This is a genomic window from Adlercreutzia sp. ZJ138, from assembly GCF_011038935.1.
Taxonomy (GTDB): Bacteria; Actinomycetota; Coriobacteriia; order Coriobacteriales; family Eggerthellaceae; genus ZJ141.
Map to the genome: position 1 here is coordinate 1 of NZ_JAAKEA010000021.1, position 43,287 is coordinate 43,287.

Consider the following 43,287-nt stretch of genomic DNA (forward strand, 5'->3'; position numbering starts at 1 on the left):
TTGTAGCATGAGTTGAGCTGGTATGTCAATGCCCCACAAACGAGAAAAGCCCACATAAGCAGGCTTTTCCATGGTTGTTTTGTGTCAGAACCGGCGGTGAGACCGATTGATTACCGCCTAATAATCCAAGAAGTTGTGACTAATCGCACTCGCTTAATAGGAGCAGCTTTAGAGAGGCTGAACTTAAGATCTTCTCGGTGGAGTCATCATCGATGGCAATTAAACGAACAAGTAGATTAAATGAATAGAAGATAGATAACCTTACTGGCGCATTGGCGTAATATATCTGACTGGTATTGGCTATTTATCTCCGATTTGGGTGTGGCTAATATAGCCTGGCGTTAACAGCGGTTGTGAGCATCGACTCCTACAACTACTTCGGGCGCGACTGCGCGTACCTCGGCGAGAAGCTTTTGCCGCATGTTAAGCACGGCGGGCTTTTGTACTTCGCTATCCCTGGTATGGTGCGCGACTGCCACGATAATCTGCCACCTGAGCTACTACTCAGCTGGACGCCCGAACAACTGGAGTACATGCACGACATAAACTGGTGGCGCGCCATGATCGAGCCTACGCGCGGCGTGCGCATCGAGCGTATAGCTCCTTTAAGCTGTCATGACGAGGCGTGGGCCGACTGGCTGGTCTGCGATAACGAGTACGCCACCAATGACCTCGCCTCGATGGAAGCCGGCGCAGGCAAGCTTCTGAACAGCATCGGCATCGTATTGAGAAAACGGTAGAAAGAAAGCTTGGTAGCCGGCGTCCCCTGTCGCCGGCTGCGTTCTCCCCCTGTTTGCAGCCAGGAACGACGGGACTTTGCAGCTTTTTGGCCACAGTCCCTCAAAGACCCATTCTCCCGTCGTAACGCTCGTCATCACGATGTGGGGTCGCAATGTGTGAATGCTCGAGCACTTGCAACCAGCTGCATGACGCCCAACACCAGGTAGAACACCGAAAGCCCGTTGGGAATGAAGGCCATTTCGAAGGCGGTCCACGCGATCAGCAGCGCGCCCGCAATACAGCTCCAGACATAGGATGCCCTGCGGTTGCCACGAAATCGCAACATCAGCGCAACAACGTTCGGCACGCCGTTTACCAGCACAAGAGCAAGCCCTGGCCACAGAAAGTCACTCTTCATGAAGTCCGGCAGCGGAAGCGGATCAAGCAGCGACACCGGCATCCAGTCGTTCCACGAAAGCGGAAGAGCCCACAGCGCGCTCGCCATCATCCAAAGCCCGCACACGAGCGCACACACCCCGTCGAACCAGTTCATAAAGAGCGCAAACCCGCGTGCCATCTTATCGAGCATTGATCCCGTTTGGGAACAATAGACAATCGCCCTGGTCATTTACCTTCCCTTCCCTCTTCCCTCTTCCCCTTCTTTTCTTTCCGCTCGTGCGCCGCATTGAATGCAGACAGGTGCCTTTCACAAAACTCTTTTGCATCACACGCGGGCATTTCAGAATCGATAGCCATGAGCATAGGACCATGGAACTGTTCGGCGGCAAGCCGCGCGTCACAGGGCTCGAAGATCCCGACGTCTATCAGGTGCGAGAAGATCGTCTCCTGCAGCTTGATCGGGCGCACCACAAACACCGCCTGGTACAGCTCGGCGCACCTCGTGTCGCTGTAGCGGCTGACCGCAAGCATGCGCCGGAAAAGCCGTATCCTATCGTCTCCAAAAAACGGCGCATAGCTGTTCCAGACCAGCTTTGCGAGATCGGCCCTCTTGGCCTGAGAATAGGCGCGCGGGTCGTCATCCGGACGGGCAATGGCCCCGGCGCTACGCACGCGATCTTCGACATACGCCGTCTCACGCGCTATCAGCGCATCGAAGATTTCCTGCTTTCCACCGAAATGGTTATACAGCGATGCAGCTTTGACTCCCACGCCGCCGGCTATGTCGCGAACGGTTGTCGCTGTGTATCCCTTTTGACTGAATAGCACGAAAGCCGCATCAAGTATGCGCTCCCGCGCGTTCCCGTCCACTTTCGGCACGATGACTCCTTGCTTCCGCTTGTGCACTATTGCTAACTAACATTTGTTAGTATATCAGAGAACAAGGTCATGTGCGGTCCTTTTTCTTTTCGATACGGGTTCTTTTTCCCGCATGATGCACATGACATAGTCAGCCTGAGGACAACGAACGGGACACCGGGAATCGTAGCTTGTTGTCCCGTTGACCTCCGTAAGAGATAATCAAAAAAACCTTCTTGACTCTCCCGCTACAGGAGGGATGAGACTGGTGGCATCGCGAGAGAAAGGTTGGAGATGTTTCGTATCGGCGAGTTCTCGAAGATGGCCATGACCACGGTAAAGACGCTGCGTTACTACGACGAGGTGGGACTTTTGAAGCCGCGTGCGGTAGACCGGTTCACGGGATACCGCCTCTACGATGCGGCGCAGCTTGTGGATCTGCACCGCATCCAGTCGCTTCGTCAGGCGGGACTTTCCATCAGCCAGATCGTCCGCATCATATCCGGAAGCGATACGGACGAAATACTGCGACAGCATTCCATGGAGCTTGAGCAGGAAATCGCCAAACGACAAGCCATGCTCTCTCGCGTCCAGTTCATTCTGAAAGAGAGTAAGGAGAGCACTATGACCTACACAACAACGGTGAAACACATCCCCGAACAAATCATCTACCGCAAGGAATACACGATGCACACATTTGCGGACTACTTCAAGGAAATGCCGGCGCTTGGCGAAAAGCTACGCGCGAAATACCCCGATCTCACGTGCGCCACGCCCAAGTATTGCTACACGGTAAACCTCGACCGCGAGTGGCGCGAGACTGACAACCATATCCTGTACTGCGAGGCCGTAACCGAGCTGAAAGATGACTTCGACGGAATTCATTTCAAGGTGGCACCCGCACTCGACGTGGCATCGGTGATGCATCAGGGCCCTTACGAGGACATGGGGCCTGCGTTCGCCCACGCACTTGAGTGGGTCGAACAGAACGGCTACGAGGTTGCCGGCGACCCCCGTACGAGCTACATCGACGGCATATGGAACAAGAACGACCCGTCTGAATGGCTAACCGAGGTGCAGATTCCCATTCGTAAAGTGTAATCATACAGGTAGTTCGTTTGGCGGGACTGTGCCGGCTTTATTCTCAGCAGCCCCGCCAGCGCATCGTTAACAGAAGCTGAAGCGATCTTAGGCAAGACAGCTGCGGGCGCTGATGCGACCAAAGGCCATGGCTTCGCCAACGTTGCCGTTACCCTGGTAGAGGTAGCCCCACACGCTGCCGAACTCGCCAGCAGCATACAGGCCGGGAATCTTCTCGCCGTTGCAGTCAAGAATTGCACCGTCGGCTGCTCGCTTCGGACCGCCGTCGGTGTTCAACATGGCTGGATTGCAGCGCTGAGCGTAGAAGGGCGGGGTGACAATGGGAGTCAGCGTGTCAGCCGGACGATAGAAGGCCATGTCAACACCACGCTCACAAAACTCGTTCCACTGTGCAACCGTGGCCACAAGCTCTTCGGCAGGTACATCCATTTGAGCGGCCAGATCCTCCAGGGTGTCGGCCTGATACAGCCAACCATCGGCTACCGGATCAGTAGTTTCAGCAGTCTCGAAGTCAAAAGCGTGCTCATAGTTTGCATTGTCGAACACGAACCAGCCGATGGAAGGCATGGGCAGATGGTTCCATTCGCCACCGAACTGCATAACACCATGACGACTGCCCACATGGCGACTCAGATCGTCGCGAGGAATACCGGCGGTATCATTGGATACGTCGAGTGATTTATGTCCATCCCAGTCCATATAGAACCGGCGGCCATTCTTACCCACGGTAATGCCATAGTTCTTAAATTTGTGACTCGTCAATGCACCGTTCGAGAACGTGGTATTCTCCAGGTTGCGCCCAGCCATCCAGAATCCGGCAGCGTTGTGCATGTGCCAGAAATCGGCACCGTGACGTGCGCAGATTTTGTGCCCGTCACCGGTATTGCCAGTCATGGCGAAAGAGATGGCACTGCCTACGCCGCAGAATCCCTCAAGGAACTCTTCGTTATGTTCGTAGCCACCGCAACACATAACCACACCTTTGTTTGCCTTGATAGCCTTGCCGTCAGCGATGACCCCGATCACGCGACCATCAGAATCACGAACTAAGTCCTCAAGCGGCGAATTGAAGCGCATCTCGACGCCTTCGGCGTAGTCGTTCTGGCACACATGAGTAAGGAAGTTGTGTAGGTGGTTGTAGGGAGGCTGAGCTTTATCGTCGAAGCTATATTCCGGTGCCACCGCGCTTGCGAACTCGCGATACTCGGCCTTGTCCAAATCTTCCATGAGCGTGCGCTTGGTATCGAGCATATCCATGGTGGCTCCAAGGGAGAGCACCCACTCAAGGTTTTCGTTGATGCCTGTCGCAAAAGCCTCCAGTACATCATCGGGAATCGTCTGACCTGTGGCGGTGGTGGCCATATCTTTCAGGTACTGAACGGGATACTCGTGCTCGTCGTCGAGCCCAAGGAAGTCGCCCGCACACACCGGTGAGCAGCCCGCAGCGGTTCCTTCTTTCTCGATGAGAAGACAGCTGGCACCGTTACCCTCACGCGCCACCGTAATAGCAGCGCTCACGCCGGCAATGCCCGCACCTACGACAACTACGTCGTATTCCTCGGCGAATTCCACATCGCTTACACCCGCGGCTCCCGTGCCAGAAGGATTGTTGCTCTTGGGCTTCGGCGCGCAACCTGTAAGAGCCATAGCACCTCCCATAGCAGCCAAACCACCCATGGTCAGAAAGCTGCGGCGCGAAATCTGATTGGTTTCTCTCTTGTTATTATTCATGATGTCCTCCCGTTTCCGGCATCTCCTTCACCTCGCTTATTCGAGGCGTTTCGAAGATTACGGGACGCAAAGACGTACCACATCCCCCCGACTAGGCATGATTGAGCCTCCCTCTCGTCCCCCTGAATGGGGTACCCTGTCTGAACTGGTGTTTTATTCCTTAAAACGATCGATAAAGGTAATCAGTTCCTGTTTACCGGACACCCCCACCTTGTTGTAGATGCGACGCAAGTGCGTTTTCACGGTTTCGCGCGAAACATAGAGCTTGCGCCCAATGTTCTCCATCGAGTAGCCGTGCATGGCCTCAATGAGCACCTCGCGCTCGCGGGGAGTGATGTCATACGAAATACAGAAAGCATCCAGTCGATATGCAAAAGGACTCGCATCACTTACCGTCTCGGCAGCGCCTTGTTCCTTATGCACCTTTTCGGCATCATTCGAATGATTCGCCTCATCTACAAATTCATTATCAGGCAAAGCAGCTTCTAGAGATTCTGTAGCACCGCTATCGGTACCAGACGCTGCAACCAACCCCTTCCTTCCCCACATCTTCGAGATAGCAAAGAACAGCAACCCGTACAACGCAATAAGCCACAAAGAGAACAGCGCCACGACTGTCATAGTCGCGAAATCCACCATATCAGCTCGCCATAACTGAGATGCCGCAAGCCGGGCAGCAGCTGTGGCTAACTCGAACAAGCCGTAGAAAATACCGAAGTAGAGGTATGTGTGACGGATATCCTCATAGCATTTCCGTGCGAGAAGCATCCAAAACATCACCTGATACACCGTATAGCCACACTTCACCAAAAGACCGGCCAGTGGCACCTGGTCATCCCAGAAATAAGGGAGTAACAGACATCCCGTAGCGAACAGCGGCACAGTAAAGTAGAGAACCTCATCGAAAGTAAGCCGCCGACCACGTAAGAGCCCATAGGCCACAAGCAACACAAGCACCCCAACAGCCATCAACTCATTCACCACGTCGTAAAGCCCCGAATTCGTACCCGCATTCGAACATACTTGGGCGATGAATCCGAAAAGGAAAGGGAAAAGTGTCGTACCAGCCAGAATAAGCATCCATTCCTGACTGCTCGATAGAAAACCCAGAAGAGGCTCGCGGGGCACATGCAGCGAGAAACCGTACTGGAGCGGATGTTCCTGCTCGCCCGCGGCAACGGTACGCTTTCGTCTTACGCACCATAAAAGCAGCAAGATGGCCAGCACTTTCCCCACAGGGCGCATGATCAGGATAAGCGGAGTTGGTAGGTACAGCGTAGAGTAGTACAGCACTTCGTTGATTAGATATACCATAGGAATGGCTACAGCGCTTACCTGGGGAACGAACGTTGAGAGCAAGTGCGCGAACAGTAAGATAATGCAGGCCTCTCCGATGCCGGAGAACACGCCAGAAAGTATCGATGCCATGAGGTATTCAGGGCTTTCCGGCCCCAGCATCACTGTGGCTGTATAGGCTACCAGGTGCACGCCGATGAATACTGCTCCAGCTCCAAGCATGCGCTCCACTGAAGGAATATGACTACGCATGGCGAACGCGATGACGAAACAAGCTATTACCTTGGCGAAACGAGCAGCGTAGAGAGCGTAATCAGACACAAGGGCATTCTCGTTGCGTGCCGTCCATACCGCTGCAAGAAACAGCGCAAGCCCTACTGTCGCCAAAAGCGCCGTTACGCGCATCTGCCTTGAAACCCTGTCCATGGCCTCATTCCCGTCTGCTCTCACAAAACGCACTATTTCGAGGATTCTTTTTTGACATTTTACTCCCCGATCTCGCACCTGTTCGGTGTAAAGCTGACCGCAAAAAGATGAGGGAGACCGTAAGAAATAATCGAAATAAACAGCACGATCAAGCCGCCGTCAACGCATGCATTCTGGCTATCCTTTGCGCAAAGTGGTCAAAATGCATGAGTTGTCGGCACCGAAATGCTCCAATGTGGTCACAAAATGTGGTTTGACGGCGGATTTCATCAATTAAACCGCCGTCAAGTGCCCCTTTCTGGCCACTTTTCCCAAAAGGTGCCCAGAAAGGGGCACTTGACGGTTTTCCTATTACATACAAGCAGGGTCAGTATACAAAACAATATCCGACGAAATGTGCACAGACACAAACTCGAGCATGTCATGCGTACATGACAATAGGGTCAGGGCATTTTGTCACTCAAAAGACACCGAGAACCCTAAGATGATGAACAAACAACAGCGTTCCTGTTGTCCCATTGCCTGAGGTCGAAGCGTTCTTAGTTCCATGAAAGCCTCGTATTATGCCTATCAAGCATGATGCTTATTACCTTATAAGTATTGGCGCTTCTCGTGGATCAACCTCATACTGATAATAAGTTTTCGTATCAAGAGGAAGCGATCATGGAAGCACTGATTAGCTCCGCTCGCCCTGCTCAGAGCAAGCTAACGCCAGCCAGTGTTTTCTGAGAGAAATCCAATCATTAACAAGGAGTATATATGCACATTGAAATTGACTTCGACACAACGACAGTGTCGGGAACTCTGAACGATACTGAAACGGCAAAGGCATTCTTCGATGCGTTGCCCCTATCGATTCATGTAGGAACATCGGGAATGGACTTTTGCGGACAGATGGGACAAAGCTTCCCCTATGAGCCGTCGCACGTCGGATTCGGATGGAAGAACGGCGATATCAATTACAACCCCAGCGGAGGTTGGTTCGCCGTATTCTTCAACGGCGAGAATATCTCAGGCTCTTACGGAGATCAAGTGAACATGGGTCATCTGGATGATGACGCAATCGAAGCCTTGAGTAAGTTGAAAGGATCGTATGAGATCACTATCAGAAAGGCATAAGAAATGAAGATACTTGTACTACAGGGTAGTGCCCGAAAGAAGGGACATACCGCCACACTGACCCAAGCTTTTGTCGAAGGGGCGAAAGAAGCAGGTCATGAGGTGACGGTAATGAACGTCGCTAATATGGACATCCATGGTTGTACGGGATGCGAATATTGCCACACTGAAGGTGGTGTCCAGTGTATCCAGGATGACGACATGCAGCAGATCTACCCTCTTTACGATTCAGCGGATATGATTGTAATCGCAAGCCCGATCTATTATGGATCGTTCTCCGGGCAGATGCATTGTGCCATCCACCGCACGTACGCCATCGGTAAGCCTGCTTCCTGCAAAAAGATGGCAATGATTTTGGACTCAGGATCATCCGGAGTGTATGCGGCTTCTGAACGTATCTATCACGGATTCTTGCAAGGATGGTACGGTGTCGAAGACTGCGGAATCTTCGAATATGCGGGCTCATCAGCTTCTTCCTCGCAGAATTTGGATGAACTGCGACAGTTCGGCAAAAGCCTGTAAGTAAAGCGGTGACAGACATGAGAAAAGTTATCGCAAGTATAACCCTCGCGATCCTGATGTGCTTAGCGTTGTTCGCGGGATGTGTGAGTGCTCGCAATGATAGCGAAAGTGCCACAAGCAACCCAAATGCGAATACATCGGCAGTATCCCAAAGTGATGAGCATTCGAGCTCAAGCGATGCTACTTCTCATGCAAGCATAACCAAGGAGGATGGCATGAGCCGATCAGGTTCAACAGCGTTTTTGACAATCAACGGGTCTCAACTTGCAATCGAGCTCGCAGACAACGATACCGCCGCCGCTTTTGCGGCGATGCTGCCCATGCAGGTAGAGATGTCAGAACTCAATAGCAACGAGAAGTATGCTTACTTGGGCGAAACGCTCCCATCGAACGCGAGCAATCCCGGCACCATAGAAGCCGGGGATTTGATGCTCTATGGAGACAACTGCCTGGTTGTGTTCTACGAGTCGCACCCAACAACCTATTCATATACGCGGATCGGGAAGATCACCGACGCGTCAGGTCTGAAAGCCATAGTCGGTAGCGGCTCTGTAAATGCGAGCTTTGCTTTAGATTGATGATTGGACGGGACAACGGGGACACTGATAATAGGTGATGATTCTCACAACTGTATCCAGTTGTGAGAATCATCACCTATTATCAGTGTCCCCGTTGTCCCTCATCATGCTGTCAAGAGTCGCTTATTATTCAACCCGCAATTCAGTCGCACCCTCATTTTGCTTCGTCTCCCATTTGACTTGTGCCACCGCATTCGACAGCTGTCTATCATGCGTAACCAACAGAAACGCGCCAGGAAAGCTGGTCAGCATTTCTTGCAGCGCTTCGATAGAACCAACATCAAGATGATTTGTCGGTTCATCGAGTATGAGGAGGTTAGGATTCGCTACGAGCTGCTCGGCAAGCATAAGCTTGCGGAGTTCGCCTGGACTCAGATCGTCACCATCGAGCAGCTTGTCGGGGTCGGAATTCAATCGCGCCACAATGGAAAGAATGCGGCCTCTTATCTCCTGGGTCTGATCTCGAAGATGCGCCAAGGCCCGTTTGCGCTCACCCGGTTCGACATCCTGGGGGACATACGCCACTTTGACGATGTCAGGGACTGATTCGACGATGCTTTGCACCACGAGGCTCTTGCCTGTTCCGTTCGCACCGGTCAGCACCACGTGATCCGTTGGCAAAATCCAAAGCTCCGGTACGTCTATTGAAAACTCTCCTGCAGACAGTCGCGTGGCCTCCAGGTGCACCACAAAGCTTGAGCGCGCAACAACGCCGAACTCGCCAATACGATGATCGTATCGCTTTGAGACGGTTCTTTTTGAAAGCTCTGCCTCGGCTTTTGCGAGCCGTGCGCTCATGTTGGACGAGAGTTTTCCCGCCACTCCGTCCTTTCCAGAGAATATGGCGAGCCCTATCTTCTCACGTGCATCACTGTCGTTTCTGGCCAGATTGCGTTTGCTGCGCTTGCTTTTCTGGCGCGACGCCTCTTCACTCCTGCGCTGGGCTTCCGCTTTCAAGCGCTTCGCTTCGTGAGCGGCTTTCTCACGACCCCTGATCGCGGATGCTTGCTCGCTCGCCGCCTGATCGCTCGCCTTTGAGTACCCGCCGGGTCGCATGGTCCAGCATGCGTCCTCACACATCAGGCTCTGACTCGCAAGACCATCCAGCAGATCCCTGTCGTGCGAGATGAGGATTCCGATGCCGTCAAACGAAGCGAGTGTCTTCTTCACGATATCGCGTGTGGCAGCGTCGAGATCATTCGTCGGCTCGTCCATAACGAGGACATCAGGGCGCACAGAGAGAGCGCATGCGATCTGGAGCCGCTTCTGCTGACCGCCCGAGAGCGTATCGTAGCGCCAGAACCAATCGTCTTCGATGTGAAGCAGCGCTCTTGCCCGCCGCGCATCCTGACCCCAATCCGATGCGAGGTCGAAGAGATTCTTCGGCTTTTGAGTCGAGTCCTGCTGGCAGTATGCCGAGTAGAGCTTCGGATTCACTGTCCCTGAATCGGGCACAATGATGCGTGCAGCGATACGGGCGAGTGTGCTTTTCCCGCATCCGTTGTCGCCGATAATGCCCGTCCATCCCAAAGGGAACGTTGCGCTAATGTCGTTGATGGCAGGTGATGCCGTACCGGGATAGGTATAGCTGATGTGTGTGAGATTCAGTTGCATGGCGAACTCCTTTGAAGGGAGGTCGCGCGGGGCTCAGGCACGCGAAGTATGGATTCGAAAAGAGAAGACACCGAAGCGATGCGGCACCCTAAAGCGCGACCGGATGTGTAAATGGTCGTATGGGGCACCCAAAATGGGCATCGCTAGTTCTTCATCCAACCTGACCTAACTCGAAGCGGCGCGCGTCCATTGGCTCCGCTGATTAACTGATGTTAAGAAGTATAACACGACGCTGGGCACACAACTCTCATCTAAAACACAGAAATCTAAACCGATAGATACGAGTGCATTCGAGTGGAATGCAGTTAACCGAATCAAGCTCCTACGAATCAAACACGAGGTCAGATAACGTGCTCGGCGCACTGAGAAGGGCCGCCGAATCAAATTCGACGGCCCAAGATTACCTGCTCAAAATCCATCTTTTGCAGGTGGCTTGCAATTTTCGTTCAACTAGAATCAACTCGATTGCTCAAAATTCAACCGGGATTAAAAACCATATAACCCCAGGTCAGAGTGTTAAATTCACTCCCATTCCACCGTGCCAACGGGTTTGGGAGTAAGGTCGTAGCACACGCGACAGATGCCGGGAACCTCGTGGGTAATGCGATCGGTCATGCGGCGCAGCAAAGCCCAGTCGAGTTCGGGTACCTCAGCGGTCATCACGTCCACGGTGTTGATAGCGCGAATGATGGCCGGCCACTCGTAGGCACGCACACCGTCACGCACGCCGGTGGCACGCATGTCGGGTACCACAGCGAAATACTGCCAAGCACCAACGTTTGCTGCCTCCATTTCCTCACGAACGATAGCATCGGCCTCGCGCAGCGCCTCCAAGCGATCGCGGGTGATAGCGCCTAGGCAACGCACGCCCAAGCCAGGACCCGGGAACGGCTGACGTTCCACCATGCCCTCGGGCAACCCCAGCGCGCGACCAACTTCGCGCACTTCGTCCTTGAACAGCAGTTTTACCGGCTCTACCAGCTCGAACTGCAAATCATCAGGCAAGCCGCCCACGTTGTGGTGAGCCTTCACGCCGTCTTGCGATTCCAGGATGTCAGGATAGATGGTGCCCTGCGCCAGGAAATCAACCTGATCGCCCACCTTGCGCGCCTCTTCCTCGAACACACGAATGAACTCACCGCCGATAATCTTGCGCTTCGTTTCGGGCTCATCGACACCCGCCAGCAAATCGAGGAAACGGTCGGTAGCGTCCACATACACCAGGTTCGCGTCCATCTGATTCTGAAACACGTCTATAACCTGCTCGCTTTCACCCTTGCGCATAAGGCCGTGATTCACGTGCACGCAGATAAGCTGCTTGCCGATGGCTCGGATGAGCAGCGCGGCGACAACCGAGCTGTCAACGCCGCCGGAAAGCGCAAGCAGCACCTTCCCCTCGCCCACCTGGGCGCGAATGGCAGCAACCTGCTCTTCGATAAATGCGTTCGCCAGCTCAGGGGTTGAAATGCGCTCCATGTCGTCGGGACGCTTGTTCGGATCCATGCGGTTCTCCTTCTTGTTGATAATAAAGCCAATGGGGAAATTATACTCGCGTTGCCCAATTTAGCCACTTGATGGATTCTTTAGCACCTTGTTTTGGCTTTCTGCGATCTTGGGTTATAATCCCGTCTGCATCGCGGGCGTAGTTCAATGGTAGAACCTGAGCCTTCCAAGCTCATGACGCGGGTTCGATTCCCGTCGCCCGCTCCAAAAAACCCGTAAGAAAGCCGTCGCCAGGACGGCTTTCTTGTGTGTTACGGTTGCATGTACGCTGCACGCAACCAACCATCTTGCCCTAAGGAAACACTGATTAGTTCCACCAGTCATACGTTTGCGAAACGGCTTTAATCAGTGTTTTCCAACAGATCGCGGAGCTTTCGTAGCGCGTTGCCACGGTGTGAAATTGCACTCTTTTCGCTTTGAGGCACCTCAGCAAACGTCTTTTCGCCATGATATGCATCGGGAAGGAACAGCGGGTCGTAGCCGAATCCACCTGCGCCTGCCTCCGCAAGGCCGATGCAACCTTCCACCGTGCCGCGTGCGACCGTTTCTGTACCGTCCTCGTCAATGAACACGAGCGTGCAGACGAACCGAGCTGTGCGCTTATCTGCCGGCACATCAGCTAAATCACGCAAGAGTTTGGCGTTGTTCGCGGCATCCCCTGCGCCCTCCCCCGCATAGCGCGCCGAATACACACCGGGCGCACCGCCGAGCGCATCCACCTCAAGACCCGAATCGTCAGCAAGCGCCGGCTTACCGCCCGACGCCTCATGCGCCGAGCGCGCCTTGATGCGAGCGTTACCCTCGAAGGTATCGGCATCTTCTGCCGGATCAGACACAATGCCTGCCTGCCGCAGCGTTTTGAACTGCCAACCAGGAAAGCTAAGCGCATTCGATATCTCGTCAACCTTATGTGCGTTATTCGTTGCTAAAACAACCGTCTTGCCCACAATCGCTCCCTTCCGCGAGAAAAACCTAGCTTAAGCAAACACTCATTTATGGCAGCTCCACATGCTGCACCTGACCAATATCGAATCGCAGCACGCGGCTCCCAAAACGACGGAACTCATCTACGTCGTCACCCGTGGTGAAAAACTCGTAGGTTCTCTGACAGCCAGGGCGCGCGGCGGCACCTTGCCGACACAGAATTTCGGCAACATCACGCGCGGTTTCCTTCGCCGAGCTAATAAGCGTCACCTCGCGACCAACCACGCCTCCAATAAGAGCCTTTAACAAGGGAAAATGGGTGCACCCCAAAACCAGCGTGTCAATGTCGCATCGGCGCAACGGTTCAAGGTATTCCCGTGCGATCTCTTGAAATTCTGGGCGAATGTAAACCTTCGACGCAAGCGACATGTAGTTTTCGATAGGCCCCTCGGCCATGCGAATGCCTTGCTCGGCTATTTCCACGAAGCGCGGCGTAGGCGTAGAAAACACGGTAATGCCCGCATCAATATTCCTGATGGCGTGCGAATACGCTCCCGATTCAACCGTTCCCTTCGTCGCAATAACACCCACACGGCGGTTGCGCGTTGCTTGTGCCGCCGCACGCGCACCGGGGCCAACCACGCCGATAACCGGCAGGTCGAAGGTTTGCTGCGCATGTGCAAGCCCCGCTGCTGTTGCAGTATTGCACGCGATAACGATGATCTTTACGCCCTTATTAACCAGCCACGACCCAATTTGTTGCACGAAACTGTCAACCTCATGTTGGTCGCGAGGACCATATGGGCAGCGTTTCGAATCGCCGAAGTACACAATGCTCTCGTTGGGTAGAACCTTTATGATCTCGCGGGCCACAGTAAGCCCACCAAAGCCCGAGTCGAACACGCCAATAGGCGCGTCATCGAACCGCTCATACACGTGCGCCGAAACGCGCCGCTGCGACAGACTCTCTTCTGAATACAAGGCAACTCCCTGTCAACATCATTTTGGAATGCAGACGCCAACACCGCTAGCAACGCGCGCTGCATTGCCTTCATTGTACCAATTCGTCCCGCCGTGCGCAGAACCTGCAGAAACCGCACCTTGCACGTATGCGGTATGATGGTGCAGTTCGCACGAAAAAGGAGTCTTGCCGCATGCATTCGATAAACCTACCCAACGAAGCCCTTGCTGCACTGAGCATACTTGAAGACGCGGGCTTTGAAGCGTGGGTTGTCGGCGGGTGCGTTCGCGACATGCTGCTCGGCCGGGCCTGCTCCGACATTGATATTGCCACCTCGGCAACATGCTCCGACGTGCAAGCGACGTTTGAGCGTTGCGGCTTGCGCGTGCATGACACAGGTTCGAAACACGGCACCGTAACCGTTATCGTTGGCGATGCAGCGTTTGAAACAACCACATACCGCACCGATGGAACATATTCCGACGGACGCCACCCCGACCAGGTGCGTTTCGTAACAAGCATCCAGGAAGACCTCGCGCGGCGCGATTTCACCATCAATGCGATGGCCTACCATCCCGAGCGCGGCCTTATTGACCCCTACGGCGGCAGGTGCGATCTTCAACGTGGTGTGATCAGAACCGTGGGCGACCCCGTGCAGCGCTTCTCCGAAGACGCCTTGCGCATCCTGCGCGGGTGCCGCTTCTGCGCTCAATTCGGATTTCCCATCGAACAGATGACCTTACAAGCGATGATTCGTTCGAAAAAGCTGATGGCAGGCGTGTCGCACGAGCGCGTGACCGCAGAGCTTACCAAGTTACTCACATCTCCTTATGCGGGAAGCGCCATCATGAATACCGTTGACGCGCTTTCGGCCGTGCTTCCCGAGCTTGTTGCTATGAAAGGCTTCGATCAGAAAACGCCCTACCATATCTACGACGTACTCGAACACACCGCACACGTAGTTGATGCAGTACGCCCGACCCCCACCTTGCGATGGGCAGCACTTTTGCACGATGTAGGCAAACCCGCAGCATTTTTCACCGACGATACCGGAACCGGGCATTTTTACGGACATGCAAACATCAGCCGTGTTGTCGCCGAAGGCGTGATGAACCGGATGAGCTTTAGCGCCGTCTTCAGACAGCAGGTTGTTACCTTAGTGGAGCATCACGACGACGTTATCGACACCACACCAAAAGCCGTGAAGCGCGCTGTGCGGCGTCTTGGCGGCAACGAACAGCTATTCCGCATGCTATGCGAACTTAAACGGGGCGATTCAAAGGGCCAAGCTCCCCAATACCACACACGCATCGCCCACGCCACCGAGCTCGAACGGATTCTTGACGACATCATCCGCGAAGATGAGGCATTTAAAATTGGTGACTTGGCAATTAACGGCAACGACGTTATCGCAGCTGGCGTCGAGCGCGGGCCGCTCGTAGGGCACGTGCTAAACGCGGCACTTGACGCCGTTATTGAAGGCACCGTGCAAAACGAGCCTTACGCACTGCGTGCCTTCGTGCGCGATTGGGCCGCAAAGAAACACTAGTCAAAACTGCCTGTCAGGGAAGCGCGTTCCCTGACAGGCAGCTCGCCTTTACTATTCGCAACATTCACTATTCGTGGCACTCACGAACCGCACGCGCCACGCATTCAACAGCACGCGGATCAAACGGTTCAGGCATAATGAAGTCTTCACACAGCTCATCGTCGGACACAAGCGACGCCAACGCTTCGGCTGCAGCAAGCTTCATCGCCTTCGTGATACGCGGTGCGCGGGCTTCTAAGGCTCCTTTGAAAATACCTGGGAACGCCACCACGTTGTTAATCTGATTGGGAAAGTCCGAGCGCCCCGTTCCCACTACGCGCGCACCTGCCGCCCGTGCCACGTCGGGCATAATTTCTGGGTCGGGGTTGGCCATGGCAAACAGAATGGCGTCGTTGTTCATAGAAGCCACCATCTGAGGGGTTACCACGTTCGGCGCCGAAACACCCACGAAGATGTCAGCGCCCACCAGTGCATCGGCAAGTGTACCCTGCTTATCGTCAAGATTAGTAGTAGCAAGCATTGCCCGCTGCGCATCATTGAGCCCAGGGGTACGTGAGGAAATGATGCCGTTGATGTCACACAGGATAAGATGACGCAGCCCGTAGCTCAGCAACAGCTTCGAAATGGCGATACCCGCCGATCCTGCGCCGTTTACCACCACGCGGCAGTCCTCTTTGCGCTTGCCTACCAAACGCAGCGCGTTAATAATGCCCGAAAGCACCACGATGGCGGTTCCGTGCTGGTCGTCATGAAACACGGGAATATCAAGCGCTTCAATAAGTCGGCGCTCGATCTCAAAGCAGCGCGGCGCCGAAATATCTTCTAGATTGATGCCACCAAAGGCTGGCGCGATACGAACGACCGTTTCAACTATCTCGTCGACATCCTGCGTGTCAAGGCAAATAGGAACTGCATTCACGCCGCCGAACGCCTTGAACAGTGCCGCTTTGCCCTCCATGACCGGCATAGCCGCCAAAGGCCCGATGTTGCCCAAGCCCAGAACGGCGCTGCCGTCGGTTACCACAGCAACCGTGTTCGCCTTCATGGTGTAGCGATACGCTTCATCTGCGTTTTCGGCTATCTTGCGACACGGCTCCGCCACGCCTGGCGTGTACGCCAACGCTAAATCCTCGCGTGTGGCAATGCTCATTTTCGGCACGGTATCTAACTTTCCACACCACTGACCGTGCAGGCGCAACGACTCTTCACTTATGTTCATGCTCTGCCCTTCTCGAATGCTATCAAACGCCTGCAATTATATATCTCGAGAAGCGGAGTGACACACATCGAGATCAATCTACCTCACACATTTCCAACGACCTAAAAGTCGCTACGTCCTCGGCGCTGCCTGGATAGGCTTCAGTACTTTTTACAGGCCTGACGTGAAGCCCGCCAGTCCCTGAGGAGCATAGATCATCGGGGCTACTTTTTGAGCCATAGCCCCCATAACCCGTATTCAACGTGTATTCAAAAATCCACAGTCTGTTCGATTGACGCGAGCGTGTTTCTGGCGCATCATTATCACTCACAAAACAGAACAAATGTTCCTATGAAATCGCACGTCAGACGAAAGCGAGGGGGGGTGAAACCGTGCGACAGCGCGCCATACTTCATATCGACATGAATGCGTTTTACGCAAGCGTCGAGCAACATAAAAACCCGACCATCCGCAATAAACCCGTCGTTGTCGCGGGCGACCCCGAAAGACGCAATGGCATCATCTTAGCTAAGTCGCGCGAAGCGAAAGCTGCAGGGGTAAAAACTGCCCAGGCCCTTTGGGAAGCAAAGCAGGCATGCCCAAACGTAATCGTTGTGCCGCCCGACTACGCCGCCTACAAAAAGTATTCGCGCCTCGCTCGTTTAATCTACTACGACTACACCAACCAAATAGAGCCGTTCGGCCTTGATGAAGCATGGATAGACATCACCGGTTCACTTCATCTCTTTGGATCACAAGAAGCCATAGCGCAAGAAATTTCGGAACGTGTGAAGTCAGAACTCGGTCTTACGGTAAGTATCGGCAGCAGCTGGAACAAAGTGTTTGCCAAGCTCGGCAGCGACATTGACCCAGGAGACGGCATCGTGTCCATCACGCCCAAGAACTACAAGCGCATCGCCTGGACGTTGCCCGCGAAGAATCTTATCTACGTGGGCGCAGCAACCGCCCACAAGCTCCATTTGTCGGGAATCGAAACCATAGGTGATGTCGCCCACATCTCAGATACGTTCTGTAAAAACCGCTTCGGCGGAACAGGTAAGGTGGGTCGCATGCTTCGTGTATTCGCCCGCGGTGAAGACCCCTCGCCTGTAAAGGTGTTTGACCCCGCCAAGGCAGATGTGGACTACACCATCAAAGGTATCGGCAACGGGCTTACCGCCCCGCATGATTTGGAGTGTGAAGAGGACGTGCGTGCTTTGGTGTGGCTTTTGTCCGAATCGGTTGCTCAACGCATGCGTGAAAGCTGCTTTCGTTGTCGCACGGTTGCCGTTGGAGCACGCTTCGCACGCAACTTATCAGGGTATTCGCGCCAGCTTACGCTGCGCACGCCAACGTGCATCACAAAAGACATAGCCAACTGCGCCATGGAGCTTTTAAGAAACGCGCAGCCTTTGAACAGGGAAAACGCCCTGCGCGCAATTCATGTTCGCGCCACTCATCTTGTTCCCATGACAGAGCCCATACAAGATGACCTTTTTGGCGATACTCAGCGCGTGTTAGAGATGGAGCGCCTTGAATACGCAATTGATAACCTACGCCGTCGCTTCGGAAACAAATGCGTATATCGGATGGTTGAACTGACCGACGACACGATGGCGCACTTAGACATAAAAGAGTCCAACACCGTACATCCCGTGGGTTTTCTGCGCGAATAAATGCCACCAGACAAGAGCGAGCTGAAACCAAATAGAGAGCAGGTTAAAGGTGAAGGGAATAGAAGAGCGGGTAAAACGGTACGTGCTCGTTACTACAAGAACCGACGAAGAGGGCCATGTGCGCCCGTTAGAGGTGCAACTTCGCGGTAAAACCTATGTGATCGACGAAGTACTGCGCGTGCAACGCCGCAATGCCCGACGCGTTGGAGGCGATGGCATTTGCTACACCGTGCGCATGGGTAACACCATCACAGAAATGTATTACGACCACCCTCGCTGGTTTGTGGAAGAGAAGGTGTACACAGAGAGCTGCTAAAGCCACATACCGCGCCGCAGTGTAGCCCTAAATGCGAGCGTGACCCAATGTCGCACGCTTGCGCTTAATTACCTGCACGAATTGACGAGGCTGCTCGACATGAATCCCATGACCGCAGTCGAAACGAGCCAACTCGCAATCTGAAATGAGCCCTAAACACCTTGTTAAATCCTCTTCGCTGAGGGCGGCAAACAAAATTCCATCGTCGGACCACTCGGTTTTGGCCTTCATGAACAAGGTTGGGCAATCTATCTTCGTCAAAATTTCCTCATGCGGTATTCCGCAATGGAAACTATCGTCGTAAAACGTTTCTCCAAAATGCGGGTCGTAGTTGCCCATTCCAACGAACGCAGCCAGAGCACTCTTGGGCCAAAAGGGAACTTTCAGATCTCTTTCCGGATGCCGTTTTAGAAACTTCTTGGCAGATTCAATGCTCTTCGGACGCACTTTTTGGCGCGCATTATCGGGGAAAAAGTTCCACGCATATTGATTCTCGAAGTAGTACAAGACGAAGTTCTCTTCCACTGCGTCTTGCAAGTACTTGTGACACACCGAGGACAAGTCAATGTAATTGAACGTATTGTTCCTGCGCTCTGCCTGGCTGGAGAAAAAGGGTGGATCTTCTAAGATAAGCAGCTCGCAGAGATCCGTCTTTCCTGCGGCATAGGCGGCGATAAGCCCGCCGGAAGAATGTCCCAAGAGCGTGCAGGGCTCACCGACAACGCTCTCAATTAGCCTTACGAGGGCATCCCCTATCGCCACGATGTTATAAAGGGACGGCTCGTGCGGGCTTTTTCCGTGCCCAAAGCAGTCCACCGCGTATATTGAGAAGTCACGGGAAAGGGGCTTAATAACCTTATCGAAGCTACGCGAGTTGGTGCCCTGCGCATGAACGAGCACCAGCGGAGGCTTATTGCTTCCGTAAACAGTGTAGGATAGCTTTGTCTCATTACCGCAAACGCCGCAACATCCCATAGCTGCGATCCTCTCATTCAGAATCGGCCGACATTCTTTCGTTAACCGCACGCGCGTACCGTTCAAGCAGAGCAACGGCATCCTCAACACGTTGAAGCGCAATACCCTGAGACTCATCACCGAGTATAAGAAGCTCGCTTCCCGCATGAAGGCCGAAGATATCGCGTGCTTTCTTAGGAATGACGATCTGCCCTCTCTCGCCCATGCGAACGACTCCGAACAGATGCCTTCCACGGGGCGGAATAGGGTAGCCAACACGGTGTTCGTCATGATGCACCAGCGCATCGAGGCTCACATCGAAGACCTCTGAGAGCTTGCACACGTTGTTCAGATCCGGCATAGCATCTCCCGATTCCCATTTCGCAATGGTCTGTCTCGCAACGCTTACCTTTTGCGCGAGCTCTTCTTGCGTCATGCCTTGTGTTGTCCTAAGCGAGAGAATGTTCTGACCGATCATCCTATTCATACCTCCAAAGCTATTCTATTCCCGCGTTCCGGCGTTCACCAGCATCATAAGGTGGAATAGCAGCCTCTTCAATGTTACGTTGAGGCAACATTGCAACAGTCCTGATCACCAACACCCTCCGACCCTCCCCAAAGCACTCGGTGGTGAACATGGCATAACTTTAATGTCGCCAGTATTCACCGACGTCGACTGATGTCAATCCACCGACGTAACACAAAGCGCTATTGACGATGTAGGTCAGTTACCAAGGTCAGGTAGACGTGCTATCACACGTTTCACTTAAGCGTTCGAGCGGTGAGTATTTCACTCACGTCGGGCGCTTTCGTTGTATTAAAGCACCTGCACGGTAAGCCATCACCTACCGCGGACGCTTTCGTTTTTTGACATCTTTCACTTTCGTAAGCATGCGACAATGCGTCCAACTCAATTGTGGACGCATTGCGTCGAGAATTGGAAAGGAAAGGTAGGAGTTGCGCATATGCCATAAGTTCGTCGAATCGAAGCCTTTGCCATAATCGCGAGTACGGCGAACGGAAAGCTCTTTTACGAGCCCTCGTCCGTATTCAGATCGTTCTTCTCCGCCTTGGGCTTCGACAAGTATAAGGAGGGCCGCCAAAGCAGCAGCCCTCCTGTAAACGAACCCTTGTGGACGTTTCTAGTCGAGGCGCTTTTCAAGCGCGTCGTTAATTACCGTGAGCGCCTTCACACGAGCGTACAGTTTGTCGTCGCTCTCCAACACTGTCCACGGCGCGTGCTTCGTATGCGTAAGACGGAACATGTCATCGACCGCTGCCTTATACTGCGGATACTTATCGCGGTTGCGCCAATCTTCGTCGGTTATCTTCCATTGTTTCGCCGGATCGTTCTGGCGGTCAGTAAAGCGGTTCAGCTGCTCCTCGGGACTTACGTTCACCCAGAACTTCAGCAGCAGCGCACCCCATCGCACCAGCTCCTGCTCGAACTCGTTGATCTCGTCGTAGGCGCGCGCCCATTCGGCGGGGCTTGCAAACCCCTCAACGCGCTCGACCAACACGCGGCCGTACCAGCTGCGGTCATAGATTCCCACATGACCGGCCTTGGGCAGGCGTGTCCAGTAGCGCCACAGATGCGGGTGTAGCAGCTCGGGCTTGGTGGGAGCAGGGCTGGGGAAGATGGTGTAGGCGCGCGCGTCGATAGCCTGCGCCACGCGCTTGATGCTGCCACCCTTACCCGCAGCGTCCCATCCCTCGTACATGAGGATGAGCGGAATGCGCTTGCGGTACATCTCGAGTTCCAGCTTAGCAAAGCGCTTCTGCTGTTCTTTCAGTTCCTCACGATATGTTTCGCGATCGAGCTGAAGCGTGCAGTCAATGTCATCGACGGTGGGTGCGTTTGGCGCCTGCTGGAAGCGCGAAGCATGCGGCGCGCGACAGTGAGCTTCCCGAGCCTCGGCTTCGGCCTGCTCGCGAATAGCCTGCTCCTGCTCGGGCGTGCGGTCAAACAACGACACGTTCTCGAGTGCGCCGGACGAGTTGGCCTGCGCCTTCGCGGCGGCCTTCGCGGCAGCCTCGTCGGGTGCAGCAGCAAGGGCGCTACGCAGCGCGCTTACCAAGGTTTCAGCAATCCGCAAGTTGCAGTCACGCTTATCCTCGCCGTTAAGCAGGTGCCACGGCGCAAACGAGAAGTCGCTACCTTCAAGCAGATTGTCATACAGGCGGTATGCTTGCTCATAATCACCCAACCGCGAAAGCTTGGCTTCGCTGACGCGCCAGCGGGTTGCCGGATCATCATGCAGCTTGGTAATGCGGCGCTTCTGCCCTTCCTTCGTCATATGCACGAAGAACTTCACTATCAGATACCCGTCATCAACCAGCTGCTTCTCGAAATCACCCACTGAAGCAAGGTGATGACGCAGTGCGCGGATAGCCGAACCCTCGTCGTGCTTCTTCCCCTTCTTTGCAGACTGGTCACCGTATTCCTCGTACAACATGTGTTGCATGGCCATCGTGTACCAGCCGCGATCATAAAACGTGATGGTGCCACGCATGCCAAGCGACATCCAAAATTCCTGCATCGAAGGGAAGAACCCGGTCACACCATACTTCGACCCCGCGAACTCGCGGGCTGCTTTCGCGTCGAAATTCTCGGTCACGTGAACGCTTGTTGCGCGCGCATCGAGATTGTACATAAGATCGGAGATGCGGCTACCCTTGCCGGCACCATCCCAACCCTCGAACAGCACCACCAACCCAACACCACGCTCACGTGCCTGCTGCTGCAACACCACAAGCTCTTTCATTAGCTCGTCTTTGCGCGGCTTGTAGGTCTCCTTCGACAGAGGCTCTCGCGAGAAATCAACGGTTTCTAGCATGGCCTTCCCCTTCTCTGAAATGGGTTTTTCACGACTGTTTCATCATAGCATGGAGTAAAGCGCGAAAACTGCGTCAAGATTGAGTAAAGCGTTTGTACTTAATGGGAGAAACACAGCGCCCATGTCCTACAATCATCGAGCCCGTTCGCGTACGCACGGCGCATGCTCGAAAAGCGTGAGGATAAGACAGGAGGTCTCATGCCAACGTACGGAGTTGTCGATATGGGATCGAACACCGTCCGCCTGGTCGTCTACGACGTTGAGGGTGGCGGAAACGATCAAAGACCGCGCTTTCACAGTGTCATCAACGACAAGGTGATGGCTGGGCTTGCTTCCTATGTCGAGAACAAAACCTTCACGCAAGCCGGTGTTGAGCGCGCCTCGAAAGTGCTCTCCGACCATCTCACGCGCGCGGCGTACTTCGGTTGCAAGCGAACAGACGTGTTCGCCACCGCTGTGTTGCGCAACGCTGAAAACGGAGAAGAGGCCGTGCGCGCCATCGAGCGCCGATGCAATACGAACATCACCTTGCTGTCGGGAGCCGACGAGGCAAAACTCGGATTCGTGGGCGCCACCTGCGACTACCGCATTGATGATGGCTTGATTGTCGATATCGGCGGAGGATCAACCGAGATCACCCGCATCGAAGCGGGCAACATCACCCACACGGTAAGCATCGGGCAGGGATCGCTTTCGTCCTACGAGCGCTTCGTATCAGGTGTGTTTCCCACACAACAAGAAGCACGCGCTATCGCAAGCGAGTTCGAGCGAAACCTCGACAACATTGCTGACATCGACCGCTTCGCCTGCGACGTTGCGTACGGCGTTGGTGGCAGCGTGCGTGCAACAGCAAAGTTGCTCAGCTTAGGACGACGCCCGAAGGTGTTTGGCATCCTTGATGCAGCGAGCGTTATAGAGCGGTGTCTAACCGACACGAATGCTTTTGCCCACCATGCGGTTCGCGCAGTGCCCGAGCGCATGCACACGGCCGTTCCTGGGTGTATCATCTTAACGACGCTCATGCGGCGCCTTAACATCGGGCGTGTCTGCGTATGTAAGCATGGGCTGCGCGATGGTTACCTACTGACACGGATGATACCGCAAACACGTTGATAGCCAGAGCGAGCGGACATATCAGGACCTAACGGATTTGACGGATCTAACAAAATAGACAAACCCTACGAGCCTATTGAACTTGACGTATTTGACAGACTTGACGGACACGTGCCAACTTGACGAAATTGCCCGGTTGATATCTTAGCATCACGCGCTACACCGAAATACGAAGGTATAATAGAGACGTTCCCAACCGCACTCGAGTCAACCGCCTTTGCAACAACGGTACAGCGCGGTCGGCCGTGCGGAACATGCGTGAAGGAGTGAAGTTCATGGACGACCGCAATGCCGTTTCCCCGAGCAGCTATTTGCAGAATCGCGAGCTCTCATGGCTTGATTTCAACAAGCGCGTGCTCGATCAAGGTGCCGACGAAACCGTTCCCCTGCTCGAACGCCTGAACTTCATTAGTATCTTCTGGAGCAACCTCCAAGAGTTCTTCATGGTGCGTGTCGGTAGTCTCACCGACTTGTCACTGGTAAAAAAGCAGATTCTCGATACGAAATCGGGCATGACTCCTGCTCAGCAGCTCGACGCCATCTACCGCCGCTGCTTCGACCTGTACACCGACCAGGAAACCATCTACGGCAGCGTGCGTGCCCAACTTGCCGAACGGGGAATTCGCCGGCTCCATCACAAGGATCTCAACGACGAACAGCGTAGTTTCTTAAGCAAGTACGCCCACGACAACATTATCCCGTTCTTGTCGCCTCAAATCATCAACTCACGCCACCCCTTCCCTCATCTGGAAAATGGCGCGCTGTATGTTGTGCTGCGTCTTGACGAAGATAACACTTCGAAGAAGGCTGCGAAGAACCACGGAGCGGAAGGCGTCACGCTCGGACTTGTCCCCATGCCGCGTCAATGCCCGCGTGTTATCCAGATTCCCGGCGATGGATTCCAGTACGTGCTGCTGGAGCACGCCATTGAAATGGTGGTCGACGAGGTGTTCAACATGTACTCGGTGAAGCACACGAACATCATCTGCGTCACCCGCAATGCCGACTTGGACGCTTCAGAAGGAACTGACGAGAGCGACTACGATTACCGCGAACACATGAAGCGCATCTTGAAGAAGCGTACGCGCCTAGCGCCCGTGCGTCTTGAAAGCGAGCGCAAGCTCTCCGACACCCTACGCCGCCACCTGCTCGACCGCTTGGGACTTAAGCCCCATCAGGCTTATGCCACCTGCTTGCCGCTCAACATGAGCTACACGTTCGGATTAGCCTCGCGTCTGCCAGAAAACCTGCGCGAAGGCCTGGTAAACAAGCCTTTCAGCCCGCAATGGCCGCCGTGTCTGTCGCGCAAGGAGCGCATCTTAGACCAGGTGTCCAAGCGTGATGTACTGCTGTCTTATCCCTATGAGAGCATGGAGCCCTTCGTGCGGCTGCTGCAAGAAGCTGCAGCCGATCCCGAAGTCATATCGATTAAGATCACGTTATACCGACTCGCAAGCCAATCACAACTCGCCGAAGCACTCATTGCGGCCGCCGAGCGGGGAAAGCAGGTAACGGCGCTCTTCGAACTGCGCGCCCGCTTTGACGAAAACAACAACATCGAATGGTCACAGCGCTTCGAGCAAGCGGGATGCAACGTTATCTACGGATTCCGCGACTACAAAGTACACTCAAAGATCTGCTGCATCACCCGTCGGACGAAAAACGGCCCTCAATCTATCACGCAGCTGGGCACTGGCAACTATAACGAGAAGACAGCGCGCTTGTACACCGACTTCTCCTACATCACCGCCGATGCCGATATCGGTCGTGACGCTGCTGAGTTCTTCCGTAACATGGCACTCGAAAGCACATCGAACAGCTATGAGGTGCTGTGGGTTGCCCCGCTGCAAATCAAGCCGATGATTCTGGCAAACATTGATGAGCAGATGCGCTTAGCTGAAGCCGGAAAACCGTGCGGGCTCTTCTTCAAAACGAACTCGGTCACCGACATCGACATCATGGAGAAAATTGAACAGGCGAGCCGCGCGGGCGTTCCCATCACCATGTTCGTGCGCGGCATCAGCTGTCTGGTACCGGGCGTGGCCGGCCATACCGAAAACGTGCGCGTCGTGTCCATTGTGGGCCGCCTGCTCGAGCATAGCCGCATCTACGGGTTTGGTCCCGCAGACGACATGAGCATCTACCTGTCAAGTGCCGACCTGATGACCCGCAACATGGACAAGCGCATTGAGATCGCTTGGCCGGTGCGCGATGAGTCGCTACGCACCCAGGTCATCGACTACCTGAACACCTGCATGGCTGACACAGCGAAGCTTCGCGAACTGAGAAGTGACCGTACGTACACGCCGCTTCGCTACTTCTTGAAAGACGGCGAGGCGCCCTTTGACGCGCAGGCCGCTATGATCGAACAGGCCTACGATGCCGTCGCTTCTGAGGAAGCAAGAAAAAGCGAGAAGAAGCGCATCAAGAAAGCGCAGAAGCTCGCAAAAGAACAGCAACGGGCTACCGAAGCAGCTGCCGCACAGACACCTGAAACCACCATGTCAGCACAGGACGATGAAGCGGTGACAACAAGCGCATCAACAGCGGAATGTGACGTCACACACGAAGAGTCGCCCGCCATCAAGACAGTCGTGCCCGACGCTATAGAACCGCCTCTTGACACCACGCTTGCCGTTTCGCAGACGATCGTGGGAGCTGCCGCCGATCGAGATGACCCGAGCGCCATCGTCCGTTTCCTCGCCCGTGCTATCGTGCGCCTGAAGAAGCGCCGCTAGGGAAACACTGATTACTTTCGCCAGCACTAAAAGCGGCCCTACAGCGATCATTCTGCTGCAGGGCCGCTTTACTTACGCCCGTACGATGTAAGAGCTGGTCAAGCGTACTTATAACTCGCGCTCGACCACTTCGGCAATAGCTTTCGCATAGCGCTCGGCATCGGCAGCACACGCCGCCTCCACCATCACGCGAACGACCGGCTCGGTACCGGAAGGACGCAACAGCACGCGTCCCGAATCGCCGAGAGCCGCTTGCGCTGCCGCCACCGCAGCCTGCACAACGTCGTTACTATCAGCGGCGTGTTTGTCGGCTACACGCACGTTAATGAGCGTTTGTGGGAAGCGGGTCATCACCTTCGCCGCCTCTGTCACTGACTTGTCACTCCGCTTGACAGCCGCTAGGAACTGGCACGCCGTCATCAGGCCATCACCGGTGGAATTATGCTCGAGCAAGATCATATGCCCCGACTGTTCACCGCCAATGGAATACCCATGCTCTCGCATTTCCTCGAGTACATAGCGGTCGCCCACCTTGGTCTGCACCACGTCGATACCAGCATCGCGCATGGCGTGAACGAACCCCAAGTTGCACATAACGGTGCTTACAGCAGTGTTTCCCGTCAGGCAACCACGTTGTTTCATGTCGAGCGCGCACACCGCTTCAATCACGTCGCCATCGATCACGTCGCCGTCGGGAGTCATGAGCATCACGCGGTCGGCATCGCCGTCGTGCGCAATACCTACATCGGCGCCACTTTCCTTCATCAGCGCGCGCAGTGGCTCCAAGTGGGTTGACCCACACTGTACGTTGATGTCGGTTCCGTCGAAGTCATCGTTAATGACTACAACGTCGGCGCCCAAGCGCCGCAACGCCTCAGCGCTTGTCAGCGACGAGGCACCATGCCCTGTGTCAAGCGCAATGCGCATACCTGCGAAATCGAACCCCTGACTTTCGATACTGCTCACGCAGTGGCTGACATACATGTCGCACGCGCCCTCAACTTCAACAGCAACGCCCAGTTCCGCTCCGCTTGGCATAGCTGCTGGCACGCCGGCGTGTTTTCGCGCTGCGGCACTGCGACCCTCAAGACCACCGGTAGCGATAAACGCTTCGATTTGATCCTCAACGGCGTCGGGCAATTTGAAACCTTGCGCATCGAAGAGCTTGATACCGTTATACTCAGGCGGGTTATGCGAAGCTGAAATAACTACGCCACCAGCAGCAGCGAGCTTACGCACGAGCAACGCCACACCCGGTGTAGGAATTACACCAGCCATAAGCGCAGTGCCGCCGGCGCTCGTTATACCTGCCACAAGTGCCGCTTCAAGCATATCGCCCGACAACCGCGTATCTTTACCCACCACAATAGCCTTACCGAGAAACTCAGCAGCCGCCTGCCCCAAACGGTACGCCATCTCGCAGGTAAGCTCGACGTTTGCCACGCCGCGCACACCATCGGTCCCAAACAGTCGTGCCATGATCGTCCTTTCGTTTTACTTTCCACGATTCACATGCTGCGGCTGCAACCGTACCATCCCCTCGTGAAGGGATATCTCATCGTCTCGCATACGCGAGTTCATCTCGGCCGCAAACTCATCGATGGAGATACCGAAGCGCTCGAGCACCACGAGCAAGTGGTACACCACATCGCCCGCCTCGTAACGCAGGTGGTCGATCGCGGCATCATACGCACTCGAATCGCACGCACCCACCACCTGTACATTGACGTCTTTCGCAGCCAATGCAACTTCGCCAGCTTCTTCCATGAGCTTCTTCAGCACCATGTCGATATCCCCTGTAAGCAGGCGATACGTGTAGCTTTCTTCCCCCGCCGAACGGCGAGCAGATATGGTGTTCGCAAGTACCTCCAACGACGCACCGATCTGGCACGCCTGCGGCGTCTCGCCTTCAGGCACGTAGGTTTTCAAAGTCATGAGTCCCTCTTCGATAGCAGCTAAAGGGGGCGCACGAATCGCACGCCCCCTTTATAAATGGCGGTTCTTTAGTCCTCGGCGTTCGAGGCTTCCTCATCACGCCTGCTCGTTAGACTGAAGCCAAACGAACCTACAGACCCCAAAAGTGCATCGAGCTCTTCAAGGTTGCGCTGATAGGAACGCGGCGGCAACGCCTCACCCAGCATATCCTCGCCCTCGGTGTTGAAGGTTGGCGGCTCATCGCCACCAATGAGGATGGTGTCATCGGGAGAGAACACCATGTCGAGCAGCTGGCTCATGTCGTCATTCGACGCGTTCAGGTCGTCTTCGATGACGTAGGATAGCTCACGCTCGGCCAAGCCCTCTTTCAGCTCTTCGATAGCCTTCACACCAATGCCTTCGATACGCAGCAGGTCTTCCTCGTTGCGGCCCACCAAGTCGGCAACAGTTTCGATGCCGGCCTCGGAGAACTTGTTCGCCCAACGCTGCGACACGCCTAAATCGTCGTAGATATACAGGCGAGCGTCTTCATCGGACAACTTCACGCCACGATGTCCAAACGACGAGCTGAAGTAGCTGCTGAAAACGCCACCAGCACCCAGGTAGCCTTCGCCGTCAAGTGGCCAATCCTGTTGCTGGGGCAGCAGTTCCTCGATATCGCGCAAGTCATCCGGCGCAAAGTCGGGAAGAGAATCACCCGCAACAGGCGACACCGGACGACCCTTGTAGGTAAGACCCGCATTGCGGTAACGGGAAAGACCCGTGCCCGCAGGAATAGGCTTGCCGATGATAACGTTCTCCTTCAAACCGGCCAGCGTGTCTACCTTGCCTTCGATAGCAGCATCGGTGAGCACCTTTGTCGTTTCCTGGAACGACGCGGCCGACAGGAAGGAATCGGTAGCAAGCGACGCCTTCGTAATGCCGAGCAGCAGCGGCTGGCCAATCGGCGGGTTCTTGCCCTCAGCAATAAGCTCGTTGGCCACACGCTCAAACTCGAAGCGGTTCACCTGGCGACCCGGCAGCAGGTCGGAATCGCCCGCATCGGTAACGGCCACCTTGCGCAGCATCTGACGCGCAATAACTTCGATGTGCTTGTCGTTAATGTCAACGCCTTGCGACACATACACGCCCTGCACCTGGCTGACAATGTAGCGCAGCGTGGTGTTCGGGTCGGTTAAGCGTAGCAGGTCGTGCGGGTTCACAGAACCCTTGGTGAGCTGCTGGCCGATGGTGACCTCGCAACCATCTGTCACACCCGGCAGAAGCTGGGTGCGAGCGGACACCACGTACTCGCGGAAGTTACCTTCCTGATCGTGGATAGTGATGGTCTTCGACGTCTTGTCGCCAGACACCTGCAGGGTGCCGGAAATCTCGGCAAGCACCGCCAGGCCCTTGGGCTTGCGGGCCTCAAACAGCTCTTGGACACGCGGCAGACCATGCGTGATGTCCTCACCAGCAACGCCGCCGGTGTGGAATGTACGCATCGTAAGCTGGGTACCCGGCTCACCAATGGACTGTGCGGCGATAATACCTACCGCCGTGCCAATGTTTACCGGACGCGCGGTGGCAAGGTCCCAACCATAGCACTTCTGGCATACACCGTGCTCAGCGTGGCACGTCATGATCGTACGGATAACTACCTGATCAAGACCCGCCTCGTCAATGGCGCGCAACTGATCCATGCTCTCGATGTAGCTGCCGCTCGACAAAATGACTTCGCCACTCGTTGACACGACATCTTCCAGTAGGCAACGGCCGATCAAGTTCTCATCGAGCTCGCCCTTCTCGGTGCGCACCGGATACGGCACGCCATCGGTGGTTCCGCAGTCGATCTCGCGGATGATGACATCTTGCGCCACGTCCACCAGACGACGGGTAAGGTAACCCGAGTCAGCCGTGCGCAGTGCCGTGTCGGCCAAACCCTTACGAGCACCGTGCGTGGAGATGAAGTACTCCAGAACGGACAGACCCTCGCGGAAGTTCGCCTTAATGGGGCGGTCGATGATCTCACCTTTCGGGTCGGACATAAGTCCGCGCATACCGGCAAGCTGACGAATCTGTTTAATGTTGCCTCGAGCACCAGAGAACGCCATCATGTAAATGGGATTGAACTTGTCGAAGTTGTCAGCCATGGCTTCGCCAACCTCTTCGTTGGCTTCATTCCAGATATCAACTACCTGCTTATGGCGTTCCTCGTGGCTCATCAGGCCCATCTCGTAATCCTCGTCGATGGCGGCCACCTTCGCGTCAGCCGCAGCCAGGATCTCTGCCTTGTTCGGCGGCACCGTAGCGTCGTACACCGAAACGGTAACGCCCGCACGCGTGGCGTAATGGAAGCCCGCATCCTTCAAACCGTCCAAGATAGCCGGAATATCGGAGAGCGCATAGCGATTACACACGTCCTCTACCAAACGGCTGATCTCTTTCTTGTTCATCTCATAGTTGAGGAACGGATGCTCGTCGGGCAGCACACTATTGAACGTGATGCGACCGATAGTCGTTTCAATGCGCTCGCCAGCCTTGTGCTCTTCGAACTGGTTGAACGCAGTAGCAACCTTCGTATCGCACGTCAAGCGCACCCAAATCTTCGCCTGCAGGTCAACGTCAGCACGGGCGTCATAAGCATTCAGTGCGTCAGCGAAGTCGATGAACGCGCGACCCTCACCCGGGAAGCCGTCACGAGCAGCCGTGAGGTAGTACAAGCCGATGATCATGTCCTGCGTAGGTACCGTAAGCGGACGGCCATGAGCAGGTGATTTGATGTTGTTAGAGGACAGCATGAGCACGCGGGCCTCGGCCTGAGCCTCGGCACCTAACGGCACATGCACAGCCATCTGGTCGCCGTCGAAGTCGGCGTTAAAAGCGGTACATACCAGCGGGTGCAGCTTGATAGCCTTGCCCTCAACGAGCACGGGCTCAAACGCCTGAATACCCAAGCGGTGCAGGGTAGGTGCGCGGTTTAAGAGCACCGGATGCTCGCGGATAACCTCTTCCAGCACGTCCCACACGTAGCTCGACCCACGGTCAACAGCGCGCTTGGCTGCCTTGATGTTGCCGCAGTGCTCAAGTTCCACCAAACGCTTCATGACAAAGGGCTTGAACAGCTCGAGTGCCATCTGCGAAGGCAGGCCACACTGGTGCAGCTTCAGCTGCGGACCCACAACGATAACCGAACGGCCAGAGTAGTCAACGCGCTTACCCAGCAGGTTCTGGCGGAAGCGGCCCTGCTTGCCCTTCAGCATGTCGGCGATAGACTTCAGCGGACGGTTGCCCGGACCCGTAACAGGACGGCCACGACGGCCGTTATCGAAAAGGCTATCCACCGCTTCCTGCAGCATGCGCTTCTCGTTATTCACGATAATCTCGGGAGCACCCAAGTCGAGCAAACGCTTCAGGCGGTTGTTTCGGTTAATAACGCGACGGTACAGGTCATTAAGATCAGATGTAGCGAAGCGGCCACCGTCGAGCTGCACCATGGGGCGCAGATCGGGCGGGATAACCGGGATCACGTCCAAGATCATGTCGGAAGGCTTGTTGGTTGACTTGCAGAATGCGTCAACCACCTTCAGACGCTTGATAGCCTTAGCGCGTTTCTGACCCTTACCCGTGGCGATGACCTCGCGCAGCTCTTCGGCCGTAGCCTCAAGATCCATGGCATTCAGCAGGTCACGTACGGACTCGGCACCCATGCCACCCGTGAAGTAGTCGCGGTAGTTCGTACGCATCTCGCGATAGAGACCCTCGTCGGGAATAAGCTGCTTCGGCTCGATCTTCATGAAGGTTTCGAACGCCTCCTGACGCACTTCCTTCATCTCGGCGAATTCCTCGTAGATGCCAGCGATTTCCTCGTCAACCTCTTCGGGCGTAAGACGCTCGTCTTCTTCCACCTCGTCAACGAAGTCGTCGTCAGCAGGCACGTAGTCGCTCGACAAACGGCGGGTTTCCTCAACCAGACGATCGCGCTCAGCATCGAGTTCCTCGAGGTCGGCCGCCAGCTCGTCGCGCAGCATCTCCTCGTCTTCCTCGCGGCCTTCTTTGTCGACGCTCGTGATGATGGAGCTGGCGAAGTACAGCACTTTCTCCAGCTCTTTTGGCGGGATATCAAGCAGGTAGCCCAAACGGCTCGGGCTGCCCTTGAAGTACCAGATATGGCTCACTGGAGCCGCAAGCTCAATGTGGCCCATGCGCTCACGGCGCACCTTAGAACGGGTCACCTCAACGCCGCAGCGCTCGCAAACGATGCCGCGGAAGCGGACACGCTTATACTTGCCGCATGCGCACTCCCAGTCCTTGGTGGGACCGAAAATCTTTTCGCAGAACAAGCCATCCTTCTCGGGCTTGAGCGTACGGTAGTTGATAGTCTCGGGCTTTTTTACTTCGCCGTTCGACCAGCTGCGCACGTCCTCGGCGCTGGCGAGCGAGATACGCAGGGCGTCGAAGTTGTTCACGTCGAATTCTGTCATTTATCGCTCCTCCCCTTCACCGATCAGTTCGTTCGTTTCAGTATCATTTCCGCCCATCAGCTCTCCCAGCTCGGCCGCAATGCTGTCAAGCGCGCTTGTCGTGTCGTCGGCCTCAGTTTTGCGGGCGTCTTCGGCCAAAGCATCATAGAGCGCTTGGCTCTCGGCGTCGCTTCCGGTAGACGTATCGTCTACATGAGCCTCGGCGCTGCGGTCGTGACCTTCGAGCACAACGTTCAAGCACAGCGACTTCATTTCCTTCACCAGAACCTTGAAGGACTCGGGTACTTCGGCTGCCGGGATGTTTTCGCCCTTCACGATGGACTCGTAGCTCTTCACGCGCCCCGCCGTGTCGTCGGACTTCACCGTGAGAATCTCCTGCAGCACGTTGGAAGCACCGTATGCGTAGAGCGCCCACACCTCCATCTCGCCGAAGCGCTGACCGCCAAACTGCGCCTTGCCGCCCAGCGGCTGCTGGGTGATCAGACTGTACGGGCCGGTTGAACGGGCGTGGATCTTGTCATCGACCATATGGCCGAGTTTGAGCATGTAGGTTTGACCAACCGTAATAGGCTCACGGAACTTCTCGCCCGTGCGACCGTCATAGAGCCACGTCTTACCCGTGCGGGACAGTTGCGGCACGAACTCATCGCGCGCCATGTCGCCGTACTTCTTGTGGTTCATGTTGATGAGGTTGCGATTAGCCCTTTCAATGGCGTCTGAGATCTCACGCTCGGTGGCGCCGTCGAACACCGGCGTTGCCACGTGAATGGGGCCTTCCACCACTTCGTCAGTCTCTTCCTCATCAGACCAGCCCCACTTCGCGGCCCAGCCCAAGTGGTTCTCGAGCAGCTGACCCACGTTCATACGAGAGGGCACGCCCAGAGGATTCAGAATAACATCAATCGGCGTACCATCGGCAAGGTACGGCATGTCCTCTACCGGTAGCACGCGCGAAATGACGCCCTTGTTGCCATGACGACCGGACAGCTTATCACCCTGTTGCACCTTACGCTTCTGCGCCACGTAGATGCGCACAAGTTCGTTTACACCAGGAGCCAGCTCGTCGCCTGCCTCGCGGGAGAAGCGACTGATGCCGATGACGCGGCCACCACTTCCGTGCGGCACCTTCAGCGAAGTGTCACGTACCTCACGAGCCTTCTCACCGAAAATAGCACGCAGCAGGCGCTCTTCGGCGGTGAGCTCGGTTTCGCCCTTCGGAGTAACCTTGCCCACCAGTACGTCGCCCGGGAATACCTCAGCACCCACGCGGATGATGCCGTCGTTATCCAAGTCGGAAATCATGTCCTCGGAAATATTGGGGATCTCGCGGGTGATTTCCTCGGGGCCGAGCTTCGTATCACGCGCGTCGACCTCGTATTCGGAGATATGGATAGACGTGAGCAGGTCTTCGGCTACCACACGCTCGGACACGATAATGGCGTCCTCGTAGTTGTAGCCTTCCCACGGCATGTAGGCAACCATAAGGTTTTGGCCCAGCGCCAGCTCGCCGCCGTCGCAGGACGGACCATCAGCTAACACGTCACCGGCAGCCACCTCGTCGCCCTTGCGGACGAGCGGCCGATGGTTGATGCATCCGCTCTGATTGGAGCGCTGGAACTTCGGCACCAGGTACTCATCATACTCGCCATCGTTGTTTAAGATGATGATGGTTTGACCATCGACGTAGTCGACCACACCAGAGTTCTGCGCAACCAAGATTTCACCAGAGTCAACCGCAATACGATGCTCAATACCAGTGCCCACAAGCGGAGCGTGCGGACGCAGAAGCGGCACGGCCTGGCGCTGCATGTTCGAACCCATGAGAGCGCGGTTTGCGTCGTCGTGCTCCAAGAATGGGATGAGCGAGGTTGCCACGCTGGTCATCTGACGCGGGGACACGTCCATGTAGTTGACGGCGGAAACCGGCATGTCAGCAGCCTCACCAAACACACCATTGGTGTCGGTGGTTCGGCAGAGCACCTTCACCGACTTCACGAAGTTGCCGTCGTCATCGAAGTGACCAAACTCGCGCGTTTCCGGATGAAACGACGCATTTGCCTGGGCGATGGTGTAACTTTCCTCTTCATCGGCGGTCAGGTAGTCAACTTCATCGGTTACCTTACCGTCGATGACGCGACGATACGGCGTCTCAATGAAGCCGTACGGGTTCACACGAGCGTAGGTTGCAAGCGAGCCGATCAGGCCGATGTTGGGGCCTTCAGGAGTCTCGATGGGGCACATGCGACCATAATGGGAGGTATGCACGTCGCGCACCTCGAAGCCAGCGCGCTCGCGCGACAGACCACCCGGGCCGAGTGCCGACAGGCGGCGCTTATGCGTAATGCCGGCGGCGGGGTTGGACTGGTCCATGAACTGCGACAGCTGGGAGCTGCCGAAGAACTCCTTGATGGCGGCAACAATGGGACGAATGTTCACCAGGCTCTGCGGCGTGATACCCTCAGGCTCCTGCATGCTCATGCGCTCGCGAACCACGCGCTCCATGCGAGACAGTCCGATGCGGAACTGGTTTTGGATCAGCTCACCCACCGTGCGGATGCGGCGGTTGCCAAAGTGGTCAATGTCGTCGGTAGACACACCCTCCTGGCCAGCATGCAACGCAATGATGTAGCGCATGGACGCCACGATGTCCTCATCGGTGAGTGTCGAGGAATCGTGATCGGGGTCAAAACCAAGCTTCTTGTTGATCTTGTAGCGGCCAACCTTCGCCAAATCGTAGCGCTGCGGGTTAAAGAACAGGCCTTCGAGCAACGTACGAGCAGAGTCGATAGTAGGCGGCTCACCGGGACGGAAGCGCTTATACAACTCGATGAGACTCTCGTCTTTCGTGGTGGCGGGGTCGCGGTCAAGCGTGCGCAGTACCATTTCGTCGGCACCCAAAAGCTCGATGATCTCATCGCGAGTTTCAGCCAAGCCAAGCGCGCGCACAAGCAGCGTCGCCGGCTGTTTGCGCTTGCGGTCGATACGTACCGACAAAATGTCTCGCTTGTCAGTTTCAAACTCAAGCCAAGCACCGCGGCTCGGAATAACCTTGGCGTTGTAGATGGTTTTGTCGGATGTCTTGTCGCGCTCGGCAGCGAAGTACACACCCGGGCTGCGAACCAGCTGGGAGACGACCACGCGCTCGGTGCCATTAATAATGAAGGTACCACGGGGAGTCATGAGCGGGAAGTCGCCCACGAACACCTCCTGCTCCTTCATTTCGCCAGTTTCACGATTGATAAAACGGATCTCAACGAAAAGCGGAGCTTGATAACTCACGTCCTTTTCTTTACACTCATCGACCGTGTACTTCGGATCACCGAACTCGTGTCGCCCAAATTCCACGCACATATCCTTCGCGGAATTCTCAATGGGGCTGATGTCCCGGAAGGCCTGCGCAAGGCCTTCGGTCTTGAACCATTCAAAACTGTCAGTTTGAACGGAGATCAAGTTGGGGACATCCATGACGTCGGGAATCTTCGCAAAGCTGCGCCTCTCCCGATACAGGCTGCTGGGAGCTGTTTCCTGAGCTTTCGCCACGGGCTTATCCTCCTTCGAAATAGCGTCGTTTGCCTAAAATGTCATAAACGTAAAAATTATTACCATATTGGAGGCGAAGTCAAGAAAAATTTTTCGATAGTATGGATTTTTACTGTACTTTTAAGCGCCCACCTGGGGTTTTGCAAATATGACTTTTTGGCGTCAGATTCAAATTCAGCATCCCCTCTGCTGATGCATGCGCCAGAAATCGGATCACGTCGAAGCGTAAGTACGTCACACTCTGTCCGAGCGATGATTATGTTCCACCAACGCCCGTATCCCAAAAAAACATGGAGCTCATTATTTTTCATTTATGGCCAGGTATCACGTAGGGTTTCCTAACCCATCGTGTATATCAATGATGCTAACCCAACAAACTTACTTTCGATATCAGCCCGACACACCCATTTCCGATTCCCATTCCAACACATCCGCACCCTTCCAAAAAGAAAACTGGCCAAAAATGGGCGTTAGACGACCGTTTTCTGCACCCAAACCGCCGTCTAACGCCCTTTTGTGTCCACTTTTGCTGATAGAACCGCCGTCAACTCACTCTTTCTGACCACTTTGCTAAGAGAGTGGACAAAAGGAGTGAGTTGACGGCAACAGAGTGCAGAGAATGGCGAATATTTGCCGGTTCTTCAACTTGTTAAAGACCGAACAAATCTTCCTGTCGCTGACGAAACTGACTCGATCGTATCCTCAAACGCTTCCTCAAGCGATGGGCAATCTGGATGGCTACTTTGCGCATTTCGACTGGACTGTCAAGCTGAAGTCTTGTCACCGTAATGATCCTATATCCCATTTCAGTAAGCGCACCTCGTTTCACCGCATCGTGAGCGAGCTGTTTTGATGAAAGATGGAGGTCGGAATCGTATTCCACGACGAGTTTCTCTTTTGGCCAGCACATATCCGCAACATAGTATCGACTGCCCGCAACCAAGCGCGCCCGCGATCCCAAATCGATACGATAGTTCAGCAATGCACCGGCAAACCCAAACCCGCCCTTCGCTTGAGGAAGACAAAGACGCATGGCAAGGTCAATCTCGCGCGGTGACGCAGCGTTCTCCTGTACAAACATAAGTGCTCGTCGCGCTGAGGAAACACCCCGCAAGCCCGCATTCGCGTCGAAGTAATCTCCCAACTCCGATATTGACGTAAGGGGTTTACGCTCAACAAGACCCGTCGAAGCATTTTCGTCAATAGCAAAGCGACTGCAAAGCAAAAACCCCCTTCGTACACATTCAAGGAAAGGAAGCTCCGCTGCAGCTTGCACGAAACAAAGCTCCGGTGAAGCAACGTAAATGCCATGCGCAACAAGGGAAAAAGAACGCTTAGAAAACGCATATCCTGACATGCGAACAACAGCACCCTTGACATGCCTATAATCCTCCTTCCGCGAAACGACGAAAGAGATCGGTTGCTCAAGAAAAGGTATTATCGACATCGCATAACGTACCGATGACGCCACGGGAGCACAATTCTGCAACGCCTCGAATCCAACGGCATCACAGCCACACTCTTGTGCATGAATCCACCATTGAAACGCCGATTCACCCGAAAGAAACAGCCTCATCTCACATCACCAGCCTTCGTTCGTTTTCAAACGCTTAGACTAGCCGACAGGTCCCTTCGAAATGTCTGAGAAACCTTGCTCACTTCTTCGCTTTTCTTACGTAGAACCTGCATCGAACCCACACTAAACTCGCGTTTCACAACGTCGACCTTACAAATCACAAGCACGGCGCCACACACGCGAGCTAACAAATCTCATACCCACACTCCAATCGCACGGATAAAACCGTCACCGTAGATGAGTCGTAACACCAACAATCGGCTGCTAAGATTCCCCTGAAAACAAACTGGCCAAAAATGGGCATTTGACGGCCGTTTTCTGCACCCAAACCGCCGTAAAGTACCCAATTATGGCCAGTTTTACCGCTTAAACCGCCGTCAACTCACTCTTTTTGTCCACTTTGTTCACAAGGTGATCAGAAACGGGTACTTGGCAGCAAATACTTCACCAACAAGCATCATAAAAGCATAACGAGACGCATAACTTTGAATGTATTCACCGGACACCGATCATTACAAACAGCAATACTCAACGCCGCCACGAACACTCATCCACAGCACCGTTGAGCTCTTCATTGATTGTAGGAATCCCGAACAACCTTATTGGCTCTTTGATTCCGTCAAACCTCTCTTACCGAAACAGCTTCTTGATTCTCTGGCCGATCGCCGCAGAAGAACCACCCTCGTCGTCTTATCCAGCTTCTTTGAGAATTCTGACAACTGCATAGTAGTTTCCATATCACAATTCGCTTTGTCATAAGTTGGACACATGTACAGTATTTGCAAAGGTATGTCAATGTTGTTATACAATTACTAACATAAAATATACAATTTTATTGACTGCAGCTTTTGGTCTTTTTACAATGTTACAAATGCGGCTTGCCGAAGGGGATAGCCGCGAGAACTTGCCGCCGCGCATACGGTGCGGTACATGCAAGAGAGGGAAATCTGAGTAGAGGAGGGATAATGTCAAATAAGCCGGAAAATGCTGGTTTGACCAGGCGTTCATTCCTGAAGACAACGGGACTTACCGCCGCAAGCCTTGCACTCGTCGGATGCTCAGGTGATAACCTTGAGGTCGACGAGGATAAGGCAAACGTCGAGAGCGAAGAGACGATTACATACACGTCGTGCTCTTGGAGCTGCTCGTTCTGCCAGTATGCGACCGTCGTCCGCGATGGCCACGTCGTCCGTACCGAGCCTATTCCCGGCCGCTACGAGAAGATGTGCCTTAAGGGCCGCTCACGTCTTGGGCGCACCTACTCCGAGGAGCGCATCAAGTATCCCCTAAAGCGAGCGGGTGAACGTGGCGAAAACAAGTGGGAACGCATCACTTGGGAAGAGGCCATTGACACCATTGTGACGAGGTGGACTGAAACCGCCAAGGAATACGGCCCAAATGCAAACAGCTGGTACACCTGTTCGGGCACCCAGGGTATCATGCACAGCCAGATCGGAATCTGGCGCCGCTTCTTCAACGGCCTGAACTGCACCGTCTGGGACTTAGCCTACGACCAGGCGCAGGGCACCGCGATGATCCATTGTGGCCTGAACTGGGCTGGTTTCAACGAGCCTCAGGATTGGGTTAACTCTACCGCCATCGTAGTCTGGGGTTCTAACCCTGTTGAAGCAAACATCCAATCGTGGAAGTACCTGGCAGACGCCCGTGAAGCAGGCGTTCCGTTGATCACAGTCGACCCGTTGTTCTCCCAGACCGCAGCCCGTTCGGACAAGTGGTTTCACCCCTATCCCGGCACCGACTGTGTGCTTGCACTCGGTATCTCCAAGTGGCTTGTCGACAACAACAAGGTCAACTACGATTTCGTCAAGAACCACAGCACGGCGCCCGTCATCATCAACCCGGCAGATAACAGTTACCTGCGCCTTGCCAATATAGACCCCAAGGCCGACGTTACCGCCGACAACCCGCCCGTTGCCTACGACCTGGCAACCGAATCCTTCCTCCCGGTGAACGAGTGCACTGATCCTGCCCTTTCCGACATCCCCGAGATCGAAGGCATCGGCAAGGTGCGCACCACCTGGGAAGCTTGCATGGAGCACATCAAGGATTACTCGATCGAATACGTCGCCGAGTTTTGCGAGATGGAAGCCGCCGACGTTGTCGAGCTGGCCGAAATCTGCTCTTCCGACACCATGTACCATTACATCAACATGGGCGCTGGTGCTCACACCAACGGCATGCACGCGAACTTCGCCTACTGCTGGATCCCTATGATGACCGGCTGCTTTGGCCACAAGGGCGCAAGCTTTGGTGGCTTCGACCAGTGGTGGGGTCTCTATTTCGGCCCCAATAACGTGCCAACCGATGGCACCGTCGCCCCACACGTGCCCACCATCGTCGCCTGCGACGTTATGCAGTCGGGCAAGTACATGGATGAAGACTGGCCAATCAAGAACGTCTGGATCACCCACGGCAACATCTTGGGATCCAACATCAACTCTAATCGCTGGCTGAAAGAGTTCTTCGAACCCATGGAGTTCATCGTGGTCTGCGACATCGACTTCACCGAGGATGCGCGCTGGGCCGATCTCCTGCTTCCCGCACCTCATATCTTCGAGTACGAGGATGTTGTCACCTACGACACCCTGAAGCAGATCAAGCTGACCGAAAAGGCAATCGACCCCTTGTACGACTGCATGCCCGAGTTCGACCTGGTCAACAAGTTCTGCGAGGCGTTCGGCGCGAATGATTACTGGCCCAACCTTGCCGAGACCGTCGGCATGACCGCTGACGAGTGGTGGCACGAGACCTTCTACGGTGATGAGAATAAGGCCCAGGGCGTTGATGTTGGCATAACCATCGAGAAACTGCGCGAGGAGAAAATCATGCGCTGGTGGCCCGACCCTGAGCCCTACATCGGATACACCGACCTCCAGTTCCTCACCGAAACCGGACGCTGCCAGTTCTACCTCGACCACGCAACCCCACGCGTACTCACCACACCCGATAAGCTCGAGGAGTTCGACGAAGACTTCCAGCGCCTGCCCCGCTACTTCGACAATCCCGAGTCCAGCCGAAACAGCCCGCTGGCAGAGAAGTACCCATTTATTTTCATGTCCTGGCGTAACAACATCCGCGTACACACCAACGGCTACATGCGCCTGTGGTCGCGCGACGTGCGCCCTGAGCCGCTCATTTGGATCAATCCGGATGACGCGACAAAGATCGGCATCAAGAATCACGACTACGTCGAGGTTTACAACGACCGCGGCCACGTGGTTCTGAAGGCGATTCTGTCCGAGGCCATGCGCCCCGGCATCACTGCGTACCCGAAGGGCTATCAGCGCCACGAGTGCAAGGCTGGCTCGTTGACCGAAGTCACCACCGACTACTACGACGCCGCATGTGTAAACAGCTCGTTCTTCGACAACCGCGTCGCCATCCGCCTCTGGGATGGCCAGAACGACCCGGTTAGCGAGACTGAGATCATCGATGCATAAGGGGAGGTTTGAGTGAATATGGCTAAGAAATACGGTATTGTTATCGATACGCAGCGCTGCATTGGATGCTTTTCTTGCTCCGTTTCCTGCAAAGCGCACAACAACATCCCGAACGACGTGTGGTGGCACAAGGTCATCACCGTAGGCGGCGAAGACAACGACACCCCTGCAGGCAAGTACCCCAACCTGAGCATGTCCTATACCCCGTTCCGCTGCATGCACTGCGAAAATCCCGTATGCGTCGAGGCGTGCCCCACCGGAGCAACCTGGAAGGATGAGGAGACCGGCATCGTCATGCAGAACTCCGAGATCTGTATCGGCTGCAAGTCCTGTATTACGGCATGCCCCTACGAGGGCGCTCGCACCTTCCTGGAGAAAGAACCCGAATTCTTGGTCGACTTCCCTGTAGGCGACATCGACGCGCCGAAGCACCTCGTCAACACAGTCGGTAAGTGCACCATGTGCTACAACCGCATCGAGAAGGGCCGCGAACCAGGTTGTGTCGAAGGCTGCACGGCATCCGCCTGCTTCTTCGGAGACCTGAACGATCCTGAGAGCGTGGTCTCCAAGAAGATCGCTTCCCGAGAGTGGTTCCAGCTCCAGCCCGAGGCTGGCACCACCCCGCAAGTGTACTACCTGAAGTAACCTATAGCCTGGGTGCCGCACGGCGCGGCACCCAGGCGCTCACGATGTGTCAACCGTGGGATGGCTTTCGCGCGCTTCACAAGCTTGCCGCCCCACATGGTTCCTAGGAAACACATATGGATGAATTGAACATGGAAGAAAGACTGCCTTATGCTGCCTTTTTCGAGCTGATGGGTCTGTCTTTCTCCTATCCCGACAGGAAGCTCCTCGGCTTGATCCAAACAGGCGAATACAAAGACGCCTACCTCGAGCTGACAGGACTCGTGGGCCTCGATGGGAAAACTATCTCGGATATGACGGCGACGCTCGATAACATGACCCAGCGCGATGCGGAAGAGCTATTCCACGAATTGCGCGTCGAGTACACACGCCTTTTCGTCGGAACCCCTAAACCTCTGGTTTCTCTGTCCGAAGGAGTGTGGCTCGGCCACAAGCGTGGCGACAACGTGGTTCTCGCCATCATCAACGGATCAACCATTGCGGTCGAGAAGTTCATGAAGTCCTGCGGAATCTTCCCCTCGAAAACCAATAGAGAGCCGATAGACACCATCTACACCGAGTGTGAATTCATGCAGTACCTCCTCACCAAGTCCTCTTTCCCTGAGGATTTCGCCCGCACTCCCATCGAAGCCTATGACTACTTTCTGAAGGAGCATATGGCGAAGTGGATCCCAGGGTTTGCGGAGCAGGTGCAAGAGATTACCGAAACGGCATGGTTCGCTTCGCTCGTCCGCACGATGTGCGCTTACGTTGAGCTGCTTGCTTTCAAGTAAAAACAGGTAGCTGAATAAAGAGAAAGGAACGTCCATGATTAAACTGGGTTCCAACCAGTTTTGGCAGACATTGATCGACGAAGCCAAGAAAAAAGAGGTAGCCACCAAAGCAGCCGCCAAGCAGGCTCCCAAACAAGACAAACAAGACAAACAAGACAAACAAGACAAGTGACTGCACGATTGCTCAATTCCTTGAGTATAGGAAAGCATGAGCGCCTGAACTCAAGCCGCAACCTTCAGTCAGTGAGTGCATCAACCTTCGGTAGATTGATACAACAGCCATCAGCGAATGGGAGCGGTGGATATCGACAAACGGGTTAGAGATTATTTCTCCAACCCGTTTTTGATGTCACCAAGAACAACGAACTTGGCCCGAAAGAGAGGTTATTGGAAGTTGCGCCTCGAAAACGCCTTGTGACAGAAGAATTCATCGAACATACGCATGAAATATCCATGTGTTTCTATCAAGTATAATTGACCGCGAAGGGCCTCATTTTTTCATTTATGGCCAGGTATCACGTAGGGTTTCCTAACCCATCGTGTATATCAATGATGCTAACCCAACAAACTTACTTTCGATATCAGCCCGACACACCCATTTCCGATTCCCATTCCAACACATCCGCACCCTTCCAAAAAGAAAACTGGCCAAAAATGGGCGTTAGACGACCGTTTTCTGCACCCAAACCGCCGTCTAACGCCCTTTTGTGTCCACTTTTGCTGATAGAACCGCCGTCAACTCACTCTTTCTGACCACTTTG

General features: G+C 54.8%; 32 protein-coding genes and 1 tRNA gene. 15 read left to right on the forward strand and 18 right to left on the reverse strand.

Annotation, left to right across the window (positions count from 1 at the left end):
- Positions 1-353 precede the first annotated feature (353 nt).
- Positions 354-740 carry a hypothetical protein gene (locus G7Y43_RS08680; RefSeq protein WP_165046015.1) on the forward strand — a complete coding sequence of 129 codons (387 nt, stop codon included), beginning with the start codon at positions 354-356 and terminating at the stop codon, positions 738-740.
- Between the two features lie 134 nt (positions 741-874).
- Here the strand turns inward: G7Y43_RS08680 and G7Y43_RS08685 are convergent, their stop codons facing one another.
- Positions 875-1,348: a hypothetical protein gene (locus tag G7Y43_RS08685; protein WP_241158219.1), complete on the reverse strand. Its 474-nt coding sequence runs from the start codon at positions 1,346-1,348 to the stop codon at positions 875-877.
- Positions 1,345-1,998: a TetR/AcrR family transcriptional regulator gene (locus G7Y43_RS08690; protein ID WP_165046016.1), complete on the reverse strand. Its 654-nt coding sequence runs from the start codon at positions 1,996-1,998 to the stop codon at positions 1,345-1,347. Before G7Y43_RS08690 ends, G7Y43_RS08685 begins: the two co-directional genes overlap by 4 nt.
- Positions 1,999-2,271: 273 nt before the next feature.
- Here G7Y43_RS08690 and G7Y43_RS08695 point away from each other — a divergent pair, with 273 nt between their 5' ends.
- Positions 2,272-3,078, forward strand: coding sequence for a MerR family transcriptional regulator (locus G7Y43_RS08695; RefSeq protein WP_165046017.1), 807 nt, complete (start codon positions 2,272-2,274; stop codon positions 3,076-3,078).
- A gap of 87 nt (positions 3,079-3,165) precedes the next feature.
- Here the strand turns inward: G7Y43_RS08695 and G7Y43_RS08700 are convergent, their stop codons facing one another.
- Complete coding sequence (locus G7Y43_RS08700; protein ID WP_165046018.1) at positions 3,166-4,809, reverse strand: FAD-dependent oxidoreductase; 1,644 nt, start codon at positions 4,807-4,809, stop codon at positions 3,166-3,168.
- Positions 4,810-4,962: 153 nt separating this feature from the next.
- A complete protein-coding gene (locus G7Y43_RS08705; protein ID WP_165046019.1) occupies positions 4,963-6,531 on the reverse strand; it encodes a response regulator transcription factor in 1,569 nt (522 codons plus the stop codon).
- 759 nt (positions 6,532-7,290) lie between these two features.
- On the opposite strand from G7Y43_RS08705, the gene G7Y43_RS08710 reads away from it, so the two are divergent.
- The 3 genes from G7Y43_RS08710 to G7Y43_RS08720 all read left to right on the forward strand — a co-directional run bounded on the left by G7Y43_RS08710 (position 7,291) and on the right by G7Y43_RS08720 (position 8,750).
- The gene (locus tag G7Y43_RS08710; protein ID WP_165046020.1) at positions 7,291-7,650 is read left to right on the forward strand and encodes a cyclophilin-like fold protein; all 360 of its coding nucleotides are present in this window, start codon (positions 7,291-7,293) and stop codon (positions 7,648-7,650) included.
- Between the two features lie 3 nt (positions 7,651-7,653).
- Positions 7,654-8,172 carry a flavodoxin family protein gene (locus G7Y43_RS08715; RefSeq protein ID WP_165046021.1) on the forward strand — a complete coding sequence of 173 codons (519 nt, stop codon included), beginning with the start codon at positions 7,654-7,656 and terminating at the stop codon, positions 8,170-8,172.
- Positions 8,173-8,387: 215 nt separating this feature from the next.
- A complete protein-coding gene (locus G7Y43_RS08720) occupies positions 8,388-8,750 on the forward strand; it encodes a cyclophilin-like fold protein (protein WP_165046022.1) in 363 nt (120 codons plus the stop codon).
- Between the two features lie 126 nt (positions 8,751-8,876).
- Here G7Y43_RS08720 and G7Y43_RS08725 read toward each other — a convergent pair whose 3' ends face one another.
- Entirely contained in the window at positions 8,877-10,364 is a 1,488-nt protein-coding gene (locus G7Y43_RS08725; RefSeq protein ID WP_165046023.1) for an ATP-binding cassette domain-containing protein, read from the reverse strand.
- Between the two features lie 522 nt (positions 10,365-10,886).
- Positions 10,887-11,867: a glutamine-hydrolyzing GMP synthase gene (guaA, locus tag G7Y43_RS08730; protein ID WP_165046024.1), complete on the reverse strand. Its 981-nt coding sequence runs from the start codon at positions 11,865-11,867 to the stop codon at positions 10,887-10,889.
- Between the two features lie 133 nt (positions 11,868-12,000).
- On the opposite strand from guaA, the gene G7Y43_RS08735 reads away from it, so the two are divergent.
- Positions 12,001-12,074 (forward strand) — tRNA-Gly (locus G7Y43_RS08735).
- 134 nt (positions 12,075-12,208) lie between these two features.
- On the opposite strand, the gene rdgB is transcribed toward G7Y43_RS08735, so the two are convergent.
- Together rdgB and murI are read right to left on the reverse strand one after the other, a co-directional pair.
- Positions 12,209-12,814, reverse strand: a complete 606-nt coding sequence (gene rdgB / locus G7Y43_RS08740; RefSeq protein ID WP_165046025.1) for an RdgB/HAM1 family non-canonical purine NTP pyrophosphatase — start codon at positions 12,812-12,814, stop codon at positions 12,209-12,211.
- A 46-nt stretch (positions 12,815-12,860) separates the two neighbouring features.
- The gene (gene murI / locus G7Y43_RS08745; protein ID WP_241158220.1) at positions 12,861-13,772 is read right to left on the reverse strand and encodes a glutamate racemase; all 912 of its coding nucleotides are present in this window, start codon (positions 13,770-13,772) and stop codon (positions 12,861-12,863) included.
- 173 nt (positions 13,773-13,945) lie between these two features.
- On the opposite strand from murI, the gene G7Y43_RS08750 reads away from it, so the two are divergent.
- Positions 13,946-15,301 carry a CCA tRNA nucleotidyltransferase gene (locus G7Y43_RS08750; protein ID WP_165046026.1) on the forward strand — a complete coding sequence of 452 codons (1,356 nt, stop codon included), beginning with the start codon at positions 13,946-13,948 and terminating at the stop codon, positions 15,299-15,301.
- A gap of 67 nt (positions 15,302-15,368) precedes the next feature.
- Here the strand turns inward: G7Y43_RS08750 and G7Y43_RS08755 are convergent, their stop codons facing one another.
- The gene (locus G7Y43_RS08755; protein ID WP_165046027.1) at positions 15,369-16,520 is read right to left on the reverse strand and encodes an NADP-dependent malic enzyme; all 1,152 of its coding nucleotides are present in this window, start codon (positions 16,518-16,520) and stop codon (positions 15,369-15,371) included.
- 371 nt (positions 16,521-16,891) lie between these two features.
- Between G7Y43_RS08755 and G7Y43_RS08760 the strand changes: the two genes are divergently transcribed.
- Together G7Y43_RS08760 and G7Y43_RS08765 are read left to right on the forward strand one after the other, a co-directional pair.
- Positions 16,892-18,175, forward strand: coding sequence for a DNA polymerase IV (locus G7Y43_RS08760; protein WP_165046028.1), 1,284 nt, complete (start codon positions 16,892-16,894; stop codon positions 18,173-18,175).
- A 49-nt stretch (positions 18,176-18,224) separates the two neighbouring features.
- Positions 18,225-18,491: a hypothetical protein gene (locus tag G7Y43_RS08765; protein WP_165046029.1), complete on the forward strand. Its 267-nt coding sequence runs from the start codon at positions 18,225-18,227 to the stop codon at positions 18,489-18,491.
- A 27-nt stretch (positions 18,492-18,518) separates the two neighbouring features.
- Here G7Y43_RS08765 and G7Y43_RS08770 read toward each other — a convergent pair whose 3' ends face one another.
- From G7Y43_RS08770 to G7Y43_RS08785, 4 genes are all read right to left on the reverse strand, one after another.
- Entirely contained in the window at positions 18,519-19,466 is a 948-nt protein-coding gene (locus tag G7Y43_RS08770) for an alpha/beta fold hydrolase (RefSeq protein ID WP_165046030.1), read from the reverse strand.
- 13 nt (positions 19,467-19,479) lie between these two features.
- Positions 19,480-19,932 (reverse strand): helix-turn-helix domain-containing protein, encoded by a 453-nt coding sequence (locus tag G7Y43_RS08775; RefSeq protein WP_241158221.1) that lies wholly within the window; start codon positions 19,930-19,932, stop codon positions 19,480-19,482.
- Between the two features lie 358 nt (positions 19,933-20,290).
- Positions 20,291-20,548 carry a DUF1016 N-terminal domain-containing protein gene (locus tag G7Y43_RS10840; protein WP_165046031.1) on the reverse strand — a complete coding sequence of 86 codons (258 nt, stop codon included), beginning with the start codon at positions 20,546-20,548 and terminating at the stop codon, positions 20,291-20,293.
- A 39-nt stretch (positions 20,549-20,587) separates the two neighbouring features.
- The gene (locus G7Y43_RS08785; protein WP_165046032.1) at positions 20,588-22,282 is read right to left on the reverse strand and encodes a polyphosphate--AMP phosphotransferase; all 1,695 of its coding nucleotides are present in this window, start codon (positions 22,280-22,282) and stop codon (positions 20,588-20,590) included.
- Positions 22,283-22,480: 198 nt separating this feature from the next.
- Between G7Y43_RS08785 and G7Y43_RS08790 the strand changes: the two genes are divergently transcribed.
- Together G7Y43_RS08790 and ppk1 are read left to right on the forward strand one after the other, a co-directional pair.
- Positions 22,481-23,395, forward strand: a complete 915-nt coding sequence (locus G7Y43_RS08790) for an exopolyphosphatase (protein WP_165046033.1) — start codon at positions 22,481-22,483, stop codon at positions 23,393-23,395.
- A gap of 275 nt (positions 23,396-23,670) precedes the next feature.
- Positions 23,671-26,133, forward strand: a complete 2,463-nt coding sequence (ppk1, locus tag G7Y43_RS08795) for a polyphosphate kinase 1 (RefSeq protein WP_241158222.1) — start codon at positions 23,671-23,673, stop codon at positions 26,131-26,133.
- Between the two features lie 108 nt (positions 26,134-26,241).
- On the opposite strand, the gene glmM is transcribed toward ppk1, so the two are convergent.
- From glmM to G7Y43_RS08820, 5 genes are all read right to left on the reverse strand, one after another.
- Entirely contained in the window at positions 26,242-27,612 is a 1,371-nt protein-coding gene (glmM, locus tag G7Y43_RS08800; RefSeq protein ID WP_165046035.1) for a phosphoglucosamine mutase, read from the reverse strand.
- A 15-nt stretch (positions 27,613-27,627) separates the two neighbouring features.
- The gene (gene hisE / locus G7Y43_RS08805) at positions 27,628-28,068 is read right to left on the reverse strand and encodes a phosphoribosyl-ATP diphosphatase (RefSeq protein ID WP_165046036.1); all 441 of its coding nucleotides are present in this window, start codon (positions 28,066-28,068) and stop codon (positions 27,628-27,630) included.
- A 68-nt stretch (positions 28,069-28,136) separates the two neighbouring features.
- Positions 28,137-32,531, reverse strand: a complete 4,395-nt coding sequence (locus G7Y43_RS08810; protein ID WP_165046037.1) for a DNA-directed RNA polymerase subunit beta' — start codon at positions 32,529-32,531, stop codon at positions 28,137-28,139.
- Positions 32,532-35,996 carry a DNA-directed RNA polymerase subunit beta gene (locus G7Y43_RS08815; protein WP_370514680.1) on the reverse strand — a complete coding sequence of 1,155 codons (3,465 nt, stop codon included), beginning with the start codon at positions 35,994-35,996 and terminating at the stop codon, positions 32,532-32,534. It lies immediately after the preceding gene.
- A 724-nt stretch (positions 35,997-36,720) separates the two neighbouring features.
- Entirely contained in the window at positions 36,721-37,296 is a 576-nt protein-coding gene (locus tag G7Y43_RS08820; RefSeq protein ID WP_165046039.1) for a DUF559 domain-containing protein, read from the reverse strand.
- Positions 37,297-38,612: 1,316 nt separating this feature from the next.
- Here G7Y43_RS08820 and G7Y43_RS08825 point away from each other — a divergent pair.
- The 4 genes from G7Y43_RS08825 (at position 38,613) to G7Y43_RS08840 (ending at position 42,698) form a co-directional block, all read left to right on the forward strand.
- Positions 38,613-41,108, forward strand: a complete 2,496-nt coding sequence (locus tag G7Y43_RS08825; protein WP_165046040.1) for a molybdopterin-dependent oxidoreductase — start codon at positions 38,613-38,615, stop codon at positions 41,106-41,108.
- 18 nt (positions 41,109-41,126) lie between these two features.
- Positions 41,127-41,753, forward strand: coding sequence for a 4Fe-4S dicluster domain-containing protein (locus G7Y43_RS08830; RefSeq protein WP_165046041.1), 627 nt, complete (start codon positions 41,127-41,129; stop codon positions 41,751-41,753).
- A 116-nt stretch (positions 41,754-41,869) separates the two neighbouring features.
- Complete coding sequence (locus tag G7Y43_RS08835) at positions 41,870-42,526, forward strand: molecular chaperone (RefSeq protein WP_165046042.1); 657 nt, start codon at positions 41,870-41,872, stop codon at positions 42,524-42,526.
- A 34-nt stretch (positions 42,527-42,560) separates the two neighbouring features.
- A complete protein-coding gene (locus G7Y43_RS08840) occupies positions 42,561-42,698 on the forward strand; it encodes a hypothetical protein (RefSeq protein ID WP_165046043.1) in 138 nt (45 codons plus the stop codon).
- Positions 42,699-43,287 lie beyond the last annotated feature (589 nt).

Coding starts and splice junctions, on each gene's coding strand:
- G7Y43_RS08835 (WP_165046042.1), top strand. CDS start 41,870: ATGGATGAATTGAACATGGAAGAAAGACTGCCTTATGCTGCCTTTTTC.
- G7Y43_RS08695 (WP_165046017.1), top strand. CDS start 2,272: ATGTTTCGTATCGGCGAGTTCTCGAAGATGGCCATGACCACGGTAAAG.
- G7Y43_RS08830 (WP_165046041.1), top strand. CDS start 41,127: ATGGCTAAGAAATACGGTATTGTTATCGATACGCAGCGCTGCATTGGA.
- G7Y43_RS08785 (WP_165046032.1), bottom strand. CDS start 22,282: ATGCTAGAAACCGTTGATTTCTCGCGAGAGCCTCTGTCGAAGGAGACC.
- G7Y43_RS08715 (WP_165046021.1), top strand. CDS start 7,654: ATGAAGATACTTGTACTACAGGGTAGTGCCCGAAAGAAGGGACATACC.
- hisE (WP_165046036.1), bottom strand. CDS start 28,068: ATGACTTTGAAAACCTACGTGCCTGAAGGCGAGACGCCGCAGGCGTGC.
- guaA (WP_165046024.1), bottom strand. CDS start 11,867: ATGGATCCGAACAAGCGTCCCGACGACATGGAGCGCATTTCAACCCCT.
- G7Y43_RS08840 (WP_165046043.1), top strand. CDS start 42,561: ATGATTAAACTGGGTTCCAACCAGTTTTGGCAGACATTGATCGACGAA.
- G7Y43_RS08700 (WP_165046018.1), bottom strand. CDS start 4,809: ATGAATAATAACAAGAGAGAAACCAATCAGATTTCGCGCCGCAGCTTT.
- G7Y43_RS08720 (WP_165046022.1), top strand. CDS start 8,388: ATGAGCCGATCAGGTTCAACAGCGTTTTTGACAATCAACGGGTCTCAA.
- G7Y43_RS08750 (WP_165046026.1), top strand. CDS start 13,946: ATGCATTCGATAAACCTACCCAACGAAGCCCTTGCTGCACTGAGCATA.
- glmM (WP_165046035.1), bottom strand. CDS start 27,612: ATGGCACGACTGTTTGGGACCGATGGTGTGCGCGGCGTGGCAAACGTC.
- G7Y43_RS08770 (WP_165046030.1), bottom strand. CDS start 19,466: ATGGGATGTTGCGGCGTTTGCGGTAATGAGACAAAGCTATCCTACACT.
- G7Y43_RS08825 (WP_165046040.1), top strand. CDS start 38,613: ATGTCAAATAAGCCGGAAAATGCTGGTTTGACCAGGCGTTCATTCCTG.
- G7Y43_RS08705 (WP_165046019.1), bottom strand. CDS start 6,531: ATGGACAGGGTTTCAAGGCAGATGCGCGTAACGGCGCTTTTGGCGACA.
- G7Y43_RS08810 (WP_165046037.1), bottom strand. CDS start 32,531: ATGACAGAATTCGACGTGAACAACTTCGACGCCCTGCGTATCTCGCTC.
- G7Y43_RS08775 (WP_241158221.1), bottom strand. CDS start 19,932: ATGAATAGGATGATCGGTCAGAACATTCTCTCGCTTAGGACAACACAA.
- G7Y43_RS08790 (WP_165046033.1), top strand. CDS start 22,481: ATGCCAACGTACGGAGTTGTCGATATGGGATCGAACACCGTCCGCCTG.
- G7Y43_RS08755 (WP_165046027.1), bottom strand. CDS start 16,520: ATGAACATAAGTGAAGAGTCGTTGCGCCTGCACGGTCAGTGGTGTGGA.
- G7Y43_RS08710 (WP_165046020.1), top strand. CDS start 7,291: ATGCACATTGAAATTGACTTCGACACAACGACAGTGTCGGGAACTCTG.
- G7Y43_RS08815 (WP_370514680.1), bottom strand. CDS start 35,996: ATGGATGTCCCCAACTTGATCTCCGTTCAAACTGACAGTTTTGAATGG.
- ppk1 (WP_241158222.1), top strand. CDS start 23,671: ATGGACGACCGCAATGCCGTTTCCCCGAGCAGCTATTTGCAGAATCGC.
- G7Y43_RS08725 (WP_165046023.1), bottom strand. CDS start 10,364: ATGCAACTGAATCTCACACACATCAGCTATACCTATCCCGGTACGGCA.
- G7Y43_RS08685 (WP_241158219.1), bottom strand. CDS start 1,348: ATGACCAGGGCGATTGTCTATTGTTCCCAAACGGGATCAATGCTCGAT.